At 65.4% G+C, this 57,031-nt stretch carries 52 protein-coding genes (2 of these 52 only partly in view); 29 read left to right on the top strand and 23 right to left on the bottom strand.

From position 1 onward, the window contains the following. The 7 genes from FN976_RS11460 to FN976_RS11430 form a co-directional block, all read right to left on the bottom strand. A protein-coding gene (locus FN976_RS11460) for a ubiquitin-activating E1 family protein (RefSeq protein ID WP_145893136.1) crosses the window boundary here: on the bottom strand, window positions 1-1,086 show its 5' portion. Its footprint begins 273 nt before the window's first position; the window shows 1,086 of its 1,359 coding nt (coding positions 1-1,086); its start codon is at window positions 1,084-1,086; the stop codon falls past the left edge of the window. After that, the gene (locus FN976_RS11455; protein WP_145893135.1) at window positions 1,083-1,592 is read right to left on the bottom strand and encodes a hypothetical protein; all 510 of its coding nucleotides are present in this window, start codon (window positions 1,590-1,592) and stop codon (window positions 1,083-1,085) included. Before FN976_RS11455 ends, FN976_RS11460 begins: the two co-directional genes overlap by 4 nt. Then, window positions 1,549-2,007 carry a DUF7665 family protein gene (locus FN976_RS11450; RefSeq protein WP_145893134.1) on the bottom strand — a complete coding sequence of 153 codons (459 nt, stop codon included), beginning with the start codon at window positions 2,005-2,007 and terminating at the stop codon, window positions 1,549-1,551. Before FN976_RS11450 ends, FN976_RS11455 begins: the two co-directional genes overlap by 44 nt. Before the next feature lie 11 nt (window positions 2,008-2,018). After that, the gene (locus tag FN976_RS11445) at window positions 2,019-2,516 is read right to left on the bottom strand and encodes a hypothetical protein (protein ID WP_145893133.1); all 498 of its coding nucleotides are present in this window, start codon (window positions 2,514-2,516) and stop codon (window positions 2,019-2,021) included. Window positions 2,517-2,602: 86 nt separating this feature from the next. Continuing rightward, a complete protein-coding gene (locus FN976_RS11440) occupies window positions 2,603-5,917 on the bottom strand; it encodes a UvrD-helicase domain-containing protein (protein WP_145893132.1) in 3,315 nt (1,104 codons plus the stop codon). Next, window positions 5,914-6,549 carry a hypothetical protein gene (locus FN976_RS11435; RefSeq protein WP_145893131.1) on the bottom strand — a complete coding sequence of 212 codons (636 nt, stop codon included), beginning with the start codon at window positions 6,547-6,549 and terminating at the stop codon, window positions 5,914-5,916. The genes FN976_RS11440 and FN976_RS11435 overlap by 4 nt, the downstream gene beginning before the upstream one ends. Further along, entirely contained in the window at window positions 6,530-7,267 is a 738-nt protein-coding gene (locus tag FN976_RS11430; RefSeq protein ID WP_145893130.1) for a sigma factor-like helix-turn-helix DNA-binding protein, read from the bottom strand. The genes FN976_RS11435 and FN976_RS11430 overlap by 20 nt, the downstream gene beginning before the upstream one ends. A 317-nt stretch (window positions 7,268-7,584) precedes the next feature. Here FN976_RS11430 and FN976_RS11425 point away from each other — a divergent pair, with 317 nt between their 5' ends. From FN976_RS11425 to FN976_RS11410, 4 genes are all read left to right on the top strand, one after another. Next, window positions 7,585-8,271 carry a helix-turn-helix domain-containing protein gene (locus FN976_RS11425; protein ID WP_145893129.1) on the top strand — a complete coding sequence of 229 codons (687 nt, stop codon included), beginning with the start codon at window positions 7,585-7,587 and terminating at the stop codon, window positions 8,269-8,271. A gap of 4 nt (window positions 8,272-8,275) precedes the next feature. Beyond that, the gene (locus FN976_RS11420; protein WP_145893128.1) at window positions 8,276-9,556 is read left to right on the top strand and encodes a type II toxin-antitoxin system HipA family toxin; all 1,281 of its coding nucleotides are present in this window, start codon (window positions 8,276-8,278) and stop codon (window positions 9,554-9,556) included. A gap of 527 nt (window positions 9,557-10,083) precedes the next feature. Continuing rightward, window positions 10,084-10,266, top strand: a complete 183-nt coding sequence (locus FN976_RS11415; protein ID WP_145893127.1) for a hypothetical protein — start codon at window positions 10,084-10,086, stop codon at window positions 10,264-10,266. A 101-nt stretch (window positions 10,267-10,367) separates the two neighbouring features. Beyond that, a complete protein-coding gene (locus FN976_RS11410) occupies window positions 10,368-10,592 on the top strand; it encodes a hypothetical protein (protein WP_222432802.1) in 225 nt (74 codons plus the stop codon). 260 nt (window positions 10,593-10,852) lie between these two features. Here FN976_RS11410 and FN976_RS11405 read toward each other — a convergent pair whose 3' ends face one another. From FN976_RS11405 to FN976_RS11375, 7 genes are all read right to left on the bottom strand, one after another. Next, window positions 10,853-12,553, bottom strand: coding sequence for a phospholipase D-like domain-containing protein (locus FN976_RS11405; RefSeq protein WP_145893125.1), 1,701 nt, complete (start codon window positions 12,551-12,553; stop codon window positions 10,853-10,855). A gap of 463 nt (window positions 12,554-13,016) precedes the next feature. Next, window positions 13,017-13,922, bottom strand: a complete 906-nt coding sequence (locus tag FN976_RS11400) for a hypothetical protein (protein WP_145893124.1) — start codon at window positions 13,920-13,922, stop codon at window positions 13,017-13,019. Beyond that, window positions 13,915-15,030: a helix-turn-helix domain-containing protein gene (locus FN976_RS11395; protein ID WP_145893123.1), complete on the bottom strand. Its 1,116-nt coding sequence runs from the start codon at window positions 15,028-15,030 to the stop codon at window positions 13,915-13,917. The genes FN976_RS11400 and FN976_RS11395 overlap by 8 nt, the downstream gene beginning before the upstream one ends. Before the next feature lie 273 nt (window positions 15,031-15,303). Next, the gene (gene gapS1 / locus FN976_RS11390) at window positions 15,304-16,746 is read right to left on the bottom strand and encodes a GapS1 family protein (protein WP_432417862.1); all 1,443 of its coding nucleotides are present in this window, start codon (window positions 16,744-16,746) and stop codon (window positions 15,304-15,306) included. A gap of 130 nt (window positions 16,747-16,876) precedes the next feature. Beyond that, window positions 16,877-19,459, bottom strand: coding sequence for a site-specific integrase (locus FN976_RS11385; protein WP_145893121.1), 2,583 nt, complete (start codon window positions 19,457-19,459; stop codon window positions 16,877-16,879). A gap of 13 nt (window positions 19,460-19,472) precedes the next feature. Then, complete coding sequence (locus FN976_RS11380; RefSeq protein ID WP_145893120.1) at window positions 19,473-20,240, bottom strand: hypothetical protein; 768 nt, start codon at window positions 20,238-20,240, stop codon at window positions 19,473-19,475. 463 nt (window positions 20,241-20,703) lie between these two features. Beyond that, a complete protein-coding gene (locus tag FN976_RS11375; protein ID WP_145893119.1) occupies window positions 20,704-21,066 on the bottom strand; it encodes a hypothetical protein in 363 nt (120 codons plus the stop codon). Between the two features lie 422 nt (window positions 21,067-21,488). On the opposite strand from FN976_RS11375, the gene FN976_RS11370 reads away from it, so the two are divergent. The 3 genes from FN976_RS11370 (at window position 21,489) to FN976_RS11360 (ending at window position 23,558) form a co-directional block, all read left to right on the top strand. Beyond that, entirely contained in the window at window positions 21,489-22,208 is a 720-nt protein-coding gene (locus tag FN976_RS11370) for a hypothetical protein (RefSeq protein ID WP_145893118.1), read from the top strand. 64 nt (window positions 22,209-22,272) lie between these two features. Further along, window positions 22,273-22,899 carry a hypothetical protein gene (locus FN976_RS11365; protein WP_145893117.1) on the top strand — a complete coding sequence of 209 codons (627 nt, stop codon included), beginning with the start codon at window positions 22,273-22,275 and terminating at the stop codon, window positions 22,897-22,899. A gap of 365 nt (window positions 22,900-23,264) precedes the next feature. Beyond that, the gene (locus FN976_RS11360; RefSeq protein WP_145893116.1) at window positions 23,265-23,558 is read left to right on the top strand and encodes a hypothetical protein; all 294 of its coding nucleotides are present in this window, start codon (window positions 23,265-23,267) and stop codon (window positions 23,556-23,558) included. Between the two features lie 236 nt (window positions 23,559-23,794). Here FN976_RS11360 and FN976_RS11355 read toward each other — a convergent pair whose 3' ends face one another. Then, window positions 23,795-24,817 (bottom strand): ParB/RepB/Spo0J family partition protein, encoded by a 1,023-nt coding sequence (locus tag FN976_RS11355; protein WP_145893115.1) that lies wholly within the window; start codon window positions 24,815-24,817, stop codon window positions 23,795-23,797. 10 nt (window positions 24,818-24,827) lie between these two features. Next, entirely contained in the window at window positions 24,828-26,006 is a 1,179-nt protein-coding gene (locus tag FN976_RS11350) for a ParA family protein (RefSeq protein ID WP_145893114.1), read from the bottom strand. A gap of 571 nt (window positions 26,007-26,577) precedes the next feature. Between FN976_RS11350 and FN976_RS11345 the strand changes: the two genes are divergently transcribed. Next, a complete protein-coding gene (locus FN976_RS11345) occupies window positions 26,578-27,927 on the top strand; it encodes a replication initiation protein (RefSeq protein ID WP_145893113.1) in 1,350 nt (449 codons plus the stop codon). Here FN976_RS11345 and FN976_RS11340 read toward each other — a convergent pair. Further along, window positions 27,924-28,871: a PD-(D/E)XK nuclease-like domain-containing protein gene (locus tag FN976_RS11340; RefSeq protein WP_145893112.1), complete on the bottom strand. Its 948-nt coding sequence runs from the start codon at window positions 28,869-28,871 to the stop codon at window positions 27,924-27,926. The genes FN976_RS11345 and FN976_RS11340 overlap by 4 nt on opposite strands. Window positions 28,872-29,004: 133 nt before the next feature. Here FN976_RS11340 and FN976_RS11335 point away from each other — a divergent pair, with 133 nt between their 5' ends. The 13 genes from FN976_RS11335 to FN976_RS11275 all read left to right on the top strand — a co-directional run bounded on the left by FN976_RS11335 (window position 29,005) and on the right by FN976_RS11275 (window position 40,884). Next, entirely contained in the window at window positions 29,005-29,946 is a 942-nt protein-coding gene (locus FN976_RS11335) for a hypothetical protein (RefSeq protein ID WP_145893111.1), read from the top strand. Between the two features lie 35 nt (window positions 29,947-29,981). Next, window positions 29,982-30,968 (top strand): recombination directionality factor, encoded by a 987-nt coding sequence (locus FN976_RS11330; RefSeq protein ID WP_145893110.1) that lies wholly within the window; start codon window positions 29,982-29,984, stop codon window positions 30,966-30,968. A gap of 479 nt (window positions 30,969-31,447) precedes the next feature. Continuing rightward, the gene (locus FN976_RS28835) at window positions 31,448-31,843 is read left to right on the top strand and encodes a hypothetical protein (protein ID WP_186510838.1); all 396 of its coding nucleotides are present in this window, start codon (window positions 31,448-31,450) and stop codon (window positions 31,841-31,843) included. A gap of 43 nt (window positions 31,844-31,886) precedes the next feature. After that, on the top strand, window positions 31,887-32,348 hold the full coding sequence (locus tag FN976_RS11320) for a polymer-forming cytoskeletal protein (protein WP_186510837.1): 462 nt from the start codon (window positions 31,887-31,889) through the stop codon (window positions 32,346-32,348). Then, window positions 32,345-33,091 carry a hypothetical protein gene (locus FN976_RS11315; protein ID WP_145893107.1) on the top strand — a complete coding sequence of 249 codons (747 nt, stop codon included), beginning with the start codon at window positions 32,345-32,347 and terminating at the stop codon, window positions 33,089-33,091. Before FN976_RS11320 ends, FN976_RS11315 begins: the two co-directional genes overlap by 4 nt. Then, on the top strand, window positions 33,088-34,344 hold the full coding sequence (locus tag FN976_RS11310; protein WP_145893106.1) for a carbon-nitrogen hydrolase family protein: 1,257 nt from the start codon (window positions 33,088-33,090) through the stop codon (window positions 34,342-34,344). Before FN976_RS11315 ends, FN976_RS11310 begins: the two co-directional genes overlap by 4 nt. A 131-nt stretch (window positions 34,345-34,475) precedes the next feature. Then, window positions 34,476-36,230 carry a PRTRC system ParB family protein gene (locus FN976_RS11305; protein ID WP_255440325.1) on the top strand — a complete coding sequence of 585 codons (1,755 nt, stop codon included), beginning with the start codon at window positions 34,476-34,478 and terminating at the stop codon, window positions 36,228-36,230. Window positions 36,231-36,298: 68 nt separating this feature from the next. Beyond that, window positions 36,299-36,871, top strand: a complete 573-nt coding sequence (locus tag FN976_RS11300; protein WP_145893105.1) for a PRTRC system protein E — start codon at window positions 36,299-36,301, stop codon at window positions 36,869-36,871. Between the two features lie 11 nt (window positions 36,872-36,882). After that, window positions 36,883-37,278 (top strand): PRTRC system protein C, encoded by a 396-nt coding sequence (locus FN976_RS11295; protein ID WP_145893104.1) that lies wholly within the window; start codon window positions 36,883-36,885, stop codon window positions 37,276-37,278. A gap of 210 nt (window positions 37,279-37,488) precedes the next feature. Continuing rightward, window positions 37,489-38,631 (top strand): PRTRC system protein F, encoded by a 1,143-nt coding sequence (locus FN976_RS11290; RefSeq protein WP_145893103.1) that lies wholly within the window; start codon window positions 37,489-37,491, stop codon window positions 38,629-38,631. Beyond that, window positions 38,628-39,392 (top strand): PRTRC system protein B, encoded by a 765-nt coding sequence (locus tag FN976_RS11285; RefSeq protein ID WP_186510836.1) that lies wholly within the window; start codon window positions 38,628-38,630, stop codon window positions 39,390-39,392. The genes FN976_RS11290 and FN976_RS11285 overlap by 4 nt, the downstream gene beginning before the upstream one ends. Further along, the gene (locus FN976_RS11280) at window positions 39,392-40,012 is read left to right on the top strand and encodes a PRTRC system protein A (protein WP_145893101.1); all 621 of its coding nucleotides are present in this window, start codon (window positions 39,392-39,394) and stop codon (window positions 40,010-40,012) included. Before FN976_RS11285 ends, FN976_RS11280 begins: the two co-directional genes overlap by 1 nt. Further along, window positions 40,009-40,884 carry a PRTRC system ThiF family protein gene (locus FN976_RS11275; protein WP_145893100.1) on the top strand — a complete coding sequence of 292 codons (876 nt, stop codon included), beginning with the start codon at window positions 40,009-40,011 and terminating at the stop codon, window positions 40,882-40,884. The genes FN976_RS11280 and FN976_RS11275 overlap by 4 nt, the downstream gene beginning before the upstream one ends. Before the next feature lie 126 nt (window positions 40,885-41,010). Here FN976_RS11275 and FN976_RS11270 read toward each other — a convergent pair whose 3' ends face one another. The 3 genes from FN976_RS11270 to FN976_RS11260 form a co-directional block, all read right to left on the bottom strand. After that, on the bottom strand, window positions 41,011-41,280 hold the full coding sequence (locus tag FN976_RS11270) for a hypothetical protein (RefSeq protein WP_145893099.1): 270 nt from the start codon (window positions 41,278-41,280) through the stop codon (window positions 41,011-41,013). 66 nt (window positions 41,281-41,346) lie between these two features. Continuing rightward, window positions 41,347-43,131, bottom strand: coding sequence for an ATP-dependent helicase (locus tag FN976_RS11265; RefSeq protein ID WP_145893098.1), 1,785 nt, complete (start codon window positions 43,129-43,131; stop codon window positions 41,347-41,349). 50 nt (window positions 43,132-43,181) lie between these two features. After that, window positions 43,182-44,102 (bottom strand): hypothetical protein, encoded by a 921-nt coding sequence (locus FN976_RS11260; RefSeq protein WP_145893097.1) that lies wholly within the window; start codon window positions 44,100-44,102, stop codon window positions 43,182-43,184. Window positions 44,103-44,694: 592 nt separating this feature from the next. Between FN976_RS11260 and FN976_RS29440 the strand changes: the two genes are divergently transcribed. The 8 genes from FN976_RS29440 to FN976_RS11225 all read left to right on the top strand — a co-directional run bounded on the left by FN976_RS29440 (window position 44,695) and on the right by FN976_RS11225 (window position 52,507). Then, window positions 44,695-44,823 carry a hypothetical protein gene (locus tag FN976_RS29440; protein WP_255440322.1) on the top strand — a complete coding sequence of 43 codons (129 nt, stop codon included), beginning with the start codon at window positions 44,695-44,697 and terminating at the stop codon, window positions 44,821-44,823. Between the two features lie 280 nt (window positions 44,824-45,103). Next, on the top strand, window positions 45,104-45,775 hold the full coding sequence (locus tag FN976_RS11255) for a hypothetical protein (RefSeq protein ID WP_145893096.1): 672 nt from the start codon (window positions 45,104-45,106) through the stop codon (window positions 45,773-45,775). Next, window positions 45,741-46,754, top strand: a complete 1,014-nt coding sequence (locus tag FN976_RS11250; protein ID WP_145893095.1) for an AAA family ATPase — start codon at window positions 45,741-45,743, stop codon at window positions 46,752-46,754. Before FN976_RS11255 ends, FN976_RS11250 begins: the two co-directional genes overlap by 35 nt. After that, a complete protein-coding gene (locus tag FN976_RS11245) occupies window positions 46,751-47,485 on the top strand; it encodes a hypothetical protein (RefSeq protein WP_145893094.1) in 735 nt (244 codons plus the stop codon). Before FN976_RS11250 ends, FN976_RS11245 begins: the two co-directional genes overlap by 4 nt. A 39-nt stretch (window positions 47,486-47,524) precedes the next feature. Continuing rightward, entirely contained in the window at window positions 47,525-48,481 is a 957-nt protein-coding gene (locus FN976_RS11240) for a hypothetical protein (protein ID WP_145893093.1), read from the top strand. A 2-nt stretch (window positions 48,482-48,483) separates the two neighbouring features. Then, the gene (locus FN976_RS11235; protein ID WP_145893092.1) at window positions 48,484-48,909 is read left to right on the top strand and encodes a single-stranded DNA-binding protein; all 426 of its coding nucleotides are present in this window, start codon (window positions 48,484-48,486) and stop codon (window positions 48,907-48,909) included. A 62-nt stretch (window positions 48,910-48,971) separates the two neighbouring features. After that, window positions 48,972-49,205, top strand: a complete 234-nt coding sequence (locus tag FN976_RS11230; RefSeq protein WP_145893091.1) for a hypothetical protein — start codon at window positions 48,972-48,974, stop codon at window positions 49,203-49,205. A 365-nt stretch (window positions 49,206-49,570) separates the two neighbouring features. Then, window positions 49,571-52,507: an adenosylcobalamin-dependent ribonucleoside-diphosphate reductase gene (locus tag FN976_RS11225; RefSeq protein ID WP_145893090.1), complete on the top strand. Its 2,937-nt coding sequence runs from the start codon at window positions 49,571-49,573 to the stop codon at window positions 52,505-52,507. 134 nt (window positions 52,508-52,641) lie between these two features. Here the strand turns inward: FN976_RS11225 and FN976_RS11220 are convergent, their stop codons facing one another. From FN976_RS11220 to imuA, 3 genes are all read right to left on the bottom strand, one after another. Then, a complete protein-coding gene (locus FN976_RS11220; RefSeq protein ID WP_145893089.1) occupies window positions 52,642-55,743 on the bottom strand; it encodes an error-prone DNA polymerase in 3,102 nt (1,033 codons plus the stop codon). 12 nt (window positions 55,744-55,755) lie between these two features. Next, window positions 55,756-56,940: a Y-family DNA polymerase gene (locus FN976_RS11215; RefSeq protein WP_255440320.1), complete on the bottom strand. Its 1,185-nt coding sequence runs from the start codon at window positions 56,938-56,940 to the stop codon at window positions 55,756-55,758. Window positions 56,941-57,016: 76 nt separating this feature from the next. Continuing rightward, on the bottom strand, window positions 57,017-57,031 hold the final stretch of the coding sequence (gene imuA, locus FN976_RS11210; RefSeq protein WP_145893087.1) for a translesion DNA synthesis-associated protein ImuA. 807 nt of this gene lie beyond the right edge of the window; the window shows 15 of its 822 coding nt (coding positions 808-822); its start codon lies beyond the right edge, outside the window — the gene reads right to left on this strand; the stop codon is at window positions 57,017-57,019.

Here is a 57,031-nt window from a genome sequence, read left to right as displayed (position 1 = left end):
CCCAGCCTCGGCGGGCCAGACGGCCGCCGGCGAATGCGGTCCGGGGAAAGTATGGGTGCGGATGTTGCGAAAGTCCCGGTGGCCGCTGCCGAGCCCGGCCTCGACCACCATGCCGAACCCCGCCGACGCCAAGTCGCGGCGAGCCGCCAGGTTGTCGACACCGAAGAGCGCCGTCGTGGGCTCGCCCGGCAGCACGCGATGGTCGGGCCCGAAGCGCCGTTCAACCATCGCGGTGGTGAAGCCTGCCGCTTCCAGCCGGCGCGACACGACGCGGACCTTGCGTTGCCCTAGGTCGCCCTGGTCCAACAACAGGCAGGTGCTCAGGTTGGATGCCGCGGCCTTGTCGAAGTCCTGTAGCACCAAGTGAGGCCGCTGGGCGCCGTAGGGCAGCATGCCCAGGGTCCAGGCATAGGCCTGACCCAGGTGCCCGAGCCCAACCAGCCACAGCGCGTCGGGCAAGTAGCGCAGCGGCGGACCCGAGTGCTCGTCGTTACGCCAGCCTGCCACGGCCAGCGGGGTCCACAGCGACAGGCCGACCGTGCGGTCGCCCGCCGCCGGCATGTCGCCGCGGATGTGCAGGAAGGCCTCGTTCACCCCCAGCGCCGCGGCGGCGACACCAGCGAGCGGGTGGTCATGCGCGAGCGACGGCGTGATATCAGAAGCGCCCGGCGCGAGCCAGGCCCGCCAGCCGTCCCAGCGAAGGCTCACGCAGAACCTGGGAAGCGTGGCAGGGACCCACCCGCCCAGCACCAGCGTCGGCAGCTCGCCCTGTGCCGGCGCCGTGATCGTGGCGCCGAGCTCGGGCGCAACCGTGGCCGCATTGCGCCCTTCAAACAAGGGGATGCGCAACATCGCGTCCAGCTCGCCGCAGACCTCGACACCGCCAAGAAAGGCGCGAGCGGCAGTGTTCACGGCCGTCACAAAGCAGGCCTGGCCCGCGAGGGTGTCGGCCCAGCCGCGCCCGAGCACGATACGCAGTCGGTAGCCGGAAAAGAGCGCGACGGCCTCCTCGGGCGAGGCGACTTCGCCGGCATCGAGCGCGAGCTTGGCCAACCGGTGCATGGAGTCCGCGTCGAAGCCCGTCATGAAGTACCTCCGGAAAGGCGGAACAACCGGCTTACCGCCGGTCCCGCGTGGGTGGTCCATCGATGATTGCCCAGATAGACGTACATGCCGAGGTCGGGCAAGCCGACCTGGCCCTGCGCGAAGTGGGGCGCGATGAAGGCGATGTGGCCCGGCTGTGCCACCATCGGGTTGGCGCGGTCGGACCGACTCTGGCCGGCGCCGAAGCGGTGCGTGTGGATGTCGGCGACGACACTGAGGTTCTGCTCGCGGCAGTGGGCCCACAGCTTCGCGAAGCTCTCGGCGTTCAGGCTCACATAGTCGTCGTGAAGTGCATCGGCCTGCAGCCGCTCGTACGGCAGCACCGCGGTCATCACGCGGCGGCCCGTATCCTTGCGGCCCAGCAGGAAGGCGCCGCTTTCGCGCACACCACCACCCTGCGTGCGCAAGTGCTGCAGCAAGGCCGCCCACAAGGCCGCGGGGGCCTCAAGCAGCGGCGCAGGCGTAGTCACGGCTGTGAAGAAGGTCATGAACGACTCCCAGGTAATGCGAGATGCCCTTGGCCGGGTTCCAGATCAACTGCGGGTACTGGGCCGGCCACTGGTCGTGGCCCGCGATGCTCTCGCGGTCGCACGGGATATACAGCGCGGCGCCGTCCTTCCAGCCCGGCTTGAAGGCCAGGCTGATGCGCTCGCCGCCCGTGGGCCACCGGGGAAACGGCAGCCTGCAGTCGGCCGCCAGGTCCCAGAACGTGCCCGTCGGCGCGCCGGCGGGGAAGCCGGCACAGTCCAGGCGCAGCGTGAAGCGCCGCCCGTCCGGCGCGGCCACGTCCGCGAAGAGGTGGGGCCACCGCAGGTCCCGCAGGGCCCAGCGGCCGCGGTCCTCCCCCGCCAGAAACCGCGCCGACGCGAGGTCGGCTCGCAGCGAACGTTCGTCCGGTGCCATGCCGCTGCGCCCTAGCCGTTGATGCGGTGCGCCGGCACCAGATCGAACACGATGGCGCAGGCGGGGCAGCGCGTGAGCGTGCCGATGTGGACGTCGACCTCGGGCTGCACGTTGGTCTCCGCGATCTGCAGGACGTGCTCAGCGATGTCGCCGGGCTTCATGCCCAGGCGGTGGCCCGCCCACTGCCGCACGCGGCCCACGGTGGCAGCGGGCTTGAACATGTGCTCCACCTTCTCGGCGCCGAAGCGCACGGCCACATCGACGTGCTTGCAGCGATGCAGGTGCACACGCACACCGTGCTCGCCGCGCAGGTCCTTGACGCGTTTGGCCTTGTCGTGCGCTCCGTCCTCGTCGTCCTCCACGGTGAGGATCAGGCCGTCCGCGTCGGCGCCCGCGGGCAGCAGCGCGATCGCGGCGCGCTTGAGGTCTTCGATGCTGGCGTTGTCGTCGATCTCGACCAGCTTGATGTCCGGGAAGTGCTCGGACTGCACGTAAACACGGATTTGCATGTCTGCGCTCCTATCGTCTTGGGTGGCACACCGCGCGCCGCCCATGAGGGATAAATCGCAGGATCAGCGGGAAATCGGAAGCAGCTTCAGGCCGGGCAGTAGAGAAAGTGGCGGCACCGGTGGCAGTCGCGCGCGCTGGGCCGCGCGGCGAAGTCGCCGGCCTGCAGATTGGCAGCGACGCCGTCCAGAAACGAATTCCAGCCCGGCCAGGCGGACTCGTTCTGGCCGGTGTGCAGCACGTGGATTCGCGCGCTGACGGACAACTCGGGACGCACGTCCGCCAGGTGCTTCATCAGCCAGCGCAGGACCTTCTGCTGGCGCTGCCCGCCGCTGGACGGGCGGGCCCGCACGAAATTCAGGGTGACAACCTGGCCCGCCTTGTCGATGCGGTGCGGCGTGACGCGAACCGGCAGGCCGGCGCACGTGACATGAAAGGGCTTGGCCATCTCGCCACGTTCGGCACCCAGCCACTCGCGCCCCGCCGCCAGCAGCTGGTCGGCATAGGCCTGCAGATGCGGAAGCGAGTCCCGGTAGTCGGTGCCGAGCTGCCGCAGGATGCGCGCGACCTCACCCGGGGGAGTGCCGGGCTCTTCACCGTGCTCGGCGAAGAGGTCGCGGAACACGGCATTTTCGACGAGCGCCGCCGGGTGCATGCCGGACGCGGGCGTTAGCGCCTTGACGACGTCGTAGTAGTAGCGGCGCGGGCAGATTCGGTAGGCCAGGAATCCGTTGAGCGGTACGGCCTGCGGCTGGTCCGTCGCGAGGGCTGGGGCCACCGCGATCTGCTGTGCGGGCAGCGAGATGGTTCCTTCGACGCGTTTGAGCAAGTCCGGCATCTGGCTGACGGCGTCGACACAGGTGGCGTTGTAGCGGCCCGTGTTCTCGTACAAGATCAAATCATTCTTCGCCCGCGACAGGGCCACGTACAGCTTGTTGGACGCCTCGGCGTGCGCCTCCTTGACCTCGTCCTGCTGCGTGACTGACTCGAGCAGCGTGGCGGGCACGAGCGCGGACTCGGGCCCCGCGCGGAAGTGCCAGGCGTCGATGTCGACTAGGTGCACCGCCTCGAACTCCAGGCCCTTGCTGCCGTGGATCGTCATCACGGCCACGGCGTCGAGCGCGTCCGCCTCCGGCGGAGGAATGCGCAGCTCGCGGTCATCGCCGATCCTCAGGCGCCGACGCAGGGCGGTCAGGAAGCCGCCCACGGTCTGAAACTTCGACGTCCCGTCCGGCACGCGCAGGTGGTAGATGAACTGCCAGAGGGCGAGCCGGCGCGTGATGTCGGGCATCGTGTCGCCGGGCAGATGGGCGCGAAGCACGTCGGTGCGGTCGAGCAGCAGCGTGCATGCGACCTCCCACGGCGAGTCGGTCGCCTTCAGGCCGTGCAACAGCGTGCCGTAGCGCGCCAAGCCTTGTGCGCCCTCGGCGCTCAGGTCTTCCGGGGGCGCCCGCAGCCACGACAGGGCCGCCGGCCGGTCCTCCTTCGCCGCTGCCAGCAGGCGATCGACGTCGGCGGCCGGCAGGGAAAAGCCGGGCAGCTGCGCCACGCGCACCAGCGAACTGGCCGACCGGTCGACGAACAGCTGCAATAGCGCCAGCACATCCCGGATTTCGGGACGCTGGAAGATGTCACCGAGATGCAGCGCGGGCACGCCGGCGGCGTTGAGCGCCTGCGCGGCCGCGCCGCAGGTGTCGTGCGTGCTGGCGAGCACGACCTGGTGGCGGTAGCCGACGCCATCCTCGTGCAGCCGCTCGGCATGGGCGACGAGTTCACCCAGGACGATGGCCTCGGTCGCGCACTGCACGTGGAGCGGCTTGATCCCGCTGGCGCCGCGCACGGCCTGCACATCCTCCAGCGGCAGCTTGAGCTGCAGCGGATGGTCGCCCCGGCCGGTGTGCTCGAAAACGCGCACGATCTCGGTGTGACTGCGGCGGTTCTCGTTGAGCGTGAAGGTCTTGTGCTTGGGAAAGTCGGCGCCGAATTCCAGGATGTTGCGCATCGACGCGCCACGGAATCGGTAGATGGCCTGGCGGGCATCGCCCACCACCCAGAGGCTGTCCGCCGGTTTGGCCAACGCCTTCACCAGGACCGCGCTGGCCCGGTTCACGTCTTGGTACTCATCGACCAGGACGTGCTTGAACCGGCCGACCGAGGCGGTGTAGGACTTGTAGTCGTCCCGCAGGGCCAGTGCCGGCAGCATGACCAGGTCGCCCATGTCGACGAGATTGCCGCGGGCCTGGATCTGCGCCTGGTAGCACGCGTACAGCCTGGCGACATCACGCTGCAGCGCCTGCACGTCCTCAGGCGTCTTGGCGGCCGACTTGGCCGCCGCGTCAGCGTAGGCGACCGCATCGGCGAGTTCGTCCTTGGCGCGCTGAATGGCCATCACCACTTCGTTCAGCCAGTCCAGGGGATCGCCGAGCGGATTGAACACCTCCAGCCCGAGGCCGTAGATGTGCGGCTCGAGCACGGCGATCTGCGCCATCTTGTCGGCGACGCCGAAGCGAGGCGGCAGCTTGAAAACCTCGTGGTTCTTTCGCAGGAATTCCAGCCCGAAGGCGTGGAAGGTGCCGATCCAAGCCTCGTGGGCATTTTCGATGCCGAGCAGCTGCAGGCGGTCGGCCAGCTCGCGCGCCGCGCGGTTGCCGAAGGTGAGGATGAGAATCTCGCCGGGCTTCGCACCCGAGGCGAGCAGATGCTGCACGCGCAGCAGCAGGGTCGTTGTCTTGCCGGTACCCGGGCCAGCGACCACCAGTGAAACCGGCGCGGTCGAACGGGCCGCCGCCAGTTGCAGCGGTGTGGGCTCGATCGGCTGCTGGGGTTCCTCGGCCGGCGCTTCGACCTCGGGCAGCAGCAGCGCGTCGAGCAACTGCTGGCGCACCAGCTCCAAGGGCAAGTCGAGCTCCTTGGCGATGGCCGAGGCGTTCTTGCCGGCCAGGAACAGGCCGCGGGCGAGCGCGCGTGGCAAGAGCAACTCGCGGCCGAACAGGTTGGCCTGCAGTTCCGTGCGTTCGCGCACGCCATAGGCCTCGACCTTTTGCGCGCCCTGGGTTTCGTCGTCGGCCGGTTTCAGCCCGGTGTCGATGACCTGACCGCAGTTCCCATCGTCGTCGGCATGCAGTTTCCAGTGGCCGAACTCATGCGCTGCGAGAAACGCCTGCTCGGCGGGTGATACGTCATTGCGCACCAGGATCTGGCGCATGGTGCGCACGAGATGGGCGTCGGCCTTCCCTAGCGCCTGGTCGGCCGGGTCGGTGGGTGTGATCTCGAAGTCTTCGGCGTCCTCGGCGGCGATCGTCGTGATGATGTGGTCCGAGGCCAGTGCCGAATCCGTCAGGTCACCGAAGTAGCGTCGCCGCAAGGCGATCGCCGCTTCCCGGGCCCGGCGGAAAGGTGTCACGAGCCAGCTTCCTCGCTCGTGAGCGCCAATAGCCTCGCTCTTTCCTCATGGCTCACGCCTGGAAGATCGCCGACCGCGTGCGCCCAAGTCTCCTGGGTCGGCGCATTGGGCTTCTGGGAGGCGCTGTAGTGCCGGCCTCCCACCACATGCCCCGCGAGCGCAAGCTGCAAGTCCGTCACGGCGACCTGCAGGTGCCGCGCCAACGCAGAAAGCACGGCGCGCGGCGTGTCCACAATGGCGTTGGTCAGCACCTTATGCAGCAGCAGCGTGGCGGTACCCAGGCCGGCGGCGGTCGCGGCGCGGCGCAGGGCTGCGCCGGCGAGCGCGCGCAGCGCGGCCCGAGCCGCTTCGACCCCAGAGCCCTCGGGCTGGGCAGCATCCGCATGCAAGTTGTTGAGGACATAGCTTTGCATGCGGGACAGCGACGCAGCGGGCACCCGCAGCACCTCGGCCGCCGGCTCCGGCGATGCGTCGTGCGTCGCCCACAGCGCGGCGAACTCCAGGATGTCCGCGCGAAACTCGGGATGGGCTTCGCAAGCGCGCAGCACGGCGCCGGCGGACGGCGCGTCGGCCGTGAAGAAGAACGCGTCGAGAACGTCTTCGAGGGACTGCTTACGATCGTTCGATGTCATCACTGAACTCCTTGGCGATTTTCGCCATCGCCTGGTTCTTGTAGGTGTTGATGGTGCGCACGCTGACGCCGAGCGCCTTGGCGATGTCCTTCACCATCATTTCGTCCTCGTGCAGCATCACGAACACGGCGTACTCGTTCTGCGTCAGCATGGCCTGCAGCCGTTTGACGGCTTCCCGGTAGCGCTGCTTCTTCTCGAAAGACTCCGCCGGGGACGTGGATTCGCGCAGCGCCGAGACTTCCCGGATGGTCTTGTCCGGGTCTTCGTCCTCGGGGAACTGCTTAGGGTCGTCGAAGCTGACCTGCAGCTTGCGCTTCTTCGCCAGGAGCCGCCGCTGGAAGTCGTAGCTCCGACGCTCGAACAGCTGCCCGAACGCGCGCTCGGCATGCTGCGCGTCCGTCGGGGACTTCTGCAGGCGGTCCCATACGAACTGCCCGAGCTCCTGGCTCGCGTCGTCGAGGTCGCCGATCACTCCCGGATAGATGCCCGAGCGCACCGCGAATCCTCGCGCCCGGCCGAGAATCCGTGCGCACAGCGCCCCGGCGAACAGATTCATCCGCCCCTTGTCGCCCGCGTCGCGCGTCTGGTGGAACAGCCTGAAGACCTGTTCGTCGGGCAGGTACAGCGGGTCCGTTTCCCAGTCAGTGCGGGCGAGGCGCGCTTTCAGGTCCTCATCAGCCAGGGCCGCGGCTGCGGCATCCGTCATTGGAGTGTGCATCGTCGTTTTCCATGGTCATCCACCTTCAACGCCGCGCCCGGGATGGGCGCGGTCCTTGCCCCCTCCATGACTAAGTCGCAAACACCGGAAAAAATCGGAAGCCGACCCGTGCGATCCTGGTCCGCCGTTGATTCTGGACCGTCTTACTGTTTCTAACAACAGTACACAGGTCGCGAGAACGATGCCATTATTTTGGCGTCTGAGGGGTAAAAGCGCCAGAAAAATAGCCCTCAAGAAGCCTGAGCAAGCGCAACATTACGGAGCTAGAAGCCATTATTCCTGCGTATTCTTCTCTAAGAGAATAGAATAATGGCACTATGGCCAAGAAAACCGCACCCCTGCTGCCGTCGACGGACGAGCTGCTATGCCAGCTCGGCGCCCGCCTGCGCGTCGCCCGCTTGCGCCGCAAGCTGCCGGCCAAGCAGGTGGCGGAACGCGCCGGCATGTCGCCCATGACGCTGCGCAGCGTGGAGCGGGGCGGCGCGGGCGTGACGCTGGGAGCCTATGTCGCGGTGATGCAGGTGCTCGGGGTCGAGCAGGATCTCAATCTGCTGGCGCAGGCGGATCCGGTAGGCCGCGACCTGCAGGATTCCCGTCTGCAGCCGGCAAGCCGTGCCGCACACGTGCTATCCCAGACCGGAAGGTCGGCGCCCTCATCGCGAGTGGCCTCATTGGCTGGCACGGTCCTGGCGTCATACCCAGCCACGAGGCGGCTCGCCCCCAGCGGAGCACTGGAGCGACTGCGGGAGGACGTGGAGGCGCTGCCAGCAGCGCAGCTGCGGCGAGCCGTCGAGGCCTTGCCCGAGAGCCAGCTTCGGAAGGCGTTGACCCAGCTTCCCAGCCGCCAATTGCGCGAAACCCTGAAGCAGGTGGAGTCACCGGCCGAGGCCTTGGAGGCGCAAGTCAAGGTCGCCGGCAGCGATTGGCTGAAGAAGAGCGGTTTCGCCAATTCAGAAGCGCTGTCCGGACTGATCAAGCGACCGCCTGGCAAGACGGGAGGCTGAACGCATGCCCGCCACGATCGCCGTCTACGCCGATTGGGACGAACTGGAAGCGCCCCTTCGCATCGGGACCCTGCATGCCCGGGCAGGCGCCGGGCGCGAGGTATTCGAGTTCCAATTCGCCGCCGCTGCGCTGGCTGACCCGGCCATGGCGGGCGTTCACCTGGACCCACGGCTTGGCCCGTACGAGGGGCCGCAGCATCCGCCCCAGGGGCAGTCGGTGTTCGGCGTGTTTGCCGATGCGAGTCCCGATCGGTGGGGGCGCCTGCTCATGAAACGCCGCCTCGAGCGCGCCAAGCGCGCCGGCGAAGCAGCCAACACGGCGCGCCTATTCGAGTCGGACTTCCTACTCGGTGTGCACGATGAGTACCGGTCGGGGGCGCTGCGCTTCAAGCTCGACGAGCGGGGTGCGTTCCTGGACAACCGCCACGGCGTCGCCGCGCCGCCATTTGTGCAGCTGCGCGAACTGGAGGCCGCGAGCCTAGCACTGGAGCGCGACGAGGAGAACGCCGCCGTCGGCGTGGATGACTGGCTGCGCATGCTGATCGCGCCTGGCGGCTCCTTGGGCGGCGCCAGGCCAAAAGCCAGCGTGGTGGACCCCGATGGCCGGCTGTGGATCGCCAAGTTTCCGAGCGTGCGAGACGAGCACAACGTGGGAGTTTGGGAGCTGGTCGTCCACAGCCTTGCGAAGGCCTGTGGCCTGAATGTCGCCGAGGCAGCCGCGGAGACTTTCGCGAGTGCGCACCACACGTTTCTGGTGCGGCGCTTCGACAGGACCCTCGCCGGCCGGCGCCTGCACTTCGCCTCGGCCATGACACTCACCGGCCGGCAGGACGGCGACGACGCCTCCAATGGCGCGAGCTACCTAGAGATCGCCCGGGTCTTGATGGACCACGGCGCGCAGACCGACGCCGACCTGCGCGAGTTGTGGTCGCGCATCGTCTTCAACATGCTCGTGTCGAACACCGACGATCACCTGCGCAACCACGGCTTCATTCTCGTTCCGGGCAAGGGGTGGCGCCTGTCGGAGGCCTACGACATGAATCCGGTGCCCGATGCGCACGGCTTGAAGCTCAATGTCAGCGAAGCGGACAACGCGCTGGACCTGGATCTCGCCAGGTCCGTCGCACACTACTTCAGGCTCAAAGACGAAGCCAACGAGATCATCGCCAACTTCCAGATGGTGGTCGCGCAGTGGCCGGAGATCGCGGGCGGACTCAACATTCCGCGGCGTGAGCAGGACCGGCTGGCGCCCGCTTTCCGGCTGGCCGCCGGTGCGGCTGGTTAGACAGATCAAGTCCTTGGGGCTGGGAGAGCTATTCACATGAACGATTTCCCGATGGACGACATTTATGAGCAGGCCCGAAGCTTTTCGAAAGCCGGTCAATTCGAAGCGCTTGCCCACTTGATGCAGGGACCTGGCCTCAGGTCGCTCCGGAGTTCCACCGCAGCTTGCGATTTCAAGTGCGGAAGATCGTTGTCAACAATTACGCCGTTCCAACGGCGGGCCTGGAGGATTAGAGGACTTCATCGACTGGCTGGCCGCGAACCAAGATTGGCTGGACCTCTTGGAGCGGGAGATCGATTCCCCGGACAGGTTGCCCGGCGCCGTCGGCGGTGTCGTTGTCTCGATGGACAAGTTCCTCGAGGAGAAGCGAAAGGAGCCCTGAGGCTTGCCGATCAGCCGCCATGGAGGCCACCTGCTCAGGCGGCGCCGTTGCCTCAGGGGGTCGTACCCCTCCCCGCAACCATAATCCGCTTCGGCACTAGCGCCTCAGGCTTGAAATCGATCACCAGGACTGGTACACCCTCGCCATGAGGCTCACCCTTCTTTTTGTCGACTTCACCAGCCTAGCCGGCATGGTCGCCGGGCTCGCCCTGCCGGCGCACGTCGCACAGCAGGCGCGCTACGGCACGTGCCGGAATCACAGGCAGGAGATCTTGGTCGCCCTTTTCGCACCCGGCGTCCCCGGCCTTGGCCTGGGTGTCCTCCGTTGAGCGTGAGCGCCTCGCGGCGATCCGCCCGCTTCCCGAGGAGCAATTTGCAAGCGCTCGCGGCCGTCGACGAACATGTGTCTCGCGCCGGTGCTGGCCTGCCTATGAACTCGCGCCGCTCAGCGCTGGTCGACGCCGCGAGCGCGCTGGCCATTTGCGCCCCACCAAACACCCTACCCGCACCCACCGATTTGCAGGAAAGCGCAGCCGCACTGCGACTCTTGAAGGCCGAATGTCCTCTGGACGATCCGCGGCTACTTGCCGTGCTGACCGACTTGGTGGCGGCCGCGCGGCTGCGTCTGTTCGAGCATGGCGTCACCGTGCAGTAGCTCGGGGCCGGCCGGAACGCTGAACCGTGCTACGCAATGGTCGGCTCGTGCGCGCGCTGAAGCCCTTGATGCGGGTCGCCTAGCCGAGACAGCGCCGACGTCTCCATCAAAGGCGGCGCTCTCAACCGTGAGGGAGCGACCAGATCCGGGATCTCGGCGTTTTACCTTCGCGACCGACTCCCGTCGCCAATCGGGTTGTGCCCTACATCCGATGGTTAGATCCGGATTATCGGCACTTGATGCGTGGGACGCGCCTCGACTTAGGTCCCCGGCTTGACGAAGTAGCGTCGCCGCTTCGCCTTGTAGCTATCCGGATTGAAATGGGTGGGTAGCCAGTCGTCGGTCAGCGCCTTGAGGTAGCCGGCCTCCGGATCGGATCTGCCCGCCTCCGACAGCACTCTCGAGATGTACCGTGCGTAGTGGTGGTCGAAGACGCGCATGAATTCCCCGAAGTAAATGTCAGCCACGCGCGTGTCGCCACGGATGACCAGCATGTTCTCGTCGTTGATGCGCTGTGAGGGCTTGCTGAAATTGGCGGAGCCGGAGATCACCAGAGGGTCTTTTCCGAGCGGATCGACCAGCATGAACTTGTTGTGAATGTAGCGGTTCCGATTGAGTGGATTCGAGCGCTCGCGCAGAAAGTTGGCGAGAGCGCCGCTTCCGAGGAAGGAACCCGCTGCGAAAATCAGGTCGCGGTCCTGACCAATGCTCTCGGTCTCACCGAGCGGGTCGTCCTTGACAACGTAGCGCAGTACGTCGTTCTCCACATTGAGCACCTTGGCAAAAAGCGGATCGATGTTGAAGGCGAACGTCATGCAGGCAAGCTCTCTTGCTTCGGCCAGTCGCTCGGCGTACCACTGCAGCGTCTCGTCACTGTCCTTATCGTCTCGCGGCGAGAACACGGGCGTCACCGATTTTTTCGGAGTCTTTTCCGGCGGCAGCGGGGTGGCGGCCTTCAGCGGACCACGAAGCTTGGTCGGTGTTGTTTTCGGCTGCGCCAGCAATTCCCAGTATTCGAGGTACTTTCCCGCGACTTCGCGGTCCCACACGACATGGCCCACATTGGAGTGACCAAATATGCCGCCATCTGAAATGTTGGTCGACCCGGTCCACACCGCTGCGGGCCCTTCGTCGTCCACCAGAACGATGAACTTGTTGTGTCGGATGCCTTCGCTGACAGTGCGAGGGACCACCGCGCCAAGCTCAGCCAAGCCGGCGTTCCCAATGGTCTCTTCATTGCTGACCTTGTAGGTACTCTCGGCGTCGTAGACGATCTTCACGTCGGCGCCGCCTTCGATCGCCTTCACGAAGGCGTTGGCGACCGGCGCGTAGTGGAATTCGTAAAGCGCCGCACGAAGCGCCATGCCGTCCTTCGCTTGGCCGATGAATTTGATCAGAGCTTCGAACAGCCCACGCGACAGCCAGCGCATTTCTGCGGCGCGCGGGTTTTCCGCATCCGGATTCCGGTTGCCGAATTCGCGCGCGTACGCCTGCGAGCCAATGACGCCGCGGTTGAAATAGACGTCATGGCGAGGCCTAGCCGAAGTGCTCGCCGGATCGACAACGTCTTCCGCTGTCACATCTAGCGTAACCGCCGCCTCGTCGTCAAGCTTGGTGTTCTTCACAGTGCCGAAAACCGGGACGATGCGGTATTGGTAGCGGCGTCCCGCCGTCGCTGTGTAGTCCGCCCATTGAAAGGTCTGGACGGGGTGTTCGGCGGTCGGCACAGGCGTCCCAGGGGGAAGGCCTTTGTCCTTGTCCATAAAGCGTTTGATGCCACGCATCCAATAGCGTTCGATCTCACCGCCGTCGCTGTCCAGCTCTGTGCGCTCAATCGCATACCCGAGAAGGTCCTTGCGGGTAGGCTTCTTGCCGTTTAGTGTGTCCCATGCCAACACCACGACATAGGTACCGGCATAAGCGGCAGCCCTCAGGCTCGAACTCTTCGCAGTGGCACGCATTCGTCCCTCCATCTCGATGTAGACCGAGCGCCTCGCCCGACGTTGGAGATGCCCGAAGTGCTCGGCCTCAATAGGTGAGTCCTGGCGGAACCGGCGACGACGGACCTTCTCAATCACAAGTTAGCAGGGCGGCGGAGCGTCCGCATCCCCAGTACTGGGGATCACCAAGCTCCCGCGAGGCGTCTTGCGCTCGCGCAGATTGAGGAAGACATTGGTTACCCGTCCGCTGCAAGCGACCACCCTCGCCCGCCCATTGCTTCCAGGCCAGCGGCATGTTCGTGCCCACCCCTGAGGCGCCCGCATGGGCGCTGGCTTGCGATTGCCCGTTTCGAGGGCGGTCGATGACGTTGCGCTTCAGGCGGTTCCGGGCAACGGACCGCGCGACGAAATGTTGTAGGGCGCCCTGGCAGGGTCGAGACCGACCTCTGGACTCTTGGGGTCGCGCTAGGGTCGATCGCTGCGTCTAGAATTTTGGCTTGTCGAGCAGCGTCAAGAACTCGGTGACCAGCCCACTAACCTTGCGTTGCTCCAGCACGAGTTCGTCGGCCTCCGCTTCTTCTCCCAGAGCGAACCGAGAGGCAGCGACGCAGCCGTCGCGCTGGAAACCCTGCACGCCTGGTCCGTCGCAGAACCGCATGCGCAAGGCGTGCCGTGCAGCGTCGAGCGCTGCTACGTGCTGTGCCTGGTTCTGCCGGTCCTGAAACTTGGCGGCCAGCTCGTCGAGGGGCATTGCATAGCGCAAGACGTGCACCAGGTCTGCCGCATCCTTGTTGGCTGCGCGGTCGGCGTAGGCGAGTGTCTTCAGCACGACGAAGGCGACTGCGTCAGCGTAGTGGACCGTTTCGGTCGCCATACCGCCGCCATCCAGCAGCTCCGCGGTCACCTCCTTGGCCTGGTACCAGTCATGGACGATCCCGACGTGCTTGAACGCGATGGCCGAGACGTTCTCGTCGTCGACGGGCTTGACCATCTTGGGTGCAAGGTTCTCGTCCGCATCGCGCAGGAACTCCACGATCACAAATTCGTGATCGGTCACTTTGCGCAACCACCGCCAACTGGTGGGCTTTCCTGCATGGTTGGTCGCCCGTTCGAAGCCTTTGGCCTTGAGCTGTTGGGCGAGCGTCTTGTAGGCGTCCCCGTCGGCCAGCACCTGCACATTCAGCACCACATCGACATCTGAGGTCCCTACATGCGCCGGGACGTCCGGAGGATTGGCGGGAGTGAGGTAGCGCGGCACCAAGCCTCCCACGAGTCGCACAGTGTTCTTGAAGGTCCCGAAGCCGTGAAGCAATGTGACCATGACCCGCTCGCAGGCGACGGTGAACTCTTGGTTGTAGCCGGCAGCGGTTTGTGGCTTCTCGTCAGGCATTGGTCTTCTCCGGGACGCTCAAGACTCGCTCGCGCAGCTGGCTCCCGAGTTCCTTGTTGCGTCCGCGATCATCGCGGCGCAGGTCCAAGTAGACGATCCATGGACTCGCAAGCAAGACACCTGGCAACGACTCGGCCGGCTGCCGGAAGAGCTCGCTGGCGTCTTCGCGCTCGATCAGGGTTACATTGCCGCCTCGCGCTGCATCAACTAGCCCCCATGCGCTGGCACAACGCGCGACCGTACCGGGAGGCACGATGACCTCCAGCGCGTCGATCGAGGTCAGCAAAGGGCACAACAAGTTGCCTGCCGCGGCGCCAGTGAGCGCCCATTCGGCTTCGGTGTCGTTGTGGGTGGCCTTGTTGAGAAAGGACTGCAAGAGGCGCTGCGGGTTTTGAGAAAAGGCAAACCAGCGCGTGCGCTTTTCGCGGCGCACCTTCCAGTACTCCACCCATGCATCGAGCATCTGGGAGCTTTGGGTCACTTTGCAGCGCGCCGCACGGCCCTTGCCTTCATAGACGACCCATTCGCGCCGAGACAACTCGTTCAGCGCGATGGAGACCGTGTAGGGTGAAACTTGGGCCAGCTCCGCGAGCTGCAACCCGTTGGTCCATTCGCCCTTGGTATGCAGCAAGGCGTGAACGACCTTCTCGCGCGCTCCCGCGAAGGGACTGCCTCGCGGCGAACGCGTTTCTCGCCGGGGCGGCTTTTCGATGTTGACAAGAATGCTCCCGTGTCGGAAGTACAGGCTCCCGTCAGTGTCGAAGTAGCCGACGCCAGCCTCCCGAAGGATCTGGCGCGCCCCGGGGCTGATCTGCCCGATGACCATACCTGCGGCTTGCGCCTGCGAGCTGGCATAGGCATTGATGCGCCACACAGCCGCCTGGATGCTGCTGGGATAGCCGTTGCGGACCACCTCGACTGGAACCGCCACTGGGGGGTCGACGTCTAAGTTCAGCAGTGCGTCGAGCTTTTGCGAGACAGGCCCGTCTGGGATCGAGACCTCGTAGCCGCGCAGTTCTGCCGCGTGGCCAGTGGCTTCGAAAAGCGCAATGGCCAACTCATCGACCAACTGACGGTCCGATTCCTGGGGATGGTCAACTTTCCTCATTTGCTGTTCAGCAAAACATTATGTTTCCGCTAAAGTTTAGCAATTTTGGCAAGTTTTGCCAAGTAGCAAATTTGAGTTGCGCCCAGTTGAGGGCCCTGAAAACCTTGGAGCAAATATTCCTTCACATTGCCCTGTACTGCCCGCCTCAGCTGTTGAGCAGGCCCACTGTCCATGCTGCTTCAGATTCCTCTGATGGGCCAGACCGAACTTCCGTACGTCTACCTTGCCGCCTCCCAATCATCGGTCCGACAGGGCTCTGCCCGACGCATCGCGTTAGGCCACCGCTTCCATCGCCGTCTTGGCACGCCCCATGGAGGCGTCAATCACCTGTTGCATTCGTAGTGGTGTGGTGTAGCGGCTGACCTTAGGCCCGAGGTGCTGGGCGAAGAACTGCTGCGCCGTGCGCGGGTCGCTGTTGGCGCTGACCGCTTCACGCAGTAGTGCGGACAGGTCAATGCGATCCACGCGCAGCGCGCCCACTAAGCGCTCGAACGTCTGGATCGACAGCACGAACACATGGTCCAGAGGCAATCTGCGCTGCGCCACGCCGCTGGGGTAGGAAATCGCCTTCTCCGGGAAAAGGCGCTGCAGCATCGTGCCCGTGCCGAAATTCAGTTCACGGCTAGCGACGATCAGCAGGAAGTTGTCGCGCGCGGCGCTGCGATGGAACGGATGCCCGGACTGAGCCAGTTCGGCGGCAACGGCGGCGCCCTGCCCGATCCCCTCGCGGATGCGCTTTGACTTCTGCCACAGCGCCTCGCCGGAGTCGGTAGCCATCAGCACCTCCGGGTAGAGCGCCATCTTGGACTCGACCAGCACATTGCAATCGGCGCATTGGAAAATCGCTTCAACGGCCGAGGCCTGCTCGCCCAAACGCGCCTTGTACGCACCTTCGGTGATCAACGGGACGCCCGCCTCATCGGCCAGCTCCAGGACGTACTTCTCGAACACCTTGCTGAACGCGCGGGTGTAGTCAGCGCCAAACTCGGACAGGCGGTTGTGCACCAGGTTCTCAATGCCGTGCGCGAAGACCATGGGATGCCACCAACACAAGGTCCCGTCGTCCAGACGCACCAGCGGCCAGTTGTGCAGCACGGTGAACTCCTCGAAGTCGCGCCCGAGTGGCATGCCCGGTGCGGCGGCGAGATCCTGGCGCAAGCCAAGAAGGTCCCGCGAAATCGAGGCCATCAAGGTATAGAAGCGGTCGCCGTAAACCCGCCTCAGAATCCCTTGGTAGTTCATGCTGAGAACCCCGTTGCCGCGGTGCAGGCCGGCCAGCACCGCCAACACGATGTCGATGAAGTCCTGCGGCTGCAGCTGCAGGCTGTTCGTGAATTGGCGACGCAGGACCGAGTTCTCTGGCAACGGCGCCACGAGCGCCGGCCAGCGCATGAAGTCGCGGCCGAGCTTCTGCTGGAACTCCAGCTGCACGTGCGTCAAGGCACGCATGAAGGCATGCAAGTTCGCCTCGCCGGCTCGCAGCCGGTCGGCTTCCCACAGCCGCTGGCGCAGCATGTCGTAGACGGGAGCGGGCATCGGCGTGCCCCCTCCCAGCCGCATGTTCGGCTCCAGCAATGCCCACTTGACCAGCAGCATCGACAGCCAGGGCGCGCTGCGCAGCTGCGTGAGCTTGTCCCCTTGCGGGTTCGCCCACTGGTTGAGCACCAGTGCCACCAACGACGCCGTGTTGTACCGGCGAAGGTGCTTGCCCACCATCGCATGCGTTTCCACGCCGCTGAAGGAGCGTCCCGGAACTTCGCCCAGCCGCTCAATGTGGCTCAAGTCTGTGCCTCCGCAGCCGCTCCGGAAGCCGGATCACAGAACCAGGAACGAACATCGCTCGCGCTCACTGCTGATCCTTGCCGGTCAGCGACCACGCAAACTTGTCCATGCGTTCCAATCCCTGCTGCCGATGCGCCAGACCAAAACGCGAGTAGATGCCGGTCGTGTTGAGCTTGCTGTGTCCGAGTAGTCCCTGCAGGCCCGGAAGATCGCCGGGATTGGCCGCCAGGTATTGGAGTGCAAACGTGTGACGCAGCCAATGCGTGGAAGCTTGACGGAAGTCGGCCTGGCCGGCGACCCCACCCCCTTCCGCCGCAATCTGTTCGGCGACCTTCGCAAAAAACTTCTTGAGGATGCCGTACAAGGTCTTGGCGTCCAGTCTTCCATCGAAGCTTGGCGTGCGATCGGCGGACGCGGGCGAGACGCCGCGCCGCGAGCGCAGCTTGCCCTGCGGCGCCTGCAGGACACTCAAGATCGGCGTGTCCTTGCGCTCCAAGGCCCCCCAGTGCGCGGGCAGCTTGCCTGCTGCGATGAGCAGGCGGCGATCGCGATGGTGCGCCTCGAGCGCAGCCATGGTTCCGGCCAGGACCGGGATCTCGCGCTCCTTGCGGCGCTTGCCCAACACCTTCAGCTTTTGCACCGCCGACAAGCTGTTGGCGTCGTCCCGTAAGGGCGCCAGGCCCCCGAGCGTGAGGTGCTGCACCTCGCTTCGCCGCACGCCCGATTCGAGGAACAGCGACAAGATCGCCCCCAGCCGGCGCTGGCCTGCCGACTCTGGGAGACGCTGGAACGCGCGCTCCATCGCCTGCAGATCCTCGCGCGCAAAGGAGCGCCCCGCGTCGAACTCGGCAGCGCCCTCCCCGGCCGCCGCATCGGCGCTCCCGCTTTCGACGGCGTGGTCCGGCGCTTCCAGCTGCAAGTCCGCGGCGAGGTTCACGCGCAGGTAGCCGCGCCGGTGCCACCAGCCGTACATCAGCTGCACGATGCGCAGGTTCAGGCGCACCGCGTCCCCCGAGAGCGCGCCGCGCAGCGGGCGCCACTCGTCGGAGTGCTTCATGACGCGCGAGTCCGAGCACCAGTGCGCCGGCGGCGTCAACAGAAAGTCGCGAAACGCGTAGAAGTCGGCGTCGACCATCGAGGACAGCGCTTTGCCCCGTTCGACCAAGGCCCAGAGGACGAATCGCTGCAACGCGCTGCGGTAGGAACGCTGGGTGTGCTTGGAGCGCCGCTGCCCCACGTACACCTCCAGGAAGTGGCGTAGCGCTTCGCGGTCGTCCTGCGCGGCGCGGCCGTCGGCCCACAGCAGGTAGTTCGCACCAGGGGCGCGCAGTAGGCCGTCATGTCCCGCGAGCGCGTCCGGCCAGGCCAACTGTTCCAGCGGCACCAACGCGAAGCGGGGGCCGCGCGGCGGTAGCGGGGGCAACGGCGCCGGCACGAGCGAAGGCACCAGCTGCTGTGATGCGGCAGGGCCCGCGGGGTCCCCGTCACGGCGCGCCTGCAGCGGCAGCGCCGGCGCGTCGACATAGGCGATCGCCAGCGGCAGGACCGGGCCGACCAATTCCTTCAGCGGCCCGCGCAGCGTCACGCCCAGAATCTGTTCGCGTTCGACCAGCCAGAGCAAGAGGCGGCGCGCTCGCCGTGGCCCAAAGCCAGCGACCCGACGGTGGAACTGCGAACCCTGCACATTCACCCAAGTGGCCAACTGCCCCAAAGTCGTAAGACCGTGCCCGCGCAGCTGCTGCGCCAGCGAGGGCTCCACCCAATCGGTCAGCGGCGAGTCGGGCCGCAGCGGCACCGCCAGGCGCGGCGCAAGCCATTCCAGGATCTCTAGGCGGCGCAGCACATCCAGCTGGAACAGCTCCTTGTGCGGTACCCGTGGGGCCGCGTGCCCGGATGGGGCGCCCTGGCCTGCGCGCGCCTCCTCGGTTGCAGGCGCCGGCGCTGCCTGGGCGCTCACTTCGCCGGGGCCGGGCTCCGCGCCGAACTCCTCGTGGTACAGCGCGATGAGCTCGGCCTCGCCGTACATGCCGTCGTCAAACCGCGCAGCGAAGTCTTCCAGCGACGGCCGCACGGCAGCTTGCGGCGGCACCGCCGGCGCGGGCGCGCTGCCCGGCGCATGCGGCACCACGTCGACCACCTGGTCCGGCGCCGGCGCGCTGGCGGCTGCGGGCCCGCGGCGCGGCGGCCGAAGAAGCTTCGCCAGCCGCCGCTGCAGCTCGCGCACGAGGGCGGTCGCTGCGCCGGCGTCCGGATGATTGTGGGCGGCCATCCCAAGGCGCGCGAGCAGCCCGCGCGCGTAGCCGAGCGCGCCGCGGCCGTCCTGGTGCAGGTTGTGCAGCAGGTAGGTGCGCGCGGCCTGGCGCGGGTCCACGCCCTGCGCCATCGCCGACAGGAAGCGGAAATCGTCGGCCGTGATCGGTGCGTGGCTGGCCACCAGCGCACCCAGGCTGCCGCGCGGGCGGCCGCGCTTGGGTTTGCGCGGCGCGCCATCGGGCGCCTCATCCTCCGCATCGAACACCACGGTGCGCCAGCGCTGCGGGTCGCGCGGTTCGGGGGTGCCTGCGCGCGGCCCGCGCGCCGCCGAGGGCGCAGCGGCGATGTCGGCGATGTCAGTGATAGCGGCGGGTTGCAGCGGATCGGAAGCCACGTGCCCTGCCCTGTCAGCTGCGGCTGCGCGCCAGATGGTTCTGCAGCAGGAACCAGCACAGGTTGAGCGCGAAGCTGCGGCCCAGCCGCGTCATCTGCTCTTCGCTGATGCCCACCGAGCGGTGCGCCCCCGTGCTCATGAAGGTGTAGGCCCCGGCGATCGCCTTCTCCTCGTCCAGCGTGATGCCCCCTTGCATGCGGATGCAGGCCAGGTATTCGCCCCAGCGCGTGGGCTGGGGCGCGCCCGCCGGCAGCAGGCCGGCGGCGACGTCGCGCGCGAGCGTCTCCAACGCGATGCGCGCGTTGGTCAGCGTGGCGTTGTAGTCGGGCGGTGAGCGGCGAAACGCTTCGGCAGAATCCTGGATCTTGCGCAGGATGTCGTCTCGGCTGGGCGCGCTGCTCGCCGCGAGGGTGCGCAGCAGGTCGTCCTCGATCGGCGCGACCTCGCCCAGCGTCGGGTCGGTGCGCAGCAGCGTCTTGTCCTGCTGCACCTGGTAGCCGTCGAGCGTCAGGCACTGGCGCAGGTCCCCAAAGCGCTCGTCGAACCGGTACTTGGGGTTCACGCGGTGGCGCAGATCTCCTTGCGTGGCCACCACCTCGGCGGCGATGGCCACCGCGCGCGCATCGCGCAGCTGGCGCAGCGCGTCGGCCAGGCCGGCGGCGAAGTAGGAGCCGGACAACCCCATCGCCAACCCGTGTTTGGCCAAGAGCGTCGTGACCAACGCCTCATCCTGCTGCTCGAGCAGCTGCGCCAGGGACAGGCGGGTGCGCTCGGAAATCACGGCCGGCTCCTGCTGCGTACAGCGCCGCGACCGCGGCCCGGCCCGGTGGCGCCTCGCCCACGCTGCGTTCCTGCTCCTGCTCTCGCCATCGCCACCTCCTCGCGCTGTTGGCTGTTTGGGTGCACCGCCCTGCCCTGCCCGGGCACAGCGGCTTCGCGAAGCCGGGGCCGCTGCGGACAGGACCCTGCCCCCTGGCCTGCCCCGCGAATTTAGCATGAGTGCAGAGCTAAGTGATTATGGCGTTTTGTGCTCACCTACAAAAAATGAGACGGATCGGCGTAGGGGGTCGATTTTTTGGGCCTGATCCCGCGGTGATATCAACTCCCGGTCGGTGATAACAACTCCCGGCTGCCGCCGCCCGCCGCCGCAGCGCACCTTACGACCGGCCGCCGCGCCGCCCCACCGACGCCCTGCCCCCCGGCCCGGCCGCCCCGCGCCTGGTGCCGGCCCGTGAGGTCCGGGCTTAGCTCGCAGATTTCCCCCTGTCCTGCCCCGTCGGCACCACGTCGACGCTTTGGACCGCCGCCTTGCGCCCGCGCCGCTTCGGCACCGCCTCGGGCGGCAACGCGGGCAAGACCGCAGCGATCGCGGCCGGCGGTGGGTCGAGGAAGAAGCGCGCCTCCCCCACTCCTGACTTGCGCAGCAACCTGGCGCACTGCTCCACATTGGCCCACGTCTTGGGGAGGTGCGGATGGCGCTCCTCCTGCAGCCACAGCCAGCCGCGCACGGGCAGCTCCACCGCCACCGTATAGAAGCCGGACCAGAGCGCCTTCTTGCCGGGAACGTGGGGCTGCGGCCGGCGGTGCGCGCAGATCCAAACGGCCAAGCCTGCTTCGCCAGGGGCATGGCCGCCAGCCAGCAGCCGACGAAGGTTTCTGAGGGTGACAGGTGGTGCGCCCCAGGGCATGACCTTCATTCTCCGATTTTTGGGGTTAATTGTCTTAGTTCGGGGGCACTCAGCTTCGATAAATCCTTTGGTACGCACTCATGCGGACACAACAAAATCAAAAGGAAAATCAATGAGTTACATCCAAATCGTCCTCTCCATCATCGACATCGTTTTACGACTGATCGAACTGATGGGTTGATGACCCGTGGCCGGACGTTTGTCCGGCCTTCTTCATGGTCGCCGCGCCCTCCGCTGCGGCGGTCGTGTCGGAATGTCGAAAATGCTATACATGTTGTCATGAATGGCATGATGCCTAAATGCTGTCAATGCTGACATGCATAGCAACATAGGAGCCCACCATGAATCGACAAGCCGTGCTGGACGAGATCGCCGCCTTCCAAGAGGGGTTCAAGCTGTCTATCCGACGCCTCTACGGAACCACGCTCGGGCTGCCCGACGAGCTGGACCATGAGGCCACGCCGCTGTACCGGACGGTGGCGGCGATGTTCGACTATGGCGTGGCGGGCCAGCACAAGCCCGATTCCTGGCTTGGCCAGGGCGATCTCTTGAACCCGGATTTCTGCGACGTCGAGGCCTTCCTGTCGGGCTTGGCTGGCTTGGCGCAGTTTCTCGACGAGGACGCAGTTTCGGTCCCGGTCCAGAGCCTGCGGGTCGCTCGCACCGCCGTTGCCCGCCATGTGCTCGAAGGCGGGCAACGCCACACGGGATTCGAAGACGGCCTGCCCGCGCAGGGCTACCTGAGCATCATGGAAGTGGCGCTGCTGGCGAACATGGACGAGCGCAGCGTGCGCAACGCTACTAACCCGAGTGCCACATCGCCACTGGCCACGGAGACATTGGAGAAGCGCACCTTCGTCCCGATCGCGGAGGCCAAGCGGTGGCTGGCCGCCCGCAAGGGCTTTGTGCCGACCACGGGGCTCCCCGGCCAGGCGGGGGACCAGGTAGCCGTGGCGCCGCCCGCCCTCGCCCCCGCCACGCTGGCCGCGCTGACCCAGCGCGCCCAAGCGCAGGGTCTTGCGGTGGATGCGTTCGTGCATCGGCTTCTGCAGGCGACCTGATTCGCCCACCGCCGACCAAGCCCGAATCCCAACCGTCTCGCGACTTTGAAAAGGAGCCGCCATCATGGTCGATCCCACCGCGCCCCTGCTCGCCATCGTTGCAGAAGCCGTGCCTTTCCTCCGCATTGACGGCGTCCAGCGGCGCGACTGGTGCCGCGTAATGCGTGCCGCTCGCGATCCCCGTATCGGGCCGTGGCGTTATGTCGCCCGCTACACCGTCCTCGATCAATCCACCTGGGACGCGCCTGGAGAGGTCCTGTACCTGGTGACGGACGCGGCCGCTCGCGTGCGCCTGGTCGGCGAATCGGGATCCCGGCTCAAGGGGCGGTGGAAGCTCGCTCCGATGTTCGAGCTGGGAACCCGCAGGCCGATGGGCCAGCGCGCGCTGTTCCATAGCAGCGCCTGGCGCTCCATTGAAGCGGCGTTCGATGGGGGCGAGCCGATGCCGTTCACGGTTTCCGCGATCTTTCGGCCGCAGCTTGAAGCGTTGTGCCGTCGCGAGGGTGGCGTGCTTGCGGGCGCGCTGGAACGCGCCAGGGCGGGGCAGCGCGATCTCGCCCACCACGTCGAAACCTACGTGTGCGGACTCGTCGCGTGTGGACTGCCCCTCTGGAACATTGCGAAGACGGGATCGAAACGCGACCCCACCGTCCGGGTCGACACCACCCTTCATCCAGGAATTCAGATTTGATTGTTCGTGTGTGAACCTCCTGGCGGCTGGTTACCGCTGGGCCTTGCCTCGCATCGAAAGGTGCGAGGCATTTTTTTGACCTCATTGGTGCGTTGTGCTGAGACTTCCGCCCTCGCTTTGCCGCCATTGCCCCGAGGTTTCAACCGTTGAAACCTGCGGAACGCGGCCACTTCTGACCACTGTTCAACGGTTGAAACCTAGGCCACCGGCGGGCGCACCGAGGATCTTCTGACACCGATGTCAGGCCGCAAGGCGACGATGGCGGCGGGCTAGCGCCCTGCCCCAAAGCGACGCTGCGACCCATGCACAATTGCCAGATGGCAACGACTAGGTGGCGGGTTCGAATAGGACCGGAGTACTGGAAAATGCACACCCACGCGGGCGAAAAGGACCTCGGCCTTTCGCTGCTTGGCAGTGTCGAGCGTGGCGCCGCGGCCGGCGGCTTGGCCGTCGACAGCGGCGGTAGCTATGTCCAGTTGAACGGCGATTTCATAACCCCGCTCGGCAACAGCAGCCAGCTCCGGCGCGCCGTTGAACGCGCCCAAAGGCAATCGAGGGCGCCCTACCCTCGCCCTTCCTCCGCGTCGGTCGAGGGCTCGATTTCGGTGGTGCCTCCCCTCGTGATCGTTCGCAAACGGCGAACTCTCGTGGTCGCCTGAGGCTATGGCCGCACGCAGCCTTTCCGGGCCGCGAGACATATCGGTTTTGCCTCGGATGCAAGGGGCACCCCGAAGGGTTTCAACCGTTGAAACCGCCGGCAAGGGACGCGACGCTACGACAGGTTTCAACGGTTGAAACCCGTCCTGTGAAGGTGGTTCGCAGGCACGTTCAACCGTTGAACTCCCAAAAGAAAAAGCCCCGGCGACCGGGGCTTTTTCATTTCGGGCAAGGCGCGCTACTGCAACAGGCGCTCCAAGAATTCCACCAGTTTCTTTTCCTTGGCCACCGTCAATGCTCCACTGCTCAGCTTCACGCTGATCCGGCCCTTGGCATCCTTCGAATAGATGCCAGCCATGCGGTCAGCGGAGCGGAGCTCCCGCGCCTCTGGCTGCACCTTGGGCGCGCCGGAACCCGCACCCACCAGAGCTTCCAGAACCACTCGCGCGGTCGGTCGCGGAGACATCTTGCCAAGTTCCTGGGCCTTCGTAATGACGCGGGCCGTGTCGGCCTCCAGAGCCGAAGTGAGTTCCGTCCCCCATCGGTACTGCAGCTCGAGGGGCGACGGGAACGCGCTGATGACTTCATCGGGAAGTGACGCGAGCGCGAGCGCCATGCTCAACGCACCGGCGGAGATGCCGAGCGCAGCAGCCATCTGCTTTTGCGAAGCGAAGAGCTTGGCATCAAGTGCATCCTTGTACATGACGCCCTGCTCCCACGGACTCAGATCAGCGCGATTTCGGTTCTCTCGCTCCATCGCTGTGAACAGCGCGAGGTCGTCCATGTCCTCGATGATCGCAGCCACTTTGAAACCGAGATCCAGACACGAGCGGTTGCGGCGGCGTCCGTAGACGATCTCGTACTCGTCCTCACCGTTCGCGCCCTTCGCCTTGCGTCGAACCTTGATCGGCTGGACATTCCCGCCCGCCGCCGCGATCTCATCGCGAAGATCCATGTACTCCTGGGTCGAATAGGACAGCTCGTGGCGGTTCTTCCACTTGCTCTCCTTGACTTGTGCAGGATCCAGCATGACCACCAGCTGGGCGGCTTCGAAGGCCGCCAGCTGCGTCTGAAGCTCCGTGACCTGGTGATGCAGGTTGATTCGATCGGTGATGCCCGCGACCCCGGTCGCGCGCGTCCGAGGCGCCGCAGCTGACCCCGCGGGCGCCCCACCCGCCGGCTGAGCTGCCGATGAGCCCGACCCGGACTCGTCATCCAAGTCGTCGAAGTTGACCTTAGCTGCTTTTTCGCTCAGTTTCATGGCCTCTCTCCTATTCCGGCGTGACTTGCCGCAGCCAAGTCGTGCCGATCTGCTCTTCGATCAGGTCCACCAGCCGGTCGTATGCTTGCGTCGCGCGCTTACGCGATTGGTCGTAGACCGTGCCGAACTGGGCGCTCGCGCTACCCGCGGTGGACGTGTCGGGGATTTCGACCGGCACTACCTTTTCGCCGTACGCGTTCGCGATCCAGCCGCGAACCACCGACGTCGCCGTGTCTTCGGAATTGACCTTCGCGAGCACGACGTCGATGAAGTCAAAGGACTTCGACGCCCCGTGCTTCTGCAAGCCTTGCGTCAACTCCGCAACCAGGCTCCAGAACTGTGAACTCGACAAGAAATCGAGAGCGCTAGGGGGCAGGGGCATCACCAGCCCGTCGGCGGCCATGATCGCGTTGACCGTGATGTACGAAAGGGACGGCGGCGTGTCGATGATGATCACGTCGTAGTGCAGCCGCGCCGCATCGATGCCGTTGTGAAGGACGTTCCAGAACTCGAAGCCCTTGCTAGTCATCTGCCGCGATGGCAGATCGAACTCGGCCGAGAATAGGCCGTTCATCGCCGGCACGAGGTCGATCCCGTCCCAATAGGTCGGCCGGATCGCGTATTCGATCGAATCCGCATCGCCGCGGCAAAGCGGAAGGATGGTTTGATCCTCCTCGATGTCCACGCCCGGGATCAGGCCAAAGAGCGTGGTCGCGCTTCCCTGCGGGTCGGCGTCGATCAACAGCACCTTGTGACCGCGCATGCTCAGCCCCTGCGCAAGGGTGACGGCCGTCGTCGTTTTGGTGACACCGCCTTTGAAATTCGCAGTGACGAGGGTCACGGCCTCCGCACCTTCCGGACGCAACTTCTCCTTGCGCAGTTCCCTGGACCACTGGCGAACATCGGCCAGCGAGAACACGCGGCGGCGCCCACCTGGCGTCAGCTCGCCAGCAGGCAATTCACCCTTCTTCGCCCGGTAGTCGACCTGCTTGGTATCGAGCCCGACGATCGCACCCAGCTGCGCGGTCTGGAATACCGGCGGCGTCTTGGTGGCAGTTGGGGCTAGCATCGCCGCCCGTACTCTGTCGACCACCTTGCTACAGCGCTTGGCGATGTCGGAGAATGTGTCGATGGAAATCGGCTGCCTGCCCTTGAGCCGAAACGCTGCTTCCCCTGCCTTCATGTCCATGCGGATTTTCCTTGGTTGAGCGATTCGGCGATTTTGCGCTATGTCGGTTGTTTTAGCCAATTAGACAAACGCATACTACTGAATCCCCCACTTCCGCAAAACCCGGACGTTTCGGTCTTCAATCCACTTCCAAGACACTGTCCGTTTAACCATTGACAACATTCAAGAGTTTGCGCTACGAAAAACCGTTATAAATCAAACAGATACGATGGAATCTGTCCGGTGAACGCGGTGGAACCGTCCAGCTAATCCGAACGTCTGTCCGTGGATAACCCTGTTGGCGTCCGGCAACACGCCCGAAACGTCCAAACATTGCGGACGGCTGGCCTCAACGATATCCACAGGGCCGGCGCTTCTAGTAAGTGTGGGCCGCTACTGCGACGTGACTCAAAAACGTCCGGACAATGCGGACCCGAAATGGGCGCTGAATGAGCCCGAGCGTCCAAGGTTTGCGGACCCCCAGGAGTCTCAGCGTCCGGACATTGCGGCGCCGCCCGCCCGATATAGCCGGCCAGCGGCACCTAGCACACACCCGTACCGTCCGCAGCGGCTTGGACAGTACACTCCCCCCATGGATAAAGAGCCTGCTCCGCTAGCGTCCGGGAAGCCTTGGACGTTACGGAAGGCCGTCACCACGCTTGCCATCGCGCCACAGACGGAGAGCCTCACGCGTGCGGGCCGCCTTGCCTACAACGTGATGATCTTCAAGGCCCAACGCATGGAAGCCGACGGAGAGGGCGGCTACAGCGCGCCCATGAGCGAGATCGTCAAGGGCTACGAAGCGACCACGCGTGATTCGTCGCGGGTGCGCAGCTACATCGAACAGATGTGCACCACTCTCGTGACTTGGTTTCCCTTGTCTGCCAGCGACGAGGCGCAAGCCTCGATCGCCGGCCTCGAGCCCACTAGCGACGATCCACGCGAAAACAGCCGGATCTTCACGCTGCTCGCAGAGGCGCGCTTCTCGCGTCGCGCGGGAGAACTCTGGGTCACATGGTTCTATCCGCCGACGATCCGAGACATGGTCATCGAACCGTCGCGATGGGCGCAGTTGGATATCAAGGAAATGGCGGCCCTGTCCACCTACGCGAGCATCGCTCTCTACGAGATCTGCGCGCGCTACAAGGACGCACCGGGGGGACTCACGAATAGAGCGCCACCGGAGTTCTGGACCAAGACCTTGCGGCACGATCCAGACACGAAGCCGCGCGAATGGCGCAAGTTCAAAAACGAAACCTTGAAGCCGGCGATCGCAGAAATCTGTCAGCGCACTTCATTGGACGTGCGCCTGGTCGAGTACAAGCAGGGCAGGGCAGTCACCGACGTGCAGTTCGCCGTGAAGCGCAAGCAGGTGCAGCCCGAGGCGAGCCCCGTGGACCTGTCGCTCGTTGAGAATGCTGCAGACTTCGGAATCCGCGAGCGCGAGCTCGATCAACTCGTGCACGCATACGGCGAAAAGGCGGTGCAAGAAGGCATCGAGCTGCTCCGAGGGCGAACCCGCGCGCAGCCAAGCGTCCCCATCAACAATCCGCTGAACTATTTGCGCAAGCTCCTGAGGACTGGCGCTGGACGCTTGCTCGAAGAACCAGCCGAAGCCGCCGATCGAGAATTGGCGCCGGCGCATTCCGCCAAACCAGTGCACGGGCCCGTTGGGGAGGCTGACGCCTATTTGCAACGCGTGCGGCAGCTCAACGAGGAACTCGACGCGCTGACCCCAGCGGAGTTCGAGGTGTACGCTGAGCAGGCTCGCAAGGACCTTGTGGGTACGGCGCTGGACACGCCGGCCACGATGAAGCGCTTCGCCAATCGCCAATACCGTTCACCGGTAATTCTCGAGTTCGTCCGCAACGCCTACGCAACCGCCAGGTACGGCCGCGACTGGAAGGTTGCCACGCTGCCGCTGCAGGTCGTGCAGGGCTAGTGCGCGTGCGTTGAACCCGCGGCCGACGCCAGGGCGGCACGCCAGCTTCCCGTCTTGTGCTGTTGCCAAACGTCGATATCGGCCACTCCCTCAGTGCTCAGGTCCGGCCAGAAGTTGGTCGAAGAACAAGCCTTGAAAGCGCTGGCGCAGTCCTCGAACTTGGCCAAGCCGTTGTTCAGCAGCGTTTCGCCTGCGGTAAGGATGTGCACGGAGTGAGGCGCAGCGCTCTCACCCGCCACGAACACGAAGGGCTTCGCGACAGTCGCCCCTTCGTAAAGACACCGTGCCAAGCTGTACATGTAGGCCTGCAGGTCATAGTCCTTGTCGACCGCGTCGCGCACGAACTGACGCGCGGCCGCGTGCCGCGTCGTCTTCAGGTCGAAGGAAATGTCCGGATGCATCAAGTCAATGCGCACGCGCATCCGCAACCCGGTGGCCGGCTCGGTGAAATAGATCGTCGCCTCGGGAATGCCTTCTTCGATGAAGCGCTGCAGCGGCCGCCCCTTGTAGGGCGTCTCGGCAAGTTTTTGCGCGAGCCTGCGGCCGCTCGCGAAGGTCGGCTCGTCCACGACCAGCCGACCAGGATGGGACGACCAGAACGAAGAACAGGCCTGCGTACGGTCAGCAACCCCGGGATAGACGGCGAGTTCTTCGCTGACCAGGTGCGGTTGCAGAAGTAGCAAGTGGACCAGCGTGCCGAAATCCTTGGCATCGCTTTGCTTGTCGCCCGCGATCAGCGCTTCCTGGAAGTGCGCGGGCGACACCAACAGCGGCTTCATCATGGAGCAGCTGAGGGCATCGCGGTCGCCGTGATACTTGTGCGCCGGCAAGTGCCGATAGAGAAGGGTGTCGCAGGCGACACCCGTTTGAGGGGTCTCGGCCGGCCCTCCGGCGAAGGCATGCGCGGCGCCGAGAGCGGCTGCGAAGGAAAGGGTGCTGTCCATGGCGTGTCCGTGTGATCAACCTATGGAACCACGAATTGACCCCCTGTCAAGGCGCCCGAGGCCGCGCAACGACACAGCAACCGCTCGTTGGGCGGGGTAGACACGCGAAAGTCGCGTGCTACCTTCAAGCGACATGTCCTCCGACACGAACATCAACCCGGCCCCCGCTGCGGCCTCCGGCCAATGGCTCACCGCATTCGACGCGGCGATCGAGCGTGGAGACGACAAGCAGATGTGGCACTTGCTGGGGCAGCACCACGACCAGGAAGCAGCCCACGATTGGCTGACCACCCAGGTCGCACGGCTTTCCTATGCGGTGAGCGACCGCGCTCGGTTCTCGGAGCTGTTCTTGCTGCCGGTGATTTCGGCGCCCGGTTCGTCGCTTCCGGAAGATGCCCTGTGGCGCGAAGCGGACTACTGTGTCGGAGAAGCCCTTGACACCTGGCTCGGGAAGGGAGCCCGCAAGACGGTCTTCAGCGGCGTTCGCCCATACGCCTGGATTGGAGCTTGGCGTCCTGCGGTGCTGCGCTGCCACCTGAACAGCGCGGTGCCGGGGCGTGCGGCCGCGCCGCTATCGTTTCTCACCGAAACGCTTGATCTCCCGGAAGACGCACCTGTACTCGGCTTCGTATGCATGGTGCTGACCGGGCAACTCGGCTGGCCTCAACTGCCGCCGGCGAGCACCGCGCGGGACGATCGGTTCAAGCTCGTCACAGCCGGTGCGCTCCAGCAGCGCAGAGGCGACGCTCCCACCATCCTGACGCCAGACCGCCTGCAATACGCGGTCGCCGACGGGCTCGGTCGCTGGCTGATGTCCCTGCACGAGGCCAAGCCAATCACCGGATGGACCGTTGCCCCCATGGCGGCCAGCCCCGACGTCGTGAAAGTCACGCTGGCGTTCGACGATGACTCTGTGCCCGTCACGCAATTCACGTTGCGCAAGCATCAAATCGGACTGAACGGCGTATCCGACGTGCTGTCGATCCTGACGCACCTCGCACCCATGCTGGATGTGCCGATGGACGTGCCGCAGGGGACGCCGCAACACAAGACCATCGACTTGACTTCGCGTTGATCCATGTTTTCATGAATCAACGTCAAGGAGGGCCAATGAACCTGTCCAACATTCCCGTCACGCCTCACATCGAAGGCTTCATCAAGGTGGGCTACGAGAACGATCCGCTTTTCGGCGGTGGCACGCGCCGCGAATTTGTGGTCACCGCACGCCATCACGAAGTCGTCGAAGGTGACTCCGACCCGAAGCTCGCGCCTCACCCCATCACCGACTCGCTCAAGGAAAAGACAGGCGAGAACGAAGGCAAGATCATGGAGATCCCGATCCGCCTGTTCTTCGGAAAGGCGGCGACGGCACTCACGATCCAGTACCAGGCCTACAGCACGCCCGGCAATGTGCCGGTCTGTGCGGGCAACGGCAAGACGGCTATGCGCACCACGCGTTCAGCCGACAACACCACCACCAAGAGCGAAGTGGCCTGCCCTGGGCCGGGCCTGTGCGACCTCGTGCAGAACGGCCACGCGTCGTGCGTCCGGCAGGTACGGCTTCCCGTCCAGATCAAGGGCCAGCCCAACCCGCTGACGGCCTTCGAGGTCCGCACGTCCTCCATCAACACCTATCGGGCGCTGCGCGCGCAACTCCAGCTCGTGGAGAAGCGCTTCGGCGGGCTGCGTCACGTGCCGCTCAAGCTCGTCCTCTGGCAGGCCAGCAACGAGGCAAGCGGCTTCGCGCCGTTCTCCCTTGCGCAGCTCGCGCTGGACGCAAAGTCCGAGGTCGAGGCGCTGCAAGAGGCGCGCCGCCTGCGCCAGGAGGAAGCCGATGCGGGCCTGTGCGATGACTTCGACTCCGCGTTCGGTATCGAGGGAGAGGACGCCGCGTTCGAAGCGGCGGCCCTGGACTTCCAGGCTGCCCGCGACTTCCTCGGCGGCGGCCCAGCGAGGCGCCTCGGGACCGAATCTCCGGCCACAGCTCTTCGCGCTAAATCGGCGCCGATGACGCGCTTGGGCGCCGGCGCGGCCATTGCCTCTGCCGTCTTGCAGTCCACCGCGGCCGCGCCGGCCGCCGAGCCCGCTGAAACATGACGGCGCGGCACATCAGCGATCAAATCACGAGGCTTGTCGTTGGCGAGCCTCGGATGATCTCGCTGGGGCGCCCGGTGCGGCAGGTGCTCGCCAACGAAGCGGGAAGCAAGGGGCTGGTTTGGTCGCAAGGCAAGTGGAAGGGAAGTACTGACGTTGAACAGCATCTCAGCAAGCTGCAGGGCGCCTGGTGGAAGCTCCGTGCACTGGTCAGGACTAGGCATCCACATGTTTGGGGAGGCGCCGCGGCAGTACTGCTACTGGTCTTGGCGGGCGCCGCCACGTTCATCGAAAGAGGGCAGGGCGCGAACCGCGACCCCGCACCGAGCGCGCCTGCGCTGCCTTTTGCGCCGCCGGCTCCGGGTTCGCACCAGGGCGTGCAAGTTGTAGCAGCTCCATACGAAGCCCGTGGAGAAGCCGCGCGGCCACCGGCGCCGTTGCCGCCTGCGCCTCCCAGCGAAGCGCTAGATCGTCGGCCGCTCATGCCCGCGCCCGAATCGCGCCCCGCACAACAGCCGACCATCGAGCGCAAGACGCCTCCTGTTGTGGCCGACGCAAAGCGACAGGACCAGCCGGTCAAGCCACCGGCCGTGCTTCTTGACGAGCCTCCAGCAGGCCAGGCCGCTGCCGCCAAAGCGCTCTCCCCGTCGAGCGCCGCGGCGCCGAAGGCGGAGGTCAGATCGCCCGCGCCTACCCGTGGACAGGGCCTCATCGCCATCACGCCGGACGGAAAGTTCGCGGTGTTCACCAATCCCAAGTCGCGGATGCCGGAGCAGTTCAAGGTCGGCGACCAGCTGCCCACGGGCGAAAACATCCGTTCAATTGATGTCAAGGACGGCAAGGTCGTCTCGTCCACGAAGGAGTACCAGCTTGACTGAGGAAACGTGCCCGCAGTGGCAAGTCGCTTTCGACCCCGTCGCCATGAACGTGGTCAACCGCATCGCTGCCGGGACGATCCAGGTAGGCTCTATCCGCTGCAGCGGAGGTCTCGTGGTCGAAGGCCGAATCGAAGGCTCAGTCGAGGTCGTCGGGGGCCCGTTGTGGCTTCTGGCTTCCGGCGAGATCCAGGGAAAGGTCACCGTCGAGGGCGATGCCTATCTGATGGGCACCATCCACTCCGCACCCGATGGCACACTCAGCGAGGTGTACGCGCGGGGTGTCGCCTACCTGTGCGAAACGCTGCAAGCGAAGGCAAATGTCACGGCCCAAGCCCTCCAGACCTTTCATGGGATGCTCGTGTACGGCAAGCTGCGCACCTTCAAACAAATGCAGGACGAGGCGGCGCAAGCCAGCAATGCGGCTTGTGCAAAGCCAAGTGCCGCGCCGGTCCCCGACGCTGCGCGCGCATCGGCACCGCACCAGCGCGTCCCCGAGTTGGCATGACGTTCGTGGAATTCACCGGCAGTCAAGTCGTGCGTGTCCTGTCGCACAGGGGCACGCACGCGCCCTCAGCCCGCGAGATCTCCTCGCGTATCGAGGCCCTCGATGCCGAGGAACGAGCCTCGGCATCAGACAAGTTTCGACGCATTGCCCTAGGCGTAGAAAGCCCAGGCGAGCTGGAGGACTTCATCAAACAGTTCGCCAGCCCGAGGGACGCACATGCGGACAGCGGGCCGCGGCCGCTGCGATCACAACTGCCATCCCAGGCTGCTGGCTCGGAGTTGCGTGACTCTGGCTTTCATGCCTATGGTTCGGCCGCCGCGGTCAAGATCGAACTGGACTTGCTGCGAACAGAGGCCGATGCGCCTGCTCGCTACACGGTGCGGATCGAGGGTGCGAAAAAGCGTGGAGAGCGATTCGACTGGGCGGGCAAGGTGATGTTTCAACTCACCAAGCGAGAGCTTCCCGTCGTTGGCGCTTTTCTCCTCGGGCACGGCAACAGCAAGGTCGAATTCAGCAATCACGGGCCCAACGCCAACAAGTCGCTCAGTGCCGAACGGCAGGTCGGCAAGATCTTCTTGAAACTCCAGGAAGGGCGTAGCTCGCCGGTGGCAATCCCGCTGGAACCGCCGGAGGTGCATGCCTGGGGCGAGCTCGTGCTCACAGCACTGGCCCTGAATCAGCCTCACGTGCCGGTTGCCGCGCAGCTGGACCTGCTCCGCGCCATCGGGAGGCTGTCGCCATGAGCGGGGCGCCGCTTCGGACCCGCGCGATCGAGTGGCTGGCGATGCTGGCAGGCGGCGCCGTTGTCGGGACCGTGGCGTGGGGGGAAGGCCGCGTGCCGATCGTTGCAGCGCTGCTGCCGTTGGCCCTGTCGCTCTGCGCGCGGCGCTCGCTCGCAGTGGCGCTTGCGTTTGGCTACACGCTCGGCGTCATGCGGCATACCGGGAGCTTCATCGGTACCTGGTTCGGGGATAGCCTGGTCATCGGATTTGGGGCCGTCCTCATATATGCGGCGCTGGCCAGCACAACCTGGTCGCTCTGTTGGACACGCTCTCAAGCGCCCAGCCGCAAAGGGCTCGCACTGCTGGCCGGGTGGGCAGTCACGCTCGCGCCGCCGGCGGCACTCATCCTGCCAGGACATCCCGTCATCGTCGCTGGCTTCATTGCGCCAGGCGCAGGCTGGTGGGGTGTGGCGGCCAGCGCATTGGTGCCTGCGGCGCTCGCCGTAGGAGCGATGCACTTTGGACTGACCCACCGAACGCGCGTTACTGCGGTCCTGATCGCGGTGGTCGCCTTGGCGGGGGTTGGTCTTACCGTGGCGCCGCGTGCGCCGCTGGCAGTTGGCATCCAGGGCCAGATGACGGAGTGGGGTGCACCGCAATCGGACATGGACGGCGTCCTCGCCAGGATCCAAGCCATGGGGCAAGCGCCCGCCCAGCAGTCCATCGACACCGTGGTCTGGCCGGAGAGCGTGATCGGCAGATATGAACCCGTGCTCTTTCCTGTCCTGGAGATTGAATTGCTCCAGCCCGCGCGCCGGGCCGGGCAAGTTCAGCTGGTAGGCATGGACATCCCTGTACCAGGCCGCGGGCTGCTGAACGCGGCGATCGCGTTCTACCCGGATGGCAACAGCACAACGGCAGTCGCGCGCCAACCGGCGCCAGTTTCCCTTTGGCGACCGTGGGAACGCGAGGCGACGTTCATCGCTGATTGGTCGGCCCGCAATGTACTCCCTCTCGGACCGGACCGCAGGGCGGCCGTCATCTTCTGCTACGAGGAGTACATGCCGGTGCTGTATCTGCTCAACGAACTGCGTGATCACCCAACGCACTATGTTGCCCTGGCCAACACCTGGGCGGCGCGGCGATCGGAGCAAGCCGCAATCCAACGGCTTCACTCCATGGGCATGGCCAGCCTGTTTGGCAGGCCTTACGTCCGGGCCGAGAACCGCCCGGCGCCCGCAGGCGCGTCGTGGTCGCCATCGGTTGCGCCCTAAAGCCCAGGCCCCCAGAATCGCGCTGCTACCCTCTTTTTGAGGTGCTCGTGCCGTTGTGCACGACTCAACCACCCTGTCGGGATTCCTGATCCCGACCGGGCTCATGGAATCCCATTTTTTTTGGAGATTCCATGATGGAAGTGATGGAGCGCCCGCCGGAACATGCTGTTCTGGATGACGCCGAGGAAGTCCTGGTCTCGTGCTCCGAGATCGACGCGGACTTCAACTACCGCCGTCGCATGAACGCGGAGAAGATGACCAGCCTTCGGGCTGACATCAAGGCCCGCGGTCTGATGTACCCGGTGTTCCTGCGTCGCAAGCCCGACGGTCGCCACCAGCTCCTGGTCGGCAACCGCCGCTTCAAGGCGTTCACAGCCGAATTCGGCATCGACGCCAAGATCCGGTCGAAGATCTTCGTTCTCACCGACGAGCAGGCACTCGCGATGATGATGGCGGAGAACGGCGAACGGGAGGACCCCTCCGCGATCGAGGAAGCCGAAGGCGCGGCCCGCATGCTGGGCCACTGCAATGGCGACCGCCACGAAGCCGCCGCCCGCCTCGGGTGGGACCGGCCGAAACTGAATCGGCGCCTGGCGCTGATGAACGCGATCCAGGCGGTGCGTGACGCGTACCTGGATTCGAAGATCGACCTCGGCCACGTCGAGATCCTGGCGGCGCTGCGCAAGGAAGTGCAGGAGCGCGTCATCACGGTGATGCTCGCCCAGGAAAAGATGGCGACCGTCGAGCAGCTCAAGCAGATGGCCGCCCAGTCGCTGCAGAACCTCGACTCCGCGATTTTCGACAAGGCGGAGTGCACGAACTGCCAGTTCAACACGGCCGAGCAGCAAGCGCTTTTCACCGAGAGCTTCGAGGGCCGTCGATGCACGAACAAGGAGTGCTTCGGCAAGAAGACCGAGGGCGAACTCGAAAAGCGCCGCTTGGCGCTGGTCGACACCTACCAGGTCGTGCGCATCGTGCGGCCCGGCGACAACGCGACGGTGGTGCCGCTGCGCGCCGATGGCAAGCGCCCGGTCGGCCCCGAGCAAGCGGCGGCATGCCGCTCCTGCGGGGACTTCGGCGCATTCGTGTCGGCACTGCCCGATGCATTTGGCACCGAGTTCAAGGACATGTGCTTCAACGTCACGTGCAACGACGCAAAGGTCGAGGCGCATCGCGCAGCCCAGAAGGCGGCCGAGCAGCCGCCGGACCAAGGTGCCGCCGGCGCGAGCCAGGCGCATGCCGGAGGTGCACAGACCGAGCCTGACGACGACGAAGCGCAGAACAACCCCAAGCCCACGCGGTCGACGCCGACGCGCAGCGCCTCTGCCAACTCGATCCGCGGCGCGATCAAGGAGTACCGCGAACAGGTCTGGCGGGTGGTCTTCGAACGGATGGCCGTGAAGCTGCCCGTCGAGAAGAACCGCGCCCTGCTGATCGCGGTCATCGCGCACCGGGCGACCTCCCTGGACGGCTCCAAGGCCATGGGCCAGGTGAACAAGGCGCTCGGAACCGACGTCCCCTTGGTGGGCACGAAGACCGAGAAGCTGATGCGCGCGCTCCTGAAGTTCGACAAGGAGCAGCTGGGGAAGGCCTTCCAGGTGCTGCCCGCGCACGTGCGTTCGGACATGCCGATCGAAGACATCGTGGGCCTCCTCAAGGGTCTCGACGTGCAGATCGAGCAGTTCTGGAAGCTGAACGAGACGTTCCTCGACGTCCTCACCAAGAGCGAGATCGACGCGGTCTGCCAAGAGATTGGCTTGGCCAAGGCGGCCGGGAAAACCTACGGCAGCCTGCGGAACGGCAGCAAGAAGGAATATGTCGCCGCCATGCTCAAGGTCGAAGGCTTCAACTACACGGGCGCCGTGCCCAAGATGATTCGCTGGTAAGCCAGCGCCACCAGCGAACTCGGCCCGGGCTTCTCGAAGCCCGGGCTACTCAAAACGAAAGAGTCCACATGAAACTCGTTCAGACGCTCGAACCTCTGCTCAAGCAGGGTGTCGTGCTCACCCTTCGATTCCGCGCGGCCGACGACAAGGTCCGGGTCGAAATCCTCCCCGAGGGGAAGGAAAACAAGGCAGGCATCCAGCTGCTGCCCAAGTCGGCGTGCGACACGGCGGCCGAGCTGGATGCAGGTTTGGAAGGCTACTTCGACAAGTACGTCGCGAGCCAGTGCCGCACGGTGTCCCTCGCGGACTCCACGGACGCTGAACTCGCGGCAGCCGAGAAGGATGCGCAAGACAAGGCGCGCAAGGCGCTCGATGACAAGCGAGCCGCCAAGAGCCCCGCGAAGGCGGGCAAGTCCTCTGGCAAGCCCAAACGCGACATCACGGCCGGCGTGTCCGGAAGTGACGACGACAACGACAACGAAGACGACGAGGACGATGATCACGGCTCCACCGGCAACGAGGGAGACGAAGACGCCGGCACGACGCTCAAACCGAGCGGCGCCGCACCTGGTCCCGCTCCGGCACAAGCCGGGGGCGGGGAGGGCGCCCCCAGCGACGGGCTCAGCTCGGCGCTGTTCTGAAGGAGACTGGCATGCAAGTGATCGATCTCCAACGGAAGTTCGTCTACAACAGCGCCGACCTGGCGGACCCGGACCCCAGCATGACGCCGGACGAGGTTCGCCTCTTCTACGCCATGCGGCAAGGCTACGCCGAGCTGCTCAACGCGGTTGTGGAGGGGCCTGTCACCAACAAGGGCGTTGCGAAGTACTCCTTCGTGCGCGCAGCTGGCGCCAAGGGCGCGACGCCGGCGATGCCGGCTGCGCAGCTGATCCGGCATGCGCTGAGCAAGCAGGCAGACCGTGACCCTGCGACTGCCGCCCTACCGATGGAAGACGACGAACTCGCTCGGCGAGTCGCCGCGACCATCAACGCCAAGGCCAGCCAACCACTCCCGATCCCCTCCGTGGCGTTCGGACAGTGGGGCTAAGCTAGGCACATCGATCTGAGAAGCCCCGACCACACAGGTCGGGGCTTTTCCTTTTGGTGGTCGCCATCGTTTGACAGCGCGGGGAACCCCGTTGAAGATCACAGCGTCTTCGCATCAGCGAATTCGCGCGACCTTTCGTGCCGCGCACTTCCATCAACCCTTCGGGACCTGCTCCCGAATGGGTCGCAGGTTCCTCCATCGGAGAACCTGATGTCAACCAACTACGCGCAGACCCAGCATCGTTCTGCGCTGCCGGGGTGCTTCTGTCTCCCGGCCCTCGACGAAGCGATCCCTACCGAGCTCACCAACGAGCGCGGCCGACGCCGAAGCCTGGCGCGCTTTGCACAGGCCTCGGAAAAGATCGGGGTGCCGCTACCCAGTGGCACGTTTACCAGCATCGAGCAAATGCTCGAGGCCCAGTGGTCCGGCTACGCGACCAGCGTTTTCGCGCACCTGTCAGAGGAACTGGCTCCCGCCAAGCCCTATGTGACCGTTCGCGATGACCGCCTGGAAGTGGCAATAGGCGCATGCAGCGGCCTCTCGGTGTACCGGCTCAAACCCGTCATCGAAGCGCTGGAAGCGGCCGAGCCTGGCATCGGGTGGTTCGTCCACTCAGTCCTCGACAAGTGCCGCGTCCACGGGCACGAGATCTACGACCTCGCATTGGCGGGCTACGTGTTCTACGGGCATATCGACATGCACGAGTTCACGGACGAAGCCTACGCGCGCGCGTTGCTCTGGGAAGAGGGCGTCGAGCCGCCGGAAGACGGTCCGCTGCCGCCCGATCAAATCGAAGAAATGCGCGGGAACTATGGCATGTGGCCCTCGGACACCATCGCAGACGCAGGCGGCTTCAAGCACCTGTACGGCTATGTCGCTGTCGAGACTGGCCCCAAGTCGGCGCGTGGCGAAACGGATCGCCGTCCCAAAGTCGCATCCGACACGAAGGTCCGCCAGTGGCTCCGCGCCAACGGCGGCCACCAGCTGCAACCCGCGGTCGACGTCGCACTGCGTCTGAAGACTGCGCTGGCCATGGACAAGGACCGAGCTTTCGTCTGGCATAGCCCGAGAGACCCGTATCAGGGCGAGGACTGGGACCCCATGGGGGCACTTGCGCTGCTGACTTGGGACGACCCTGGCCTGCTGATCGAAGCCGTGGAACACCACGAGCAGAACCTGATGAACGGCGGTCAAGCAATTGAAGCCTTCGCGCGCACTTCGCTCCCGTTATCGGCGGCGACGCGCCTGACCAAGCTGGTGGACCTCGCGTCCGATACCAAGCAATACCTGCAACGGTGGAGCCTCCTGGCCGAACTGCTGTCCCATTTACCTCTCTGGGAGGGACGTTCGTGAACGTCAGCGTGATCAACGAAGGCGACGGCTACGCGCTCAGCGCAGCGTTGCTCATCTACACCAATACCCATCGACAGCACGCGTTTGCAACCAAGCACGACGTGAGTGCGATCGATGGCCGGCCGGTCATCCGGCCCGGAACGCCGTTTGCGGAAGCGGACTACAAGGTCCTCGTCCAGGCGCTCGCCCCGCGCGAGCAGCCGCAGATGCGCTGGCGCGACCCGCGCGTGTTGGCGCAGGGCCTGGGCAGAACGCTATGGTGGACGCCGCCGTGCAAGCGCGCGATGTTCTTCAAGAAGAGCGAACAGAACCCCAAGACCTTCGAGGCCTTCGGGACCTGTTCGACACCTGGGCTGGTCTTCTTCTGCACCGGCGCAGACCTCCGCGTCTTCGCCGTCAAAGGCAGGGGACGGCCAGACGGGTCGACGCGACTGTATCAGGCGCCCTTCTTCAACGTCTGGTCCTCCGGCCAGATCTGCGTCGGTAGCGCACTGCGCCCTACCGAGGACAAGCGCGACGACCTCGATGCCTGGGAACGCATGTTCTTCGGCTCCCGGTTCACCCACCCGAACTTCTCGGAGCGCGACCGCCTCACCGTGGGCATCGACCCTTGCGAGTTCTGGCAGGCGCACTTGCGCAGCGAAGAGCAGGCATTTCCGGAATCCGTGCTTTTCGATATCAACCTGTGCGTCGGCGACCTCGTGGAGCTCGACGCGATCGACAAACTTCGCGCCCGCCCGCAGGCGCAGGGAGAGTTCTGATGTCAAGACTGGACGAAGCAATCCTCAAGACATTTCCGCTGCTGGCCGCGCCGGGCGAGGGCAACCCGCCCGAGGCGCAGGCCTACGGCACCCGCTTCCTCGCCGCCAACGACGGCGTCTGGCGGGAGATCAACTTGCCGTGGATCCGCATCCGGCACCAGCTTGCACCGAGCCTTCTTCCGATGCCCTACGGGTCCGTCGGCGGGGCACTCGAACTGCGATGCGGTCCGCTCCCGGTGGAAATGGTCCAGGCCTTCAATCGGGAAGCCCGTGCCGCGGCGCCGCTGGAGATCGCCGGGGCGTTCCTCTGGAACCGTGAGAGCGGCCAGTGGCGGTACGGCCGGCGCGTCGCGCTCCAACAGACCCACTCGTACATCCAGTACGAGGAAGACGCCCTCGGCGAGGACGAGAGCCTGGTGGTGGACGTGCACAGCCACGGTCACCACCGCGCCTTCTTCTCCCGGGAGGATGACGCGGATGACCACGGCAGCATGAAGTTCAGTTTGGTCGTGGGCAACTTCGACCAGGATGCTCCGACATCCCGCATGCGGCTCTGCATGGCCGGACTGGTGATGCCAGCTCGGATCACGGAAGAAGGCGAACTGGAGGTGTGCGAATGAGTGTCCTCACTCACCGCCTGCCGCCGGTGCTGCTCGACCGACGCGTCAACGTGCTGCTTGTCGGCGCTGGCGGGACTGGAAGCCGCATGCTGGATCGCCTGCAATGCCTGCACCAGGCCCTGATCGCCAAGAGACATCCGGGCGGCCTCATGGTCACCGTGGTGGATGCCGACACGGTCTCCCCCGCAAACATTGGACGCCAGTCGTTCTATGCCAGTGACGTCGGAGCCTACAAGGCGGACGTCTTGGTCAACAGGGCGAACATGGCGCTAGGAAACGTCGCGTGGCAAAGCCGCATCGCGAAGATCGACACCCGCAGCAACCTGCAGGACTTCGACCTGGTGATTGGGGCCGTGGACAACCGCTCAGCGCGACTGGGCATTCTGCGCAGCCTCGAAAACACGTTGGGCGGTTTGCGCTACTGGCTGGACTGCGGCAACCGCGCCCGTGACGGCCAGGTTGTGCTGGGGCAGGTGAGCTCGCGAAAGCGAGAGACCGACCCGGTCGACCGCCTCCCGCACGCGGGCGAGCTGTTCCCTGCGCTGATCGACCCGACCGCCGAGGATGACGACGACACGCCGTCGTGCTCGCTGGCCGAGGCGCTGGACAAGCAGTCGCTGTTCATCAACCCGGTGGTGGCCGACTTCGCCGGCGTCATCCTGTGGGACCTGTTCACGCAGGGTCACATCAAGGCGCATGGGGCTTTCATCAACCTGCGCCCCATGGCTGTGGCGCAGATCGACGTCGATCCGGCCGTCTGGGCGCGCTTCGGCGTTGTACGCGACGGTGTGCGGCGCAAGGTCGAAAGGCCGGCCGTCGCCCAGAAGCGCAGGGTGCAACGGCATCCGCGCCGCCGCAAACAGGTCGCATAAGACCGCAAGACGGGACCCCGCGAAAGCGAGGGTCCCGTTTTGTCTTTGTGGGGGGAGATGAAGCGCAGTCCCGATGCTGAATCCGAAGCGAAGGGTACGAACGTAACCTTGCGCCCTTCGCCTTCGCTACGAGAGCGTAGCCTGGAGCCACACCTGGACCGGGTTACCGGGCCAGAAGCTATTCATGATGCCCAGCACGCTCGTGGCGCAGAACACCAGTGTCTGCCGGATCAGCCCGGCGTAGCGCAAACGCAGCGCGAAAGCCAACCAAAAGCCGTTGGCACACAAGAAGAGCACCCACCCCCAGCGGGAGGCGGGAATGGTCAACGCAAGAAGCAGCGCGCCTGCGATCGAGATGTCTGCGCCGAGCTGTTCGAGCCGTTGGGAAGAGATCACAGTAGGAACTCAGTGTTCTAAGGTTGTCGAGAATGCCCGGCCAGTGAATCGCCGATGCCGACGCCACTACGCGGATGCGCGTACTAGTTGGACCAGTTCGTCTCGCGTTCGCTTGTAGACCAGCTGCGCCTCGGCCACGCTGGGGTGCGGCCGTCCGCTCACCCAAACGAGGCAGCAATTCTTAGCGCGTGTCATCGCCACGTACATGAGCCGCCTTTCAGCCTCCGGGCGAACGACAGCGGAGCCGTCGTCGGTGTCGTTCGCGTCCACGATGTGCACGGTCTCAAACTCCAGGCCCTTGGCGCCGTGCATGGTCATGAGTACGAGGCGGGCTTGCGAGTGGTCTCGTTCCTTGCGCGTCACGAGGTTGATTCGGCCGGAGAGCGGCCCTTTGAGGTCGGACAGGATCCGGCTGCAGAGGTCCAGCAAGTTCTTCGCGTGCTCACCGCGGGACCAGCGCGCGTAGAGCTCGCCGACTTCGAGGATCACCTCCCGCACGGATCCCGCGGCGCCGCCGGCAGCGCCGCGCAACTGGCCACGCCAGTAGGCGAAGGCTTTGGCCAAGTCTCCCAGCGTTTCCGCATCGGCGCGATCCATCGAGTTCAAGGTCGGCACCTCGCCATCCAGGAACGAGCCCACGTTTCCGCGCAGGGAATGCAGCAGATCGGAGCGCACCTGATCACTCACGTTGCGCAGCTGCAGCACCGGGAGTAGGCCTGGCGGGGAGCCCGTGAGCAGTGTTTGCAGCAGCCCCACATAGCCCGCGATCACCGGTTGCTCCCAGATCGACCGGCCGACGCGCGCATACGGGACGCCATTGCCCCTCAGCATGATCTCGACCAAGTCCAGCGAGCGGTTCGTGCGAGCCAGGATCGCCGCGTTGGAATGCTTGTCGGGGGCGGCTTGGATGATTTCGGCCAGGGCCTCGGCTTGGTTCTGCGGGCTGGCAGTGCGAAACGCGGCCACTGTGCCGCCGCGGCCCCGCTCAGCGACGAGGGTCTTGCCAAGGCGCCGTTGGTTGCACTGGATCAGGTTGGCCGCCGGCGTCAGGATCTCGGAGCGGCACCGGTAGTTCTCCCCCAGTTCGATGCGATGGGCATTGAACGTCTCGAGGAAAGAGCGCATCCCCTCATAGCCCAGCGCGTTGCGCCACTCGTACACGCTCTGATCGTCGTCGCCGACGATGGTCACGCGCACGCCCACGCGCGCGTGCGCGAAGATCCACAGGCGCTGCAAGTCGTCGGTGTCCTGACCCTCATCGACGAACATGTCCGTGAAGGGCAGGGGCGGCAGGGTTCCCTCGTGCGCGCCGATTGCGCAGTCGCGCATGACCGTGTACAGGTCCGTCTGGCCCGTGGCCCGAAGCAAGTCCCGATAGCGAGCGACCACGCGTTGCGTGATGGGAGCGACGTCGACGCTGTCGGGAGCCACTGCGTACATGACGCGTTCGAACTCCTTCTGCACGTCGCCCCAGGCGTCCCGGTCGACGTCCGCCGACATCGCGGCGTCGCGGTAGATCATGTCCTGCTGTTGCGGCGACAAGACCTTCAAGCGCATGCCGTTGCGCTTCAGGTGCCGGATCGCGATGCTGTGAAACGTCGCGACCACCAGGCGTGATTCATCTGGCTGGCGAACCTCGGCGCGGGTGAGCGCTGCCACCAGGCGCTTGCGCATCTCCTCGGCCGCGTCCTTCGTGAACGTGACCATCACCAACGATCGCGCGGGGTTCTTGAGGGTGCGCGCCGCCTTGGCGACCGTCGTCGTGGTCTTGCCTGAGCCTGGGCCGGCGACGATGAGAAGGTGCCCGTCGTGGGCTACGGCTTCTCGCTGGCGGGGGGAGAGGGAGGCCATGAGGAGAGAGCCGCCCTCGCGGGCGGCCCATCACCATTGAGGCAAAGGTATCAGCTCGTCGCAGTGGCCGCCGGCGTCTCGGTCGAGCCAGGTCCTGCGCCTTCCGCTGCCTTCGGACGTGCCCGCTTCTTTGGCGCGCTGGCCGCCGCGGCCGCCGTGGAGGCGGCGGCTGAATCGTCGATCACCTGGCCCGGGTCGGCACCGTTCAGGCTCATGGCCGGATCCGCGTCCTCGTCGGCCTGGATGACCTTGTCGAACTCGGCGATGTCCTGCCCCTGCTTGCTCACCAGCTCGCGGCGCGCCTCGTCGACTTCGCCGCCGCCCGAATGCTGCTCGCGCACCACGCGGTCCGCCTCGCGATACAGCTTGGCCACTTCCATCTGCACGATCGAGCGGAACGCCCGGATGGCCTTCTTGCAGGTGAACTCGGCGTTGGTGCGCTGGGTGGAATCGATGACGCCGAGCAGGTTGGCGGTGCCGCAGATCGTGTAGACCTCGTCCAGCATCTGGAGGATCTCGAGGTACGTGCGCGCGTGGGTGGCGATCACGGGCACGTCGGCCACGAACTCGCTGGGCCACAAGGTGAGTTCGACGTCCTGCATCCCGCGCCCTTGGATGAGGTTCTTGATGCGGTTGATCGTGTTCTGCATCAGCGTCTTGATGTTGCTGAGCTTTTGTGAGGTCAGGTCACCGAACTTGCCCACCAGCTCGGTGTTGAAGCCGCGCCATCCGCGATACTGGTATTCGAGAACCAGCTGCTCGGAGAGGTAGCTGAAGTCCTTCCGATAGAACCGGATCGCCGTGGGGGACCGAAGAACTTCGCCCTCCAACACGATGTACGGCATGGTGAACCTCTTGGCGAATTCCGCGCCGAAGGTCTTGATCAGGGCTTGTTGCCGACGTTCGTGCGCGCGTTGGCGGGCGGCGTCAACAACCTTGGTGCCAGCCTCGGCCAGCGCAGGTTCGCTCATAGAAGTGCTCCAAATGAAAAGTTGCCTTCTGACTCTATGAATGAGGGAGTCACGAACCGGCCCGCCCTACAGGCGCTTGGTGGTGCGTTGAACGGGAAAATCAGCGTGACAAGCGCTTTCGCGACCCACGCAGCCTCGGGCTCGCGGGCTTTTGGTGCTGGCGTGGTCGGCTTCTGTTGACGGCCGAAGCGAATGCCGTCGAGAATGGCGTCGCCTTCCGGATTCCGGGTGGCGGTGCACCTGGGACACCTAAACCTTCCGAGGGAAAGCGGTCTCCTGCGACGGCGGGCGGCAACCCGAAAGGGGCAACAAGTATGAATAGGCTGCGTTGTGCAGCCCGTGGCGGGCGCCTAGCGCCCCGACCATGTCCCGAGGCGGGCAAGACCTGACGGCTCCAGCAGCTGGTGTCGTGAGGTCTTTCTCGACGTAGTCGGAAAAGACTGCGAGCAATCGCAGTTGCGTGTCATGTGCACGCCACCAACTGGTGTTCCGCGCGCAAGCGCTGCTCACCGCATCAAACCACCCTCAAGGGCGATCACAGCCCATGAGGGGCGGTGGTTCGCTTTTGGGTTTCCTTTTTCCAGGAGACATCATGAAAGCTGCTGCCGTTCTCGTCGTTCTCGCTGCTGTGTGCACGGCCTATTTCGGTTCCGGCGCCGCCTCCCAAGGCGCCGGCACGATCCAGTCCCGCACCGCTGCCCTCGAGGCGGCATCGAAGTAACGAAACTGGTTCTGGGGGCTTCGGCCCCCAGTTCCTCACTTCCTCTTGCTTCTTCACTCCCCGACGTGAGCATTGCCAAGCGGCCTGTGCAGGCCCTTTGGCAATCTTCGATGTCACATCGAGATAGCCGGCTTCGCGCTGGCATTCAACCGCGGCTTAGCTCCGCGAAACGTCAACCCGGTCCGGGGGTGCATGCCCCCGAGAGGGGTCGTGCCATCCGGGCCTCTGCTGGAGGCACGAGAGATGAAAAGCATCATGGCCAGGCACAGGGAGCAATCCCATGCTCGCCGGCGTCGCTGAACACGGCGCCCCACACCAGCTGCACTTGTCCCTGTTCTCGCCGCACGAGATTCGTGCGTACGAGCAAGAGGAACGCCACAAAGCCCTGCGCAAGGAACAGCGACAACCGAAGCCGCCTCGGCGGTTCTGGTTGCGAAGCGACAGCGCCACGCGCGGTCTCTTCGATGCGCTCGATCCGGCCGTGCTGGACCACCCTCTGGGTGGGCCGGAGGCAGGCAACGATCTGAATTGCGACGTCGACCCCCTTCGCGAGGAGGAGGCCGACACCGACGCGAACCACAGCGCCGAAGAGGCGACGGTGGAATGGTCGGACGCCGCGATCGATCAGCTGCACGAGGCGAAGCTTCACTACTCGCTTCGTGCACTGCAGGCCCGTGGCAACGGTGCAGAAAAGCGCGAGATCCTGGAATGGATCTTCGCACCCCAAGCGATGGTCGTAGTCGTCACCGACGACGAGGACGGCCGCCAACACGAGGTACTTCTGCCTCAACCCCTCACCCCATTTTCCTTCGAGCGCTGCTGCCGCATCTGCGGCCTATCGCCCGAGCGACTGATGGATGGCCTTATGCCCATCCTCAGGGAAGTGGGCCTTGGAAATGTCTTTAGCGAGATTGCCAATGGACGCAACAACCAAAACGCAGACGACGCCTGAGCAAAAGCGCAGGTTCGTCAACTACAAGATCCGCGACACCTTCAACCTGCCGGAGGCGGCCGAAGCCGCAGTCATCCCTGGCTTTGCGGAAGGGCTCCCCGGTGTGCCGCAGATCGATCCGCTGTACGTGTTCGAGATGGACCGGCTGCGCCAGTTCACCATGTTCTGGGTGGGCGGTTTCCGCGCGCTCATGATCGAAGGTGACCCTTCGGCGGGCAAGACATCCTTCATCGCGCAGATTCATGCGCGGCTGAACGTGCCGCTGCACAAGGTGCCGTGCACGCCGAAGACCGACAGCTACCAACTGGTCGGCCAGATGCTGCCGACCGAGGACGGGCGCCTGCACTGGGTCGATGGCCCTGTGGTCAGGGCGTGCCGCGATGGCACGTCGGTGATGCTGGACGAGTACAACGTGCTCGACCCCGGCGAGGCAACCGGCCTGAACATGCTCCTGGAAGGGTACTCGTGGACCATCCCGGAAACGGGTGAAGTCATCACACCCGCACCGAGCACGCGGTTCTTCGTCACGCAGAACGCGGTTGACAGCCTGATCCACGTTGCCGGTCGCAACGAGCAGGACACCGCCAACGACGACCGGTTCTCCTACATGCAGGTGGACTTCTTGTCTGCCGACCTGGAGAAGGACCTGATCGTGCGCCACCTGGTCGCCGGCGGCGTCGAAGCCGACAAGGCCAAGCCGATCGCGCACATCTGTGTCGAGGTGGCCACCGAGGTTCGCAAGGCATTCCGCGAGGGCGCCGATCCGAACATCGACAAGCCGATCTCCACGCGAGCCGCGCTTCGCTGGGCGAAGTACACCGTCATGTACAACCCGATCTTGCGCAGCAAGGGCCGCAGCGGCCTGCACTTCGCGATCCAGCAGGCGTTGCGCATGCGTGCGCCGATGGCTGGCGCCGTGAACCAGCAGATCACCCTGAAGGCGGGCTATGACGAGAACCTCGTCACGGCGACGACGTGAGCAACGTGTACAACGTCTACGCTCACGCCCGCGGACAGTGGGGCTTCACCGACACCTGCGACGACGGCCGCGTTCAGACCGCGTTCATCGACGCGCGCGACGCCCGGGTCACCCTGGCGGCCGTGGCTCCGATCAAGGTTGCCCCGCTGCTGCAGCGCAAGCTGCGCGAGGGTTACCAGAAGGTGGCGCAGCCGAAATACCTGCACCTGAAACCCGATCCGCAGGGCGGCGGGCAAACAGGCATGTTCGTTGTGCAACACCCGGACCTGGGGCTCGACTTCCAGGGCGCGCGGATCTACTTCGTGGCGGTGCCCAAGGGCATGCAGATGCACGACGTAGTCCACGCCTGGGCGCAGAAGCTGGAGGCCTGCGAAAGCGAGCCCACTGGCATCGAGAGCTGGCTGCATCACTGCAGCGGCTGCACGACCTACGTGCCAGCTTTCAGCGACGACGTGCACGCAGCATTGCTGCTCGCCCAATGGGCGCGGCAGAACAACCTGGTGCTGGTGGCGCAACGCCCCAACGTGCCGGATTCCACACCGGAGAAGCAACCGTACGCCTGGCGTGAATACCTCGCGCACTGGTTCACGGTGAACGACATCGATCGCGCACTCGACAGCCTCGGCTGGTCCCTGCGCGATGCGATCACTTGCGGCCCGGCCGCGACCGAACCAACAGGGCCTGTCAGCGAAGGCGAGTGGAGAGCACTCGCGCAGCAGGCTGCCTTCTGAAAGAGGAAAAACAACATGAAAGAACTGGGATACGGGCTCATGCAGCTCGTCTTCGGTGCTGTGAAGCTGATGTGGGCCGGCCTGATGGTGGTGGGCAAGTTCTGCGCCTGGATCATCACTCCGCTCGTCCGTGTGGCGCTGCAATCGCTCTCCGAGCGCGTGCAGCGGCGCCGGGTACGGCGAGAAGCGGCGGTCGCCACCGTTCGAGTCGCGGTACCGGAGCTGCCGGAAGTACTCGTGCAGAGCGAGGCGCCCGAGACCATCATCCGCGCCGACACCTGGGAAATCGCCGACCGCATCGCGTCAATCGGACTAGACCCGCCGGTGGGGAGTATTCACCTGCGGGTCTACGTTGCGGCGCGAGTCGTGAAGCGTGACCTGATCATCAGCGAACCTTGCCTGAAAGCCCTCATGAAGGGCCGCAGGCATACGCTTCCTGACGCACCTTACGACCCGGTGGCCGGACTCGACGGAGTCAAGGACGAGACCATCGAGCTGGCCGAGCGCCTCATCAACGAATTGGGCAACCGCGCCGTCAAGGCGCGCAAACCGCCCAAGGACGAAGCAACTCGCGCCAGGCTCCCCGGCCCTGCGCCGACAGTGCAGCAGAACCAGAAGGCTCCGGAGCCGCTGGCACCCGCGCTGCCGCCCATCCAGGCTCCGCAACAGGCACCCCAGGCGCCGACCGCGCAGCGCGTGGTCGCGCCCAGGGTGACGACGGGATTCACCTACGTTGGCAAGCTGGTGAGAGCCAGCCCCCAGAAGGTCGAACCCAAAGGCAAGGCGCCCTACGAGATCTTCGAGGCGCGTCTGCAGCTGGACAACGGAGCCGAGCTCGCCTTGCGCGGCGCGGAACTGGAGCGCGAGCTGCTCTCGAACGGATGCCAGGTCGGCGACAAGGTGGCCATCACCCCCATGGGCAAGGTGCCGGTCTCGCTGGCTAACGGCGGCGAAGGCGAAAAGAACCTTTACCGCGTGAAGGCCATGGGCCGGTAGCGATGATCACGCTCACCGCGAGCGGGAGACTCGCCCACCACCCTGAGTTGCGGATGGGCAAGCATACGAACTACTGTGAGTTTCGCTTGCTCAGCACGCGCTACTCGCGCGGCCAGGAGTTCACCGAAGCAGTGACGTTCTTCTGCTTCGGTGACGAGGCCGAGCGTTTCTGCCAGTCCGTGGAAAAGGGACAGTGGGTCGAGGCGACCGGCGCGCAGGAGACGCACCACTGGACCGATGGGAACGGTGTGGCCAAGACCAGCGTGAAGTACCAGCTCACTTGGTGGCAACCAGGCGCGAGACCGGCAAGGTCCCGCGCGGGGGATGCCCACCAGGAGCCCGCGGCGCGCGGCACGACCCGGCAAGCCGGGACGCGCGGCGCGTCGCAAACGGAAGGCGAGGACGGACACCAGTCCGGCTTCGTCTAGTCAACAACCAGCCTCGGGGCACCGACCCTCGAGGTCGCCCCCGGGGCCAACCAGGAGGCGCCATGTGCGTTGCGACGGAACTGACCGAGAAGGTCAAGGAGTTCCAGCGCCGAACCGGGGAGGAAACCCTGCTGGTTGTCGTCGAGGACGACGATCAGCGCATCTGCGGTGTCCACAACGTCGGGTACGACCCGGCGATCGGGCTGATCGTGGATGGTCGGCAGCCGTCGGTGCTTTGGTACCAGCAGCTGCAGGCATTCCGACCCCTGCAAGAGCCGCCCGCGGTTCTGCATTGAGCTAGTGACGGTGGCGGCCATTCCTTCGGGATGGTCGCCAACTGTTGCGAGAACTTTCAAGGCCCCCAACAATGGGCCTCACAGGACGAATCCTGCGGAAAGCGCCTCCCACAGACGCTTCTTTCAGAGTTCACCTGCTCTTACGAGCAAACGCGGAGCTGGAACACCGCGTGCCCTTCCAGGGCGACTCCAGCCACTAACACCGACCCAGCCACGCCACGGCGAGCCTGGGCCACGGCACATCCAAGAGCCGGCTTCGCGCCGGCACTCCCCGGGATCAGCCTATGCGCAACTTCCCCAGGGGAGTGCGCATTGGCGGGTCTCGTTTCCTTGACCCCTTTTGCAATCACTCTTTGGAGAGTCCTATGAAAACTGAAATTGACGCGGTCGTAGCGGCTCTGCCGCCCCAACCGCTTTCCCAGCATCTGTTCCGCACCAAGTACGCGCTTCCCGGCGAGGCAACGCATGCCGATCTCCAGTGGCGGGTTGCGCACGCTCTCGCGCGTGACGACGCCCAGGCCGAACGCTTCTTCGGCACGCAGGAAGGCGGCGCCGTCCTGGGTGGCCGGATCAACAGCGCTGCCGGCTCGGGCCGGCAGACGACGATGATCAACTGCTTCGTGCAGCCCATCGCCGACACCATGAGCGGACATGTCGACGGTACGCCCGGAATCATGGTCGCCCTGGCGGAAGCCTCGGAGACCATGCGGCGCGGTGGAGGCGTCGGCTACGACTTCAGCCCGTTGCGCCCTCGCAAGGCGCGCGTGAAAGGCACCGACTCGGAAGCTTCCGGGCCGGTCTCGTACATGGAGGTCTACGACCGCTCCTGCGCCACTGTCGAATCGGCAGGATCGCGGCGTGGCGCGCAAATGGCCGTGCTGCGCATCGATCATCCGGACATCGAGGAGTTCATCGACTCCAAGAAGACCCCGGACTTCGCAACCTTCGGCCTGAACCCGCTGGAGGTGGAACAGCTGACGCGGTTGATCCGCACGCGCGGCGACTTCGCTTGGGCCATTCGCACAAGCTTCGCGAAACTGAGCAACTTCAACATCTCCGTGGGCATGCTTGACGCGTTCATGCAAGCCTGTGAAGACGACGCCACTTTCGACCTGGTCCACGTGGCCGAGCCGACCTTCGAAGCACGGCGCAAGCTGTGCGATGACGGCGTGGAGCGCTTTGTCTATCGGACGGTGCGCGCGCGCGATCTCTGGACGAAGATCGTACGCAACGCCTACGAGACCGGCGACCCGGGAATCATCTTCCTCGACACGGTCAACCGGAAGAACAACCTGTGGTACTGCGAGATGCTGCGCGCCTGCAATCCCTGTGGCGAGCAGTTTCTGCCGCCGTATGGTTGCTGCGACCTGGGACACCAGAACCTCACGCGGCTCGTTCGCAACCCGTTCACGGCCGATGCCCGCTTCGACTTCGAGGCGCTCAAGCGCAATGTGGCGGGGATCGTCGAGATCCTGGATCGCGTCATCGACGTGACGGAGTGGCCGCTGACGCAGCAGAAGGCGGAGGCGGAGGCCAAGCGACGCATCGGTGTGGGCTTTCTGGGCCTTGCCAACGCGATGGCCATGCTCGGATTGCGCTACGGCAGCAGCGAGTCCGCCGCGTTCGCCGCTGAGGTGGCACAGACCATGGCGCATGCGGCATACCGCAAGTCCATCGAACTGGCGAAAGAATTCGGGGCCTTCCCGTTGTTCGACGCCGAGAAGTACCTGCAGGAAGGAACATTCGCGTCCACGCTGCCCGATGACATCCGAGCGGACATCCGCTCCTTCGGCATCCGCAACAGTCACCTGCTGTCGATCGCTCCGGTCGGCACGGGTTCCCTGGCGTTCGCGGACAACGCGAGCTCCGGCATCGAGCCGCCGTTCGACCTCAAAGCCTACCGCTCGGTGCGAACCGGCAACGGCGAGGAGCGCGAAGTGTGGGAGGCAGACGACTACGCTGTGCGTGTTCTCCATGCCGTCCGCGGCGATGACGCCACCGATCCGGCGCTGGTGACGGCGCAGAACTTGACGGTGGAAGAACACTTGGCCATCGTGCAGGCCGTCGCTCCGTACATGGACAGCGCGATCAGCAAGACGATCAACGTGCCGCGCGAATACTCCTTCGAAGCATTCCAGGACGTGTATGTCCACGCGTGGAAGGCGGGGCTGAAAGGCATCACCTGCTATCGCCCGAACGAGATGGTGGGCCAGGTCCTGACCTCCGCAGCTGACAAGGCCGCGGAAGAACACATGGCCGCTGAGGAGGCTGGCCTGGATCTTCGCAAGAACGATCCCGACCGCCGGGTCACCATCAAGAACGTGCCCGACCTGACGCAGCAGATGCGCTGGCCGAGCCGTCCGGACGTGCCCGCTGAGGGCAGGACGTACGCGGTGCGGCACCCGCGCGGCAACTTTGCCGTCGTGGTGAACCACTGGCGCAACGGCGGGGACCACCCGCTGGAGGTCTACATCGCCGGCAACGAAGCACCGCGGGGACTGGGCGCGATCGCCAAGAGCCTGAGTGTGGACATGCGGACCGACGACGCCGCGTTCGTGAACATGAAGCTCGATTCGCTGCTGAAAACCGAGGGCGATGACGACTTTGAGATGCGTCATCCCAGCCTGGGCACCACGGTGCGCATGCCTTCGTTGACTGCCGGCTTTGCACTCCTGGTGCAGCACCGGCTGCGCGAGCTCGGCGCCCTTCAGGAACAGCAGGCGTCGCCCATGGTGGACGCGCTGTTCAGCAAACGCGAGCCGAAAACTGGCCCGGAAGGCAATCGCGGCTGGCACGTGGACATCAACAATCCCGCGACCGGCGACGACTTCCTGTTGCATATGAAGGAGCTGGTGCTTCCGGATGGCACGATCCGCGCCTACTCGGTGTGGCTGTCCGGCCGGTATCCCAAGGTACTGGACGGGCTGATGAAGGTGCTTTCGATCGACCTGCGGGTCAGCGACCCCAACTGGGCCGCGATGAAGCTGCGCAAGCTGACGACGTTCGGCGAGGTGCGCGGCGACTTCCTCGCGAAAGTTCCGGGGGAGGCCCGTCAGAAGAACTACCCGAGCACGGTGGCGTACATGGCCGAAGTGCTGCTTGCGCGCTTGGCCGAGCTGGATCGGATGTCACGGGGACGCATCGTCGTTCCCGCCATTGCGAACAGCGCCGGCCATGGGAGCAGCAGCAGCTTGCTGGCCGGCGGAGGGCAGCAGTGCCCCGAGTGCCACACCATGTCACTGCACAAGGTGGCCGGGTGCATGCAGTGCAGCCATTGCCACTATGTGGGCAGCTGCGGCTGACCAGAACAGGCTCCGACTTCGGTCGGAGCCGCAGTCCCCTCGCAAGAGGGGCCTGTCTGAAGGGCTTTATCGAGCCCTTCAGACAGGTGGCGGCAAGAGCGCGGCGTCGGTTCCGCGGTGCGATGGCGGCCGAATCAATGGAAGTTCCGACTGGTCGCAGAGTCGGCCAGCCGGCCCAGGAGCGGTGTCAGGTCCTCCATGTGCCCCGCCACCAGGTTGCGCACCTCCCCTTCGCGCTGCCAGACGCCCCTCACGACCAGCAGGCGCGACTTCAGGAGCACTTCACGCTGCCGCTCACCGACGCGCTTCCAGCAGATCACCTGGACCGTGCCGGTCTCGTCCTCAAGCGAGACGAAGATCGTGCCGTTGGCAGTTTCGGGTTGCTGCCTCAGGGTGACGATGCCGCAGTACCGCACGAGGCGGCCGTTGGGCAGGTCGTACAGGTCGGCCGCTGTCTGCAGCTTGCGCGCGCTGAGTGTGGGCCGCAGCAGCGCAAGCGGATGCCGCCTGAGTGTCAGGCCCAGCGATGCGTAGTCCCAGACGATTTCCTCACCCTCTGGCGCGGCCGGCAGCTCCAGGTAGTCCTCGCTGATGGGTGCCTCGCGCAGCAACGCCGGCGCGGCCTTCAGCGCTGCTGCATCCCAGACCTGCTGCCGCCGATGGCCCGACAGGCTCATGAGGGCGTCGGCGGCCGCAAGGAGCTTCATCTCGTGCTGGTCCAGCCCGGCGCGGCGTGCCAGGTCTCCGGCATCGTCGAACGGTGCCTGCCGACGCGCCTGCACAATTCGCTCGGCGGACTCCTTCTTCAACTTGTCGATCATGCGCAGGCCCAGCCGCACGGCCGGTGCGTGTGGCAGGTCCTCCAGGGTGCAGTCGACGTCGCTATTCATGACGTCCACCGCGCGCACCTCCACGGCGTGCCGCTTGGCGTCCTGCACCAGTTGCGAAGGCGAGTAGAAGCCAAGGGGCTGGCTGTTCAGCATCGCTGCAAGAAATTCGCTGGGGTGGTGGCACTTGATCCAGCAGCTGGCGTAGACGAGGATGGCGAAGCTCGCCGCATGGCTTTCGGGGAATCCATATTCGGAGAAGCCTTTGATCTGCTCGAAGATGCTCTCCGCGAACGCTTTCTCGTAACCGCGCGCCGTCATGCCGTCGACGATCTTGTCGTAGTACTGCTCCAGGCCCCCTTTGCGCTTCCAGGCCGCCATGGATCGGCGCAGCGCATCCGCTTCGCCGGGCGTGAAACCGGCGGCGAGGATGGCAACCTGCATGACCTGCTCCTGGAAGACCGGCACGCCCAGCGTGCGCCCGAGGGCCTCGCGCAGGGCTTCGCTGGGATAGGTCACAGCCTCCTTGCCCATTCTGCGATTCAGGTAGGGATGCACCATGCCGCCCTGGATCGGACCCGGCCTGACCAGTGCCACTTCGACCACCAGGTCGTAGAAGCACCTGGGCTGAAGCCGGGGCAGCATGGACATCTGCGCGCGGCTTTCGATCTGGAACACGCCGACGGTGTCGGCCTTGCAGATCATGTCGTAGGTGGCGGGATCTTCAGCAGGGATGTCCTGCATCTCGAAGCGGTAGCCTTTGCGCTGGCCGATGAATTCCAGCGCCTTGCGAATCGCGGTCAACATGCCCAGGGCCAGCACGTCGACCTTCAGCAGACCCATCGCGTCCAGGTCGTCCTTGTCCCATTCGATGACAGTCCGGTCGACCATCGACGCGTTCTCGATCGGCACCATCCGCGAGAGCGGACCGCGCGTTAGAACGAAGCCGCCCACGTGCTGCGACAAGTGGCGCGGAAATCCAAGGACCTGCCCGGTGAGATGCAGCAGCTGCTGCACCTGCAGGCTCTCCGGCGTCAGGCCGACCTCGGCCAAGCCGTCGGCGCGGAACACCTTGCCATCCCACCACTGGTGGCTCTTGGCCAACGCGTCCACCGTCGCTAGGTCGAACCCCAAGGCCTTGCCCACATCCCGGATGGCCGACCGTGGCCTGTAACTGTGAACGGCTGCGGTGAGGGCGGCTCGGTCTCGGCCGTACTTCTGGTACAGGTACTGGATCACTTCTTCGCGCCGCTCGTGCTCGAAGTCCACGTCGATGTCCGGCGGCTCATTGCGCTCGCGCGAGATGAAGCGCTCGAAGAGCACGCTCATGCGCGCGGGATCTACCTCGGTCACGCCAAGGCAATAGCAGACGGCTGAGTTGGCGGCCGAACCGCGCCCTTGGCACAGGATGTTGCGCGAGCGGGCGAAGCGGACGATGTCGTAGACCGTCAGGAAGTAGTGGCTGTACTTCAATTCATCGATGAGCGCGAGTTCGTGCTCGATCTGGGTCTGGACCTTGGCGGGCATTCCGGCTGGCCACCGGCGTCCGGCGCCTTCGTAGGTGATGCGTCGGAGATAGGAGGAGGGCGTCTCGCCCGCCGGCACGACCTCGTCAGGGTACTGGTAGCGCAACTCTTCCAAGGAGACGTGGCAGCGATCGGCGATCACCAAGGTCTGCTCCAAGAGATCTGGCGGGTAGAGCTGCGCCAGGCGCAGTTTGGTGCGCAGGTGCCGCTCTGCGTTGGGCTGCAGCTCGGAGCCGCATTCCGTGAGGGGTTTGCCCACGCGCGTCGCGGTGAGCACGTCCTGCAAGGGTTTTCGCGAGCGCACGTGCATGTGCACGTCGCCGGCGGCCACCAGCGGCACGCTGCTGGCCTGGCTGGCCTCGCGCAACCGGTACAGCCACATCTCGTCGCTCAGATCCCGCTCGCGCAGCGCCGCCAGCCAGCACCGGCCGGGGAAGGTCCCGGCAAGCCAATGCGACAAGGCAAGCAACTGTTGCGCCGCTTGGTCTCTCCGGGGCGCTGCCAAAACCAGACACTCGTCCAGTGCATCGGCGCGCACGCCGTCGACGTGCAGGTGATAGGTGCCCTTCTCCGAGGTACGTCTCAGCTCGGTGATGAATTCGCAGAGGTTTCCGTACCCGCGCAGCGTCTGTGCCAACACGATCAATGCGAAGGGTTCATCGCCCTGGACCTCGAACTGCGCGCCGAGCAGGAGTTTCAGGCCCAGCTCCTTGGCTGCGACGTGCGCCCGCACGATACCCGCCATGGTGCATTCGTCGGTGATCGCGAGCGCCGCGTAGCCGAGTGCATGCGCGCGCTCGACCAGTTCCTCAGGCCGCGATGCGCCCCGAAGGAAGGAAAAGTTGCTGAGACACCAGAGCTCGGCGTACTGCGGGGCGGCCATGACAACTTGCCCTCAAGCGAACACGCCCTGCAGGAACCAGGCAGAGCGGTCGTTGGCCAGCCGGGTCTGGTACACCCACAGCACGCCTGCGTGCTCGCTCAGGGCCACCCAGTAGTCGCGCAGCACGTTCTGCTCTTGATCCTTTCCCTCGGCGTCAGCGATCCGGTGCCACCAGCCACCCTCTACTCGGTGCGGGCCCGACAGCAGCACCAGTGGCCCCTGGTAAAGCGGCCGGTCGCCGCGGACCGCGAGCTTCAACGGGGTGTGAAGCATGAAGGCCGGCTGGGGCAGCTTGGCGGGCTCGACGCGCTTGCGAGGCTGCGGCGCCGCGGCTTGCTGCCAGTGCACCATCCATTCCATGCGGTGGTCGTCGGCGAGCACCGGGCGCAGCACCCGCTGTGGCCCTAACCGCGCCGCGACGCGCTCCATCACCAGCGCAAGCGATTCGCCCGACTGCACTGGATCCGGAAGCAGAGAGGCGCTCTTCTCCTCCAGTGAATGCACCTCGTCAGCGACGAGCTCGAGGTCGCCCACCGGTGCCTTCAGCTCCACCTTGGCCAGGTGTTCGGCCAACAGCCGGCTCAAATGCTCGATGTTCCGGGTCGCCTCCGCCGTGCGGATGGTGAGCTGGCCACCGTCGCCGGCGGTCTTCGAACGCATCACGTCGTGGCACCAGCGCAAGGTGAAGGCCGTGGTGCCGCTGCGCCGCGCTGCGAGCCAGCCGCACAGCTGCAAGAGCAACCGCCGCGCGCCGAAGAGCAGGGCCGGCGCCAGTTCGACGCGCGACATCAATTCCAGTCGCTGCGCAAACCGGTCGGGCAACGTCACCCAGGGATGTTCATCCGGACGCAGACCGTAGGCTTGGTCCAGCGCAGCCAACAGTTGCGCGTCGAAACGCCGGGCCATGCCGCCGCGCGGCAACGCCCGCACGTCGCCGAGCGTTCTGCAGCCCAGCCGGGAAAGGGTTGCCTCGTGCCGGCGCGCGGCGCTCAGGGTGTCGAAGGGGAGGGCGTCCAGTACCTGCGCGAGCGGCGCGCTGATGCCATTGACCCGGCCGAGGCGGCCGAGCGCGAGGGCGGCCAGGCTGGTGGGCGCCCAGCTGGGCGGCTTGATGCCCAGGTCCGCAGCTTCGTTGCGAATCCGCTCGGCAAGCCGCCGCTTTCCGCCGAAGAGCCGCGCGCTTGCCGACAGCTCCATGACGACCGCCGTGCCTTCAACGGCCGCGACGCGGGGGGTGTATTGGAGAGCCCACGTTGCGGTGCCGGAAAGGACATCAGTGGACGGCAAG

This window comes from Caenimonas sedimenti, assembly GCF_007833165.1.
Lineage (GTDB): Bacteria > Pseudomonadota > Gammaproteobacteria > Burkholderiales > Burkholderiaceae_C > Ramlibacter > Ramlibacter sedimenti.
This window is presented reverse-complemented; position numbering and strand designations above follow the sequence as displayed.

Coding starts and splice junctions, on each gene's coding strand:
- FN976_RS11455 (WP_145893135.1), bottom strand. CDS start 1,592: ATGACCTTCTTCACAGCCGTGACTACGCCTGCGCCGCTGCTTGAGGCC.
- FN976_RS11450 (WP_145893134.1), bottom strand. CDS start 2,007: ATGGCACCGGACGAACGTTCGCTGCGAGCCGACCTCGCGTCGGCGCGG.
- FN976_RS11445 (WP_145893133.1), bottom strand. CDS start 2,516: ATGCAAATCCGTGTTTACGTGCAGTCCGAGCACTTCCCGGACATCAAG.
- FN976_RS11435 (WP_145893131.1), bottom strand. CDS start 6,549: ATGACATCGAACGATCGTAAGCAGTCCCTCGAAGACGTTCTCGACGCG.
- FN976_RS11430 (WP_145893130.1), bottom strand. CDS start 7,267: ATGCACACTCCAATGACGGATGCCGCAGCCGCGGCCCTGGCTGATGAG.
- FN976_RS11425 (WP_145893129.1), top strand. CDS start 7,585: ATGGCCAAGAAAACCGCACCCCTGCTGCCGTCGACGGACGAGCTGCTA.
- FN976_RS11420 (WP_145893128.1), top strand. CDS start 8,276: ATGCCCGCCACGATCGCCGTCTACGCCGATTGGGACGAACTGGAAGCG.
- FN976_RS11415 (WP_145893127.1), top strand. CDS start 10,084: ATGAGGCTCACCCTTCTTTTTGTCGACTTCACCAGCCTAGCCGGCATG.
- FN976_RS11410 (WP_222432802.1), top strand. CDS start 10,368: ATGAACTCGCGCCGCTCAGCGCTGGTCGACGCCGCGAGCGCGCTGGCC.
- FN976_RS11405 (WP_145893125.1), bottom strand. CDS start 12,553: ATGCGTGCCACTGCGAAGAGTTCGAGCCTGAGGGCTGCCGCTTATGCC.
- FN976_RS11400 (WP_145893124.1), bottom strand. CDS start 13,922: ATGCCTGACGAGAAGCCACAAACCGCTGCCGGCTACAACCAAGAGTTC.
- FN976_RS11395 (WP_145893123.1), bottom strand. CDS start 15,030: ATGAGGAAAGTTGACCATCCCCAGGAATCGGACCGTCAGTTGGTCGAT.
- gapS1 (WP_432417862.1), bottom strand. CDS start 16,746: ATGGTGGGCAAGCACCTTCGCCGGTACAACACGGCGTCGTTGGTGGCA.
- FN976_RS11370 (WP_145893118.1), top strand. CDS start 21,489: ATGAATCGACAAGCCGTGCTGGACGAGATCGCCGCCTTCCAAGAGGGG.
- FN976_RS11365 (WP_145893117.1), top strand. CDS start 22,273: ATGGTCGATCCCACCGCGCCCCTGCTCGCCATCGTTGCAGAAGCCGTG.
- FN976_RS11360 (WP_145893116.1), top strand. CDS start 23,265: ATGCACACCCACGCGGGCGAAAAGGACCTCGGCCTTTCGCTGCTTGGC.
- FN976_RS11355 (WP_145893115.1), bottom strand. CDS start 24,817: ATGAAACTGAGCGAAAAAGCAGCTAAGGTCAACTTCGACGACTTGGAT.
- FN976_RS11350 (WP_145893114.1), bottom strand. CDS start 26,006: ATGGACATGAAGGCAGGGGAAGCAGCGTTTCGGCTCAAGGGCAGGCAG.
- FN976_RS11345 (WP_145893113.1), top strand. CDS start 26,578: ATGGATAAAGAGCCTGCTCCGCTAGCGTCCGGGAAGCCTTGGACGTTA.
- FN976_RS11340 (WP_145893112.1), bottom strand. CDS start 28,871: ATGGACAGCACCCTTTCCTTCGCAGCCGCTCTCGGCGCCGCGCATGCC.
- FN976_RS11335 (WP_145893111.1), top strand. CDS start 29,005: ATGTCCTCCGACACGAACATCAACCCGGCCCCCGCTGCGGCCTCCGGC.
- FN976_RS11330 (WP_145893110.1), top strand. CDS start 29,982: ATGAACCTGTCCAACATTCCCGTCACGCCTCACATCGAAGGCTTCATC.
- FN976_RS28835 (WP_186510838.1), top strand. CDS start 31,448: ATGCCCGCGCCCGAATCGCGCCCCGCACAACAGCCGACCATCGAGCGC.
- FN976_RS11320 (WP_186510837.1), top strand. CDS start 31,887: ATGAACGTGGTCAACCGCATCGCTGCCGGGACGATCCAGGTAGGCTCT.
- FN976_RS11315 (WP_145893107.1), top strand. CDS start 32,345: ATGACGTTCGTGGAATTCACCGGCAGTCAAGTCGTGCGTGTCCTGTCG.
- FN976_RS11310 (WP_145893106.1), top strand. CDS start 33,088: ATGAGCGGGGCGCCGCTTCGGACCCGCGCGATCGAGTGGCTGGCGATG.
- FN976_RS11305 (WP_255440325.1), top strand. CDS start 34,476: ATGATGGAAGTGATGGAGCGCCCGCCGGAACATGCTGTTCTGGATGAC.
- FN976_RS11300 (WP_145893105.1), top strand. CDS start 36,299: ATGAAACTCGTTCAGACGCTCGAACCTCTGCTCAAGCAGGGTGTCGTG.
- FN976_RS11295 (WP_145893104.1), top strand. CDS start 36,883: ATGCAAGTGATCGATCTCCAACGGAAGTTCGTCTACAACAGCGCCGAC.
- FN976_RS11290 (WP_145893103.1), top strand. CDS start 37,489: ATGTCAACCAACTACGCGCAGACCCAGCATCGTTCTGCGCTGCCGGGG.
- FN976_RS11280 (WP_145893101.1), top strand. CDS start 39,392: ATGTCAAGACTGGACGAAGCAATCCTCAAGACATTTCCGCTGCTGGCC.
- FN976_RS11275 (WP_145893100.1), top strand. CDS start 40,009: ATGAGTGTCCTCACTCACCGCCTGCCGCCGGTGCTGCTCGACCGACGC.
- FN976_RS11265 (WP_145893098.1), bottom strand. CDS start 43,131: ATGGCCTCCCTCTCCCCCCGCCAGCGAGAAGCCGTAGCCCACGACGGG.
- FN976_RS11260 (WP_145893097.1), bottom strand. CDS start 44,102: ATGAGCGAACCTGCGCTGGCCGAGGCTGGCACCAAGGTTGTTGACGCC.
- FN976_RS29440 (WP_255440322.1), top strand. CDS start 44,695: ATGAAAGCTGCTGCCGTTCTCGTCGTTCTCGCTGCTGTGTGCACGGCC.
- FN976_RS11255 (WP_145893096.1), top strand. CDS start 45,104: ATGCTCGCCGGCGTCGCTGAACACGGCGCCCCACACCAGCTGCACTTG.
- FN976_RS11250 (WP_145893095.1), top strand. CDS start 45,741: ATGGACGCAACAACCAAAACGCAGACGACGCCTGAGCAAAAGCGCAGG.
- FN976_RS11240 (WP_145893093.1), top strand. CDS start 47,525: ATGCAGCTCGTCTTCGGTGCTGTGAAGCTGATGTGGGCCGGCCTGATG.
- FN976_RS11235 (WP_145893092.1), top strand. CDS start 48,484: ATGATCACGCTCACCGCGAGCGGGAGACTCGCCCACCACCCTGAGTTG.
- FN976_RS11230 (WP_145893091.1), top strand. CDS start 48,972: ATGTGCGTTGCGACGGAACTGACCGAGAAGGTCAAGGAGTTCCAGCGC.
- FN976_RS11225 (WP_145893090.1), top strand. CDS start 49,571: ATGAAAACTGAAATTGACGCGGTCGTAGCGGCTCTGCCGCCCCAACCG.
- FN976_RS11220 (WP_145893089.1), bottom strand. CDS start 55,743: ATGGCCGCCCCGCAGTACGCCGAGCTCTGGTGTCTCAGCAACTTTTCC.
- FN976_RS11215 (WP_255440320.1), bottom strand. CDS start 56,940: ATGGAGCTGTCGGCAAGCGCGCGGCTCTTCGGCGGAAAGCGGCGGCTT.